Below are 57302 nucleotides of genomic sequence, written 5' to 3' on the forward strand. Positions count from 1 at the left end.
CACCGGACGGCCGGGCCGGAATCTCATGGCCGGTGGGCGGCGGGAATCCGATCGGGGTGGGCGTCGCCGGAGCCGTGTAATTGGGCTGGGCCGGGCCGGGCGGTGGGCCCTGCGGCACGGGGAGCTGCTGTTCCGGGGCGGGACGAGCGAAATCATGCCAGACGGGTACCGGCGGAGACGCGCCCTGTCCCTGCCCAGCATCAGGCCACTGCCCCTGCGAGCCGGAGACCTGACCCCTGTCCTGGCTCTGCTGCACCCCGAACTGCCCGCCGAGCTGCCCCTCGGGCGACCCGAACTCGCCCCCGAGCTGCCCCTGCGGTGACCCGAACTGCCCGCTGGCCTGCTCGTTCGGCACGCCGAACTGGCCGCCGGACGACTGCTGGACCGGCGGGGTGCCGTATTGCCCACTCGGGGACTGCTGGTCCTGGGGCCACTGACCCGACCCGGACGGGTCCTGGCTCCGCTGCCCAGGATTGGGAGCAGCCTGATCCCACTGGCCTGGGCTAGGGGCAGCCTGGCCCCACTGGCCCGGAGCGGGAGCGGCCTGAGCCCACTGGTCTGGGGCCGGAGACGGCTGATCCCACTGCCCGGGTGCCGGCGGAGGCACGTTCTGGTCCCAGTGCCCCTTGGTGGCCGGAGGGGCCTGGCCCGGTTGAGCCGGGCCTGAGGGTGCCGGCCACTGTCCCGGCGCTGGGGTTGCCGGGTTCCACTGCCCGTCGGCAGCGGGAGGCCATTGGTCGGCGGCCGGAACGTCGGGGTGATGGCGCGGTGCGGCGTGCGGGGCCTGGTCCGCCTGGTTCTGGCCGGCGGGCTCCGGCCACTGCGCAGGGGCGAAGGACGCCGGCGGGTCCCATTGCTGGGCCGCGGGCGGTGGAGTCTGGTCGGGCTGGGGTGGGCCGGCGGGTGCAGGCCATTGTCCTGGGGCGGAGGGTGTTGCCACCTGGCCCCATGGGTGGGCGGGTGGTGGCGGCGTCTGGTCCGGCTGGCCCGGGTTGGGGACCGGGGCCTGGCCCGGCTGGGGCTGGCCCGACGGTGCCGGCCACGCTCCGGCCGGTGGCGGCGTCTGGTTCCAGCGACCTTCCGCGGACGGCTGAGCGGCCGGGTCCCACTGACCATGCACGGCGGGAGCGCCCTGGTCGCGCTGCCCGGGTTGAGCAGGTGCGTTCTGGCCCCACGGCGGAGGGCTGACAGGCGCACCCGGGTTGGCCTGCCCCGAGGCGGAAGCTGCGCCCGGGCTGGAATGCCCGGGGCTGGAAGGCGAACTCTGGTCCCACTGTCCGGGGGGTGTCGACGTCTGTGCGCCCCACGGCACGGAAGCAGAAAGACCAGCATGGTTCTGCTGTTCGGGGGATGGCGGGGCCTGGTTATCCCATGGCCCGGAGGCCGACGGAGCGGCATGGCTCTGCTGCCCGGGGGCGGACGGCGGGGCTTGGCCTGGCTGGGGTGCGCCGGTGGGTGCCGGCCACTGCCCAGGCGCCGGAGGTGTGGAAGGACCCCACTGTCCGGAGGCGGGCGCCGGAGCCTGGCCAGGCTGGGCCGGAGCGGAAGGCGCGGGCCACTGTCCGGCGGCCGGGTCGGCTGGGGGCTGGTTCCACTGGCCGGGCGCGGCAGGGGCACCTGACGGCTGACCCCATTGGCCTGGCGCCTCCGGGCCACCAGCGGCCTGGCCCCACTGGCCGGAGCCTTGGGGCTGGGCGACAGAGCCTGGCGCTGCCGGGGCCGCGTTCCACGGACCGGAGTCGGAGGGGGCGCTCTGAGGCGGGTTCCATTGGCCGGAGTCGGACGGGGTGCTCTGAGGCGGGTTCCACTGACCGGAATCAGCGGGAGTGCCCTGGGGCGGGTTCCACTGCTCAGGTGGCTGCGGCGCGGGCGACGCCTGGCCCCATGGGCCGCCGGCAGCTGGCTGAGGTGTCGGAGGCTGGCTCGGGTCGGGCCACTGGTCGGCTTGGCCCTGCCAGGGGGTGCCCACGGCCTGACCGGGCACCGGGTAGACGGCATCCTGAGCCTGACCGGCCTGACCGACCTGGACCTGACCGACCTGCGCGTGACCCGGGACAACCTTCGGTTGGATGTCCGCCTGCCACGGGGCGTCACCGGCCTGCTGTTGCTGGGCTCCCTGGCCGCCACCGGGCCAGTGGTTGTCCGGAGCTGGTGGTGCGGGCCACTGGTCCGAGGACTGCGCGGCGGCAGGTTGTCCCTGGGACTGGTCCCACTGGTGGCCTGGCTCCGGGCTCTGCGCGTCAGAGGCCGCAGGCGGGTCCCACGGGCCGGCGGCGGCGCTTGATCCCGGTACCGGAGGCTGAGGGTGCGGCCACTGCTCGACCGGCGGCGACACCTGGTCAAGCTGGTCTGGCGTGGACGACTGGGGCTGGGCGCGGTACACCCGGGGCTGCACGTGTCCCGCCAGCGCCGACACCTCGTCGGCCGTGGCCTGGGTACCCGACACCCGGGCGACTCCCCGCGCTGCGACGGACTGGTGACCGGACGGCCCCGTCCACGCGCCGGACTCCGGAGCGGGCTCGGACTCCTGGGCGGTCTCCGACACTGCGGCAGGTCGCGAGCCTGCCGGCTCCGGTGCGGGTACCGGGGAGTGAGCCGGCTCCAGCACGGGTGCTGGCGGGGTAGAGGCCGATTCCAGCACGGGTGCCGGCGGAGAGTAGGCCGGTTCCAACGCGGGTGCCAGCGGAGAGTGGGCCGGCTCCAGTGCTGCTGCCGGAAGAGAGTCGGCTGGCTCGGAGGTGGGGACCGGCTCTGCGGAGGTGGAGGCTTGCCAGTCGGGCAGCCTCGGTGGGTCGGCGGGCTGCTGGTCTGCCGGTTCCGGCGTCGCGTCGCGTCCAGCATCGGCGGCCGGGGGCTCGAACTGGGCCGCGAACGCAGACCAGGGCGCGTCAGCCGGCGGGCTCGCGGCCTGCCCGGAAGGCGCCGCGTCCAGGTCGAGGTTGGGGGAGGAGTAGTCAGAGGCTGGCGTGACGAGCGGATCCGGGTCCTGGGCCCCGGCACGCGGAGGCCAGGCGTCAGCCGGAGGTGCGGGCTCGACAGAAACCGGCGGCCAGGCGTCGGCAGGAGGTGCGGGCTCGACCGAAACTGCCGGCCAGGGGTCGGCGGGAGCCACGGAGGCGGAAGCCGGCGGCCACGCGTCGGCGGGAGGCGCGGGTGCGGCGGAAGCCGGGGGCCATGCGTCGGCCTGCGGTGGCACATCCCCGTCGGCGGACGACTGCCCGGGCGGCGGCCACGCTGCCGCGTCCGGTGCGGGCCACGCGTTCTCCGGGACGGCCGGCGGGGCCGACACCGGCGAGGACTGGGGCCACGCACCGGACTGCCCGGCGGGCCGCGCCTCGGATCGACCGGCGGCCGGAGTCTCGGACCCGGTGACCTGCGGAGGCCAAGGGGCAACGGGAGGAGTCACGATCGGCGCACCCTGCGGCGGCGTCCCAGAGGAGTCCGGGCCTCGGGCGTCGTCCAGGGGTGCAGGCCACACGTCGGCGGTGCCGGACGGGGCCGGGGAGTCGGGTGCTGGCCATACTTCGGCCGGGCTCGACGCCGATCCGGCGTGTCCGGAGCGGCCAGCCGGCCAGCCGTCGGCGGTGGAGTTCGGGGCCTGGGAGTCGGGTGCCGGCCAGGGCTCCGCAGGGGAGGTCACGATCGGCGCTCCCTGCGGGGGCGTCCCGGCGCTGGACTGGTGCGGTGCGAGGGGGGTGCCGTTGAGCGGGGGCCAGGCGTCCGCGCCCGGCGGGGGGCCGATGGGCTCCTCGGTGGACAGTTCGCCCGAGCGGTACACCCGGGACTGGCCCGGGGGCTGGGCGGCGGCGCCGGGCTCCGGGGCGAGCGCGCCGGGCACCGTGGCGCGGCCGATGACCGGTACCACGGGGATGATCTCCGCCGGCGAGTGCGGCACGAGGTCCGCCGCGGACAGCGCGGTGAGCGGCCGGGGCTCGGGGACCTGGTCCGCGACGGGCGCTGGCTCGTGCTGTGCCCACGGAGCCGAGTTGCCGGCGGGGTCGGCTACCGACTCCGCCCATAGGGACTCCTCTGGCGGCGGGAAGCCGGCGCCGGAGGTGGGGGCGACGACCAGATCGGCGGGCGGCGCCCAGGGATCGGCCGCCGGCGGGGCCGCGGACCCGACCCCCTGATCAGACGGGTACCGCTGTTCGTCCAGCGTCGCCGCGAGCGCCGGGTGTGACCCCGGATCCGGGGTGTCTGAAGGTGCCGGATGGGACGTAGGCGTGGCCTGGGAGGTCGAGTAGAGCGGGGGGTCCGGGGTGAACGCCGGCGGGCCGGGGTGCGCGGGTGTCGAGGGGGAGGCCGGTTCCTCGGGTTCCAGGGCGAACTCCCCGCCCCAGATCGCCCCGTCGGGGGGCGGCGGCGGCAGCTCGTACACGTCCGGGAGGTCTTCCTCGGTCTGCTCCTCCTCCGGCAGCACCGTGCCGACCGGCGGCGGCTCCTCGAGGGGCGGCAGGCCAGCGTCGACTGGGATGTCCGTCGCCAGTTCGGCGGCCCGGATCGCGGCAGGGTCGTAGCCGTCCCGGGCATCGGGGACGTCGAACGGGTCGGGTCCGGGCTCGGGACTCCACGCTGCTGGGGCGTCCGGCGGATCGAGCGGATGCGAACCGGCCACGTCGAGGCCACCGGGCGGGCCTACCGGGTCCGAGTGGCCGCCCTGCTCGCCGTGCCGACCGGCCGGGAACTCGTCGATCGGCGCACCGCCGGACGGCACCTCACCGCCCGACCGCATGGCCAGGGAGGGCGAGCCGTCCCACTGCCCCAGCCCGGTCCTCAGTGGCGGCCAGGTGGGCGGTCCGACGTGGTGGGCCGGGCGACCACAGCTCGGGCAGGCCGCCGACTCGGAACCGAGGGGCGAACCGCAGGCCTCACACAACTCGTCGCTCACCGGAGCCCTCCCACTGCCGAGCGCTCACCAATACTGACACGGATCGACGCAGCTCTTCGAAGTTGTACCACTAGCGATGTCAGCTGGGCGTGAACCCTAACCCGCCGGGGTCGCCCCCGCGGCACCGGCCACCGGGCTTCCCGCGCCGGGCTCGGCACCCACGGCCGGCGTCGAGCCGGCCCCGGCCGGGTTCCCGCCGGACCCCGTCGGGTTCCCGCCCGACCCGGTCGGGTTCGCACCGGACCCGGTCGGGGTGGTGGAACCCGTGCCGGTGTCCACCGGCGGGTCGGTCGGGGTGACGGGCGGCGTCGTCGATGTGGGAGAAGGCGATGGCGACGGCGAGGGCGAGGGCGTCGGCGAAGGCGAAGGCGAAGGGGTCGGCGTCGGCGTCGGGGACGGGGACGGGGACGGCGTGGGCTTCGGCGGCGTGACCGCGTCGACCACCCGGGTGGCCCGGTAGAACTGGTAGGTGCTGACCGGGGAGATCTTCACCACGTCCCCGGGCTCGGGCGCCTGGATGACCTTGTTGTCGCCGATGTAGATGACGACGTGGTAGATGTCCTCCCACCTTGACGGCGAGGCGTTGTAGAACAGCAGGTCACCGGGGAGAAGCTGGGAGGCGTCGACCTCTTTGGTCGTGTGGTACTGGTCGTTGGCGATCCGGGTCACCGACACGCCGGCAGCCTTGTAGGACCACTGCACGAGCCCGGAGCAGTCGAAGGTGTTGTTCCTGCCGTCGGCGCCGAAGACGTAGGGCCGGCCGAGGCGGGTCTTCGCCCACGCGACGGCCTCCAGGGCCTTCGGGTTGGCCAGCTCGCCGCGGGAGTTGGGCTTGAGGCCCGACAGCTTGGTCTGGTTCAGCTCGTACGTGAACTTGTCGGCGTTGGCCTTGGTGAGCTGCGTCGAGTACTCCGCGCGCAGGGCGGTCAGGGCCGCCAGCCGCTGGTCGTACTGCCCCTTGAGGGTCGTGTACGCGGTCGTCGCGGTCCGCTGGGCCGCCACGGCCTTGTCGTAGGCGACCTGGGCGGCCTGCTGGTTGTGCTGCGCGGTCAGGAAGTCCTTGGCCGTGTACTGCCCCTTGGTGCTCTTCTGCCCGTGCATGCCCGGGGCGAGGGCTGACAGGTCGCGCAGGTCCTTGCCGAGCGGGCCGAGCGGCTCGAGAGCCTGTGCCTCGCGGTAGCTGGCGGCGGCGGCGTCGGACGCCTGGCCCTCCCAGCCGGTGAGGATGGCCGTGGCCGCGTCCAGGGACTCCTTGGTCTGGGTCGTGGACTCGGTGGCGGACTCGGCGGTGATCTGGGCGGCGAGGGCCTGCTGCTCGAGGAGTCGGACGGCGACGGCCTCGGCGTTCACCCTGGCCTCGATGGCCCGGATCGCGGGGTCGTCGACGTCGCCGTGCACGGTCGGCACGGCGGCTCCGGGGACGGGCAGCGGCGGCCGGACGCCCGGGTCCGGGATCGAACCGCTGGTCGCGGGGTTGCCGGGGTCGGCTACGGAGGGGGTGGCGAAGGCGAGGGCGCCGATCAGGGCGCACAGAAAAAACCATGCGGTCTTTCTCGTCTTCATTCCGCCCCCTGTGTCGCCGAACACTGACCCCTGCCACAGTACGAAAGCCGCACCAGGCTTGCTACCCCAAAATCGGTCGGTAATCAGGCTGTGACCCATAGGGCAGCGAAATCCCTGGTGAAGTCGCGACGTACTCTCGGGACATGGACGCCGGACTGAAGCGCGAGCTGGAAGCAAAGGTCTACTCGGGGGAGCGCCTGACCCGCGCCGACGGTGAGGCACTCTACGCCTCCGACGACCTCGCCTGGCTGGGCCGGTTGGCGCACCACAAGCGCACCGAGCTCAACGGCGAGGACGTCATGTTCAACGTCAACCGGCACCTGAACCTGACGAACGTCTGCTCGGCCTCGTGCGCGTACTGCTCGTTCCAGCGCAAGCCGGGCGAGAAGGACGCGTACACGATGCGGGTCGAGGAAGCGGTCCGGCTCGCCAAGGAGATGGAGAACGAGCAGCTCACCGAGCTGCACATCGTCAACGGCCTGCACCCGACCCTGCCGTGGAAGTACTACCCGCGGGTCCTGCGCGAGCTGAAGGCCGCCCTGCCGAACGTGAAGCTGAAGGCGTTCACGGCCACCGAGGTGCAGTGGTTCGAGAAGATCTCCGGCCTCGGGGCCAGCGAGATCCTCGACGAGCTGATCGACGCCGGCCTGGAGTCGCTGACCGGCGGCGGCGCGGAGATCTTCGACTGGGAGGTCCGCCAGCACATCGTGGACCACGCCTGCCACTGGGAGGACTGGTCCCGGATCCACCGCCTCGCGCACGAGAAGGGGCTCAAGACCCCGGCGACCATGCTGTACGGGCACATCGAGGAGCCCCGGCACAGGGTCGACCACGTGATGCGCCTGCGCGAGCTCCAGGACGAGACCGGCGGCTTCGTGGTGTTCATCCCGCTGCGCTACCAGCACGACTTCGTGGACTCCAAGGACGGCATCATCCGCAACCGGATCCAGGCCCGCACGACGATGGCCTCGCCGGCCGAGTCGCTGAAGACGTTCGCGGTGTCCCGGCTGATGTTCGACAACGTGCCGCACGTGAAGAACTTCTGGGTGATGCACGGGCTGTCGCTGGCGGCGCTGTCGCTCAACTTCGGGGCGGACGACCTGGACGGTTCGGTCGTGGAGTACAAGATCACGCATGACGCGGACTCGTACGGGACGCCGAACAAGATGCACCGTGAGGACCTGATGGAGATGATCCGCGACGCGGGCTTCCGTCCGGTCGAGCGCAACACCCGCTACGAGGTGGTCCGCACCTTCGACAAGGGTCCGTCGATGGCCGAGCGGCGCGCCGAGCCGCAGCAGGTCTGGGCCTAGGGGCTTCCGGCGGCGACCCAGGCTTCCTGCTGGGCCGCCGCCAAACCCCACAACCCTTCCTCTTCGGGTACGCCGAGCCGCGCCACCGTCGCCTCGAACGCCGGCCGGTCGAGGGTCGCCGTCGAGTTCCCGGTGGCGGTCCGCACCGTGTGCGTCAGAGCCCGCACGGTCTCGGTCCGGTCGGCGTACATCCGCTGCACGACGAACGTCCGGACGAACGGCGAGTCCTCCGCCGTGGACAGCCGCTGGTGCCAGGCGTCGAAGTCCGCGAGCTCCAGGGGCGCCGTGCGCAGGTGGTAGCCGGGCGGGCTGGTCCGGCCGTCGAGCCCGATCCACCACCGGTCGCCCCGGTCCTCGATCGTGTACCGCTCGGCACCCTGGTGGTGCACGCCTGGTCGGAGCGGCAACGGGTCGAGGAACCCGTCGCCGAGGCCGGCGTCGGCCACCCAGGTCTGCCCGTCCAGGTCGACGAGCAGGGCCAGATGGTTGCCCCAGCCGTCCTCCTCGCCGTACCGGTCGAGGTGTACGGCCGCGCAGGCGTGGCGCACCTGGAAGCCGAGGGCGGTCAGGAGCGCGCCGAACAGGCCGTTGAGCTGGTAGCAGTAGCCGCCGGCGCGCTGGCGCACGATCCGGTCCTCCAGCGCGGGGATGTCCAGGGGCGCCGGCGTGCCGAGCTGGATGCCGGCGTTCTCGTAGGGCACGGCGAGGAGTTGGGCGCGGTGCACGGCGCGCAGGGTGTCGAGGGTGGGCGCGACCGGTCCGGTGTGGCCGATCCGCCGCAGGTACGCGTCCACATCGATCATGGACGCCACCCTATCCAGCGTCACCGGATTCCGCCGGCCGCCCGCGGCGGAGCCAGGCCAGCACGCCGAGGACCGCTGCGGTGACCAGGCAGGCGGCGACGGCGGTCGTCTTGAGCATGGTCAGCGTGTTGGTCAGCGCAGCGACGCCGTCGAGCCGGTCCGGGTAGCGCAGCAGCATCGTGACGATGCCGACGTTCTCCGCGTAGTCGGTGATCACGTAGAGCACCGGCAGGGCCAGCACCCACCGGCCCACCCTGGCCCGCCGGGCCAGTGAGCCGAGCGCCACCAGCCCGAACAGGAGCAGCGCCGCCGGCAGTAGGACGTCGCCGGTCAGGTTGAGGATCGCGTGCCAGCGCCGTCCGTCCGGGCCGTAGGCGGTGAGCATGTCGTACGCCTGCTGCGGGGTGTAGCCGTCCGGGCGCGGGTCCGCCCCGTTGCGCCCGCCGGACATGTCGAGCACGCCGGCGCCGAACGTGTCGTAGAACAGGGTGGCGGCGCCGTTCATGATGACCAGGGTGCCGAGGGCGACGGCCGCCGTACGAGGGACGGTGAGCTTCACGGGGCGGCTCCGGAGCGGTGCGTGACGACGGCCTCGACGGTCCGCGAGGACGAATCACTATCAACGGGCAGCGGGGGCAGCCCTGTCAAGATGGGTCGATGAGAATCCTGTCGATCATGGCGTGGGTCGCCACCGCAGCCTGGGGCGTGTTCGCCGCCGTCCGGCTCGGTGGGCTCGAACACGGCTGGCCGTTGCGGCCGGCGATGGCGTACACGCCGTACGTGGCGCTCGGGGTGCTCGTACCCGTCGGACTGGCGCTGGTCGCCCGGAACTGGCGGGCGTCGGCGGCGGCGCTGGTGGTGGCAGCCGCCCTGGCCGCGGCGGTGCTGCCCCGGTGGGTGCCGGGGGACGCCGGCAGCGCGGACGGCCCGAAGCTGCGGGTGCTCAGCACCAACCTGATGGGCGGCGAGGGCGACCTGACCGTCCTGCGCAGGCTCATCGACGGGCACCAGGTCGACCTGCTCAGCGTGCAGGAGCTCACCCCGGAGGCCGACGCGGTCCTCACGACCTACTTCCCGCACCGGGTCGCCCGGCCACAGCCCGGCTACTCCGGCACCGGCGTCTACTCCGCCTACCCCCTGACCCGGCTCGCCGGGATCGAACCCGCCGGGGCCGAGTTCGAGATGACCGGGGTGACCGTCACCCTCCCGCAGGGGTCGTTCGAGCTGCTCGCAGCCCACCCGATGGCTCCGGTCAACGCGCTCGGGTCGGCCCAGGCGGTCAGCGATCTCGGCAAGCTGCCCCGGGCGACTCCGCACGGCGCGGTCCGGATCCTCGCCGGAGACTTCAACGCCACCCTCGACTTCGCGCCGCTGCGCGCCGTGATCGGCAGCGGCTACCGCGACGCTGCCGACGCGCGCGGCGAGGGCCTGACCTGGACCTGGCCCAACCTGCCCAACGACCACGCCGAGGTCGGCGGGGTCTCGCTGCCGCCGGTGACCATCGATCACGTTCTGGTCGACGAGCGGGTGGCCGTCACCGGATACGACGTCTTCGACCTGCCCGGCTCCGACCACCGGCCGGTGCTGGCCGAGCTGACCCTGCCCCGTACCCTCTGAGGTGTGTCTGAGCGGGCGACCTTCCCGAAAAGGGACGAAGATGGGCGGGTAGCGGCGTACGCGGACCTTTTCGCGGCGACGCTCGCCATGATGCTCATGTCCCTGGTCGCCGTGCTGCTGATCGACCTGGTCGCGGTGGCCTTCGGGGCCTCGTGGGGCCGGTCGAGCGGCTGGCTGGCCGTGGTGCTGCCGGCGTGGCTGTTCGTCGAGGAGTACCGGGCGTGGCGGGTGCCCGGCCGGATCGCGATCGCGGCGCTCGGCATCCTGCTCGGTCTCGTGGCCGGGTCGGGCGCGGCCTTCCTGGCAAGTTATCTGCCGCCGCTGCTGTCCGGCGGCGTCGGAGCGGCGGTGACCACGCTGGTCTACGCCACGTTCTGGTTCTTTGGTATCCGGTGGCTCGCCCGGCGTACCGGTGATGGGGGTTAGTCCGTTGAGTCCGTTCGTCAAGTACACCCTGGCCCGGCTGGGCATGTTCGCGGCCATCATGGTCGTGCTGGTCCTGCTGCCGCTGCCGATCACCCTGGTCGTCAAGGTGATGGTCGCGCTGCTGATCTCGCTGGTGCTGTCGTTCTTCCTGCTGAAGAAGATGCGGGACGAGATGAGCGACTACATCGCCGGTTCCGTCCAGCGCCGGCAGGCCGAGAAGGACAAGCTCCGGGCCGCCCTGGCCGGCGAGGACGAGGACACCCCGCCGGCAGGGAAGCCGGCCACCCCGGCCGACCCGTCGGCCGAGAAGCCGACCGACGGGCCGCAGACCGTCTAGCAGGTCACGCTGCCGGTGCCGGGTACTCCAGCGGGATCCGGCACCACCTGGCCGTTGGTGTCCCGGTACGCCCAGTCCAGCCGGTCGCCGTGCGCGGTCACGTACAGCGCGCCCGGGTAGCCGGTGGCCTGCCACACCCCGTGCCGGGGCATCGGGTCGTCGTGCGGGATGTGCCCGCCGCTGCCGGCGATCAGCTGCACCAGGTGCCCGCCCGGCCGCAGGTCGCCGGTGAGCGGCTCGTACTGCTCCATGTCGTGCTGGTGGCCGTTGAGCACCAGGTCCCCGCCGTTGTCGGCGAGCAGGGCGAACAGGTCGGCCATCTTCTCGTGCGGGATCGGGCCCATCAGTGGCCGGTGCCAGGTGGCGACCACGCACCTCTCCGGGCTGTCGCGGAGCACCTGCTGGGCCCACTGGTACTGCGGACTGCGCGGGCCGCAGCCGCCGGCCACCCCGCACTCGGAGTTCAGCACCAGGAAGCGCACGCCGCGCCAGCTGAAGGTCTCATACGTGGGCCGGCCGTGCCAGTAGTCCTCCCACGCGTCCATGTGGTGCGCCTCGTGGTTGCCGAGGGTCGGCTTCGTGAACCGGGCGAGCCGGCCCCAGTCCTTCCCGCCCCCCGGGTCGTCGAAGCTGGACCGGCCGTAGTTGAAGTCCCACTCGGCGGCCGTACCCGTCTCGTAGACGTCGCCGAGGAACAGGAGCAGGCCGGCCCGGGAGTCGAGGACGGACTGGGCCACGGCCGCGCTGGCCCGGGTGCCGTCCCCGCCGTCGCCCACCGCGGCGATCAACGGGTCGCCGTCGAACTGCCGGGGGGCGAAGAGCTCCTGCCAGTTGCCGGGGGCGCCGGCGCGCGGCGGGTTGTCCAGGGTCAGCGGCAGGAGCACGGCGTCGCCGAGTTCGCCGCTGTGCGGTTTGACGGAGACCCCGAGGTGGCCGGGGCCGTTCGGGAACCGGGCGGTCGGCCAGACGAACGTCCACGGCGGCTGGAAGTCGAGCAGCAGGTCGTCGCTCTCCCAGGTGAAGACCAGGTCGTAGGGGACCTTGCCCTCGACGGTGGCGGTGACCGGAACGTCCCCGGTCAGGGTGTTCGACGGGACGGAGACGCAGACCTGGACCCCGGCGGACCAGCCGCACGCGCTCGGGGCGGGCCCGGCCGCCGCGCCGGTGGCGGCCGTGGCGAGCAGGAGGACGCCGACGACGAGGCCGGCGCGAAGAATAGTCGCTTTCACGACTCTTGTAACGAGTCGTCCGGCCGATCATGACGGCCGCGCGCCGCCGTGGGCGGTCCCGGCTTGTTTCAGGAGGCGGCTGGTGCCGACCCCCGGATCCGGTCACCGACCGTCGCGGCGAACCACCGCAGCCCGTTCGTCGCGTACTTGAACCCGTGCATGACCAGCCACAACAGCGCGACGACCCCCCAGATCGCCCAGAACACCACGCTGCGCAGCATGCCGAGCACCACGGCGGTGGTGGAGTGCGTGGTCCGTCGGCCCTGCCCGGTGCTCGCGAGGTGCTTGACGAACCCCCACAGCCGGTCGACGGCCCCGGTCACCAGGACCACCACCCGGTCGGCGACCAGCAGCGGCAACGACAGCCAGGTCAGGGCCGCGAGCTGCCCGACCGGCTCGTCCGCCAGCGACGGCAGCTGGTGCGGAGCGCCCCGGGCCAGGGCGCGCCGGGCGGCCGGGATCGCGAGCACCGACCAGGTGCCGGCCCAGAAGACCCACACCGTCCAGCCGGGCCAGTCCGCGAAGCGGCGCACCGCCCAGGAGAAGGGCAACAGGCACACCAACGCCACGGGTACCAGCAGCAGGAAGGCCCCGACCAGCGCGAACACGCTCCCGGCCGTGGCCGGCTCCTCGACGGGGGCCACCTCGGGCCGGGGCCTGGGCACCGGCGGGGGCGGCGGCGGTGGGTCGAGCGTGGCGACCTGCGGGGCCGGCGACACCGGCACGGGCAGCGCCTCGGTCGGGTCGGCGGTCGTGGGCCCCGGTTCGAGGAAGTCCAGCGGCGGCAGGTCCTCGGTGGAGATCGGCCGGCTGCGGTCCGTCCACTCGCCGCCGTCCCAATAGCGCATGGCCGGCTCGCCATCCGGATCGACATACCAACCGGGCGCCCTGGTCATGCCCCTGAGAGTACCGCCGGGAGGGGCTGGGAGTGCAGTACGTCCAGCCGGGAAACCGCCCGGGTGAGCACCACGTACAGCCGGTGCAGCCCGCGCGGCTCGGCGGCGACGATGGCCGCCGGCTCGGGCACGATCACGTGGTCGTACTCCAGGCCCTTGGCCAGGCTCGCCGGCATCACCGTGATCCGCTGGTCCTCCTCGGGGCCGCCGACCTCCAGGCCTGCGGACCGCAGCGCCTCGACCAGCCCGGGCACGGACGCGTCGGCGGCGATGACGCCCACCGAACCCTCGTGTTCCAACGCCGCCACCACAGCCGCGACGGTGTCGCCCACGACGTCGCGCGTGGCGGTGACCGTCAACGAACCGTCACGACGGAGAGACACCCCGGCCGGCACGTTGACGTCGAGCGCCGGCAGCAGCCGGTTGGCGAGGGCGATGATGGCCGCCGGTACCCGGAAACCGGTGGTCAGCGGCACGACGGTAGTGCCGGGCTTGCCCAGGTGCTCGAGGCTGTCGGCCCAGTCGGCCGCCGCCCACGGCGCGGTGCCCTGGGCCAGGTCGCCGAGCACGGTCAGCGACGCGTGCTCGCTGCGCCGGGCGATCACCCGGCACTGCATCGGGGACAGGTCCTGGGCCTCGTCGAGGACGACGTGCCCGTAGCTGGCCTCGCGGTCCAGCAGGCCGGCCGCCTCGTCGAGCAGCACCAGGTCGGCCGCCGACCACTTCGCCGACTTCGGGCTCTTCGGCGGCTTCGCCCAGCCCACGGCCTCGAAGCCCGCCAGCGGGTCGGTGAGCAGCTCGCACACCAGGCTCTCGGGGGTGACGGCCGGCCAGCACCCGTCGAGCACCGCCTTGACCTGGGAGTGCTTGCCCATCTGCCGCTGCCACGCCTCGGACGGCGACTCGCCGGAGCGGGCCTCGGCCTGCCGGAGGAGGAGGTTGACGATCCGGGCCCGGAGCCGCTCCCGGCCAGTACCGTACGGGAGGTTCGCTCTCCTGACCTCCGTCACGGCCGCGCGCAGGTCGTCCGGGGAGAGCCGCCAGCGCCACGCCCCGTCGGAGATCATCAGTCCCTCGGCGGGCCTGGTCACCTTCGCCCACAGCATCCGGGCCAGCTGATCGGCCATCGCCGCCGAGTGCTTCACCGCCGCGGCCTCCGGGGAGTCCACTGCCCGCACCGGGTGCCGGGCGACCAGGTCGTCGATCGTGTACTGGTCCACCTCCACCTCCCCCAGCGCCGGCAGCACGGCGGCGATGTAGCCGAGGAACGCCCGGTTCGGTCCGATGATCAGGACCCCGGCGCGCTTCAGGCGCTCGCGGTGCGCGTAGAGCAGGTACGCGGCCCGGTGCAGGCCCACGGCCGTCTTCCCGGTGCCAGGCGCGCCCTGCACGCACACCGACTCGGTCAGCTCGGCCCGGACCAGCACGTCCTGCTCCGGCTGGATGGTGGCCACGATGTCGCGCATCGGCCCGACGCGCGGCCGCTCGATCTCCGCGGTGAGCAGCGCGCTCTTCGTGCCCAGCTCCTCGCCCCGGGAGATGTGCTCGTCCTCGAAGCTGGTCAGCTCGCCCTGTGCGAAACCGAACCGGCGGCGCTGGTCCACGCCCATCGGGTCGGCGACGCTGGCCTGGTAGAACGCCGTGCACAACGGGGCGCGCCAGTCCAGGACCAGCGGCTCGCCGCCGGCCTTGTCGACGACGTGCCGGCGGCCGATGTGCCAGCTCTCGGTCATTCCCCGGGCACCAGCGGCGCCGGCGCCCATGTCCAGCCGACCGAAGAAGAGTGGCGTGCTGGGGTCGACGGCCAGTGCCTGCATCCGGTCCCGCATCGCGCGGCCCAGGGTCTCCGCCGAGTAGGCGTCGCCGGCGACCATCGCGCCGGTGGTGTGCAGTTCGTCGGCGGTCCGCAGCATCCGCGCGAGCGCGGCCCGGGACCTGGTGAGGTGTTCCTGTTCGGCGAGCAGCTCTTCCTGCATGGGGGACGTCCTTTGCAGCGTCGGGGGCGATCTCCCACTGCCATAGGCCCGCAAGGGCCCGGCTTCGACGGGCGCACGAACGTGCCAGCGTACTCCGATCGGCCCAGGTCGGCCGCAGGTTTTCCCGGATGAGGCACGCGGCGTACCGACCTGTTGTTGTAGGGTGCGGGCGCACAGCCAAGACTCGACGGGGAGTTGGAGACATGCAGTCAACGGAGTCCTGGCCGGCGGGCGGCTTGGAGTCGGTGCCCCACTGCCCCATCTGCGGGGACAGCGCGCGCGAAACAGTGCATCTGGAACTCTCCGACCGGATCTTCTTCTGCGCGCCCGGCACCTGGAACCTGTACCGGTGCACAGGCTGCGCGACCGGCTACCTCGACCCCCGGCCGACCGAGGACACCATCAGCCTCGCCTACGACAGCTACTACACCCACGCCGCGGCGGCGAAGGTCGACGTCGACCAGTTGAGCCTCGCCCGCAAGGTCCGCAGAAGCCTGGCCAACGGCTACCGCAACCACCAGTTCGGCACCCAGGACCTGCCGGCGAACCCGCTCGGCGTGCTGTCGGCGAAGCTCCTGGCCAAGCAGCGCGCGACGATGGACACGGAGAGCCGGCACATCCCGAAGCCGACGCCGGGTGCCCGGCTGCTCGACATCGGCTGCGGGGACGGGAACTTCCTGGAGTTCGCGCGGCGGGCCGGCTGGACCGTGGTGGGCGTCGACTTCGACGAGAAGGCCGTCGAGGCGGCCCGGTCCCGGGGACTGGACATCCGGCACGGCGGCGTCGAGGTCCTCGACCCGGCCGAACGGTTCGACGGCATCACCCTGAGCCATGTCATCGAACACGTGCACGACCCGGTGGCCCTGCTGGCCGCGTGCCGGCGGATGCTCAACCCGGGCGGCTGGATCTGGCTGGAGACACCCAACCTCGACGCCCTCGGTCACCAGCGGTACGGCGCCGACTGGCGCGGGCTGGAGCCGCCCCGGCACCTCGTGCTGTTCACCCCGGCCTCCCTGAAGCAGGCGCTGGCCAAGGCCGGCTTCGTGGACGCGGAGATCCAGCGGGCAGCGCTGAGCACGGGCTTCACGTTCTCCGCCAGCGAGGCCATCGCCCGGGGCGAGGGCTCCATGACCGAGAACGACTACCTCGAAGAGGCCGGCGCGCTCATCAAGGCCGCGGAACGCGAGGCGACGAGGAACCCGGACGTCCGAGAGTTCATCACGATCAAGGCCTGGCGGGCGGCGTGACGGCACGCCCGTCGCGTGCGTGACGCCCGTCACGATCACCGCAGGCGTAGCTTGGAGGTCATGAGTCCGAGCAGGCCACGGGTCGGCCACATCCAGTTCCTGAACTGTCTGCCGATCTACTGGGGCCTCGGCCGCACCGGCGCGCTCCTCGACGTCGACCTGTACAAGGACAGCCCCGATCAGCTCAACGAGCGCCTCGTCGACGGCAGGCTGGACATCGGGCCGATCAGCCTGGTGGAGTACCTGCGCGCGGCCGACGACCTGCTCCTCCTTCCGGACCTAGCGGTCGGCAGCGACGGGCCGGTGCTGTCGGTGAACATCGTGTCGAAGAAGCCCCTGGCCGAGCTCGACGGCGCTCAGGTCGCGCTCGGCTCGACCAGCCGGACCGGGGTGCTGCTGGCCCAGCTCCTGCTCGCGGGGAAGTACGGCGTCACCCCCAGCTACACCCGCACCGCCCCAGACCTGGACGCGATGCTCGCCGGAGCCGACGCGGCGGTGGTGATCGGCGACGTGGCCCTCCGCGCGCTCTACGAGGCGCCATCGCAGGGCCTGCACGTCACCGACCTCGGCCAGGCCTGGCGGGACTGGACCGGCCTGCCGATGGTGTTCGCCGTCTGGGCGGTCCGCCGGGACTTCGCCGCGGCGCACCCGGGCCTGGTCAAGGACGTGCACGAGGCGTTCCTCCGGTCCCGCGACCTGTGCCTGTCCGAGCTGGACGAGGTGGCGGAGTCCGCGGCCCGCTGGGAGCCGTTCGACGCGGCGACCCTGGCCGGCTACTTCCGGGCGCTCGACTTCTCCCTGGGCGCGCGGCAGGTGGCGGGGCTGCGGGAGTTCGCGGCCCGCGCGGCGGCGCACGGCGACGTTCCGGCCCTCCCAGCGGACGGCCCACGCTTCGTCTTCTCCTGAAAACCAAGATCATTATTCGTTACGGTGGGGCGTGCCCCCGGTCCGGCGGCTCGCCTGCGAGGGCCGTCGCCTACGGGCTGGGCGGGCGCGAGATGAAGGCTCGCCAGTCGGCGACGGGGAAGCGCAGCACGGGGCCCTGGGCATCCTTGGAGTCGCGAACGCCGACGACGTCCGGGCCAAGCTGCGGCGCGACCTCCACGCAGTTGTTGCCGCTGCCGCTACGGCTGGACTTGCCCCAGGCGGCGGCGACTTCCACACAGTCGCCACCGCTTCCACTGCGGCCGGACTTGCGCCACCAACTCTGGCCCAGGTCCGCCATCAGGTCACTCCCGTTCGTAGTCCGCCATGATCCGCGCGATGAACGTCGCAGAGTCTTCGGGCGTCAGTGCCACGCGGTCGAGGGTATCAACGGCCTCGTGAAACGTTTCCACGTCTTTTGCGTCGTCTATGAACAGGCAGGAACGCCGGTAGTCGAGCTGCACGACAGGGCGGGCCTTCGCGAACTCCAGCAACAAGAACGAACCGTCGAGACCTGGGACTTCGTCCGCAGTGGACGGGAGTGCGCGAATCGTGACATTCGGTCGCTGGCTCTCCTTGAGGATCCGCTCCAGTTGGTCGACCATCACCTTCGATGATCCGAGGCGGCGACGGAGGGCGCCCTCATCGAGGTAGGCGACATAGTCTGGCGGGCTGGGCCTCGACAGGAGAGCCTGCCTGCCGAGGCGGGTTGCGACTCTCGACTCGGCTTCGAAGTCGGACACGCCCGTGGCGCGCATCAAGGCTCGGGTGTATTCCGGAGTCTGAAGCAGCCCTGGTAGCACCAGCATCGACACGTTGGTGACTCTGGTGGCGGTCGTTTCGAAGCTGATCAGTGTGGCCAGTGACTTTGGAAGGCCGGTTCGAGAACCGGCGCCCACCCAGGTCGGCTGCTCCGGCTGTCGAGCCAGCTCGATCAGGGACTCGCGGCGTTCGCCGGTGACGCCGAAGACGACCAGGAGGGCCGAGACCTCCTCGCTGGTCACCTTGCGCTTGCCGTTCTCGATCCTGCTCAGGGTGCTGGCGGACAGTCCGACGCGCTCGCCGGCGAGCCGGGTGCTCAACCCGGCCGCGTCTCGCAGGTCCCTGAGCTCCGCGCCCAGCCCGCGTGACCAGATCCCGGGCTCGCGTCGCGACATCCCTACCCCCTCGCGCTGTTCGTGCGGAACATCCTATTCAGTGCCGGCAAGTCCGGCTCAGAACTGGCATGTGCCGATCGTTGCACGTGTTTCTGAAACAGTCTACGGTCAACCTGGAAACGGTCATGGTGGAAGGAGTGCGACATGACGGATCTTGAAGTGCAGCCGCTCGACGGCGGGGCCGATCGCTGGCGGGAGTTCATGGCGGAGTTCGCGAAGGAGTGCGCGCCCGCCCGGTTCTCGTTGTGGCGGGTCAGGTCCGGCTGGATCGCCGCCGAGTTCGCAGGCTGGGGCCTCACGGACGGGGTCGACGCCTTCGCGATGCTCAATGACCAGGGAAAGAGCCTGGTCAAGATGAGTCGCGCCGGGCTCGACCGGCTCGCGGTGCGCGCCGGCCTGGACATCCTGTGGGCTGACGAGGAGCTGGACCGGGCGTAGTCGTACCCAAAAAAGGGCATCGAGCGGCATAACGGTCGGCGATGCGCCAGGTCTGTTACAGGGCTTGGTCGGGTGGGTGGGTAGGTGTAACACTTGGGGGGTGTATGGCAACGACTTCTCCGAGCCCCCCGAGCAGCCGGGCGCGCGCAGCCTGCTCGACCAGGTGGCCGACGCGGAACGTGACCTCGAGCTCGCGGCCCAGCAGGACCGGCCGACGGGCACCGAGGACGACTACTTCATGGCCGTCATCGCGGCCGACCAGAAGATCGAGCCACGGGACTGGATGCCGGAGAAGTACCGGAAGAATCTGATCCGGCAGATCGCCCAGCACGCGCACTCCGAGATCATCGGCATGCAGCCCGAGGGCAACTGGATCTCCCGGGCCCCCACGCTCAAGCGCAAGGCCATCCTGCTCGCCAAGGTGCAGGACGAGGCCGGCCACGGGCTCTACCTCTACGCGGCGGCCGAGACGCTGGGCGTGGACCGCGCCGAGCTGTCGGACATGCTGATCGACGGCCGGCAGAAGTACAGCTCGATCTTCAACTACCCCACCCTGACCTGGGCGGATGTCGGCGCGATCGGCTGGCTGGTCGACGGCGCGGCGATCGTGAACCAGGTCCCGCTGTGCCGGGCCTCCTACGGGCCGTACGCCCGGGCGATGATCCGGGTGTGCAAGGAGGAGTCCTTCCACCAGCGCCAGGGCTACGAGATCCTGCACGTCCTGTCCCACGGCACCCCCGAGCAGAAGGCGATGGCCCAGGACGCCGTCGACCGCTGGTGGTACCCGTCGCTGGCCATGTTCGGCCCGCCCGAGGGCGAGTCGCCGAACACCGCGCAGTCGATGGCGTGGAAGGTCAAGCGGTTCACCAACGACGAGCTGCGCCAGCGGTTCGTGGACATGTGCGTCGGGCAGGCCGAGATCCTGGACCTGACCCTGCCGGACCCGGGCCTGGTGTGGAACGAGGCCGAGGGCCGGCACGACTACACCCAGCCCGACTACGACGAGCTGTTCCGGGTGATCAAGGGCAACGGCCCGTGCAACCGGGAACGGATCACGCACCGCAAGGCCGCCCACGAGGGTGGCCAGTGGGTCCGCGACGCGGCCGAGGCATACGCGAAGAAGAAGGCGAAGGTAAGCGCATGAGCACGACGGACTGGCCCCTGTGGGAGGTCTTCGTCCGGCCCCGGCGCGGGCTGGCGCACACCCACGTCGGCAGCCTGCACGCGCCCGACGCCGAGCTGGCGCTGCGCAACGCGCGGGACCTGTACACCCGCCGGCAGGAGGGCGTGTCCCTCTGGGTGGTGCCCGCCATGTCGATCACGGCGAGCAGCCCGGACGAGAAGGACGCGTTCTTCGACCCGGCCGCCGACAAGGTCTACCGGCACCCGACGTTCTACGACGTGCCCGAAGGCGTGGCCCACCTGTGAACGCGGAACTGGCCACCGCCGACCTCAACCTCGGCGACGACGCCCTGATCGCCGCCCAGCGGCTCGCCGAGTGGACCTCCCGCGCCCCCGAGCTGGAGGAGGACGTGGCCCTGGCCAACATCGCCCTCGACCTGCTCGGCCAGGCCCGGATGTTCCTGTCCCGGGCCGGGGACGAGGACGAGCTGGCCTTCCTGCGCACCGACCGGCAGTTCACGAACGTCCAGCTCGTGGAGCTGCCCAACGGCGACTTCGCGCACGCGATCGTCCGGCTGCTGTTCTTCTCCGCGTACCAGCGTGAGCTGTACACGGCGATGGCCGGCGACGAGATCGCCGACAAGGCCATCAAGGAGGTCGACTACCACGTCGACCACGCCCGGCTGTGGACCCTGCGGCTCGGCGACGGCACGGACGAGTCGCACGCGCGGGCGCAGGCTGCCGTGGACGAGCTGTGGCCGTACACCCATGAGCTTTTTGAGGGTAATGACCTGCGTGCCGGCTGGCTGGCTGCGGTCGAGCCGGTCCTCGCCGAGGCCACCCTGACCCGGCCGGAGGACGGCTGGGCGCCGACCGGCGGCCGGCAGGGTCTGCACACCACGCACCTGAGCTACCTGCTCGCGGAGATGCAGGTGCTGCACCGCGCGCACCCGGGGGCGACCTGGTGACCACCGCCCACGCCGTCGGGCTGGAGATCAGAGCGGCCGTCGCGGCGGTCCCCGATCCGGAGATCCCGACCGTGACGATCGAGGACCTGGGCATCCTGCGCGACGTCGAGCTGGTCGGCGACCGGGTGGTCGTCACGATCACCCCGACGTACTCGGGCTGCCCCGCGATGGACGCGATCCGCACGGACATCCGGCGCGCGCTGCCCGGCCACGACGTCGAGGTCCGCACCGTGCTGGCCCCGGCGTGGACCACGGACTGGATCACGGAGGCCGGGCAGGAGAAGCTGCGCCGGGCCCGGATCGCGCCCCCGTCCGGCGGCGCGCCGCACGGCCGCACCCTCACCCTGGCCATTTCCGTCCGGTGCCCGAACTGCGGCTCGCCCGACACCAGGGAGCTGAGCCGGTTCGGCTCGACGGCCTGCAAGTCCCTGTGGAGCTGCCGGGCCTGCGGCGACCCCTTCGACCACTTTAAGGCGATCTAGTGACCGTCACCCTGAGCAAGCCAGCCCGGCGCCGTCCGGTCTTCCACCCGTTGCTGGTCCAGGCCGTGGACCAGCTCACCGACGACGCGGTGGCCGTCTCCTTCCGGGTACCGGACGAGCTGCGCTCCACCTACGCCTTCCGCCCCGGCCAGCACCTGACCGTCCGGCTGCTGTCCGACGGCGAGGACATCCGGCGCAGCTACTCGATCTGCTCCACCCCTGGCGAGTTGGAGCGCACCGGGCTGCTCCGGGTGGGCGTGAAGCAGGTGCCGGGCGGCGCGTTCTCCACGTACGCGAACGGGGCGCTGGACGTCGGGCACACCATCGAGGTCATGCCCCCGATCGGGCACTTCACCACCGAGTTCCAGGCGGGTCGGGCGCGGCGCTATGTCGCCGTCGTCGCCGGTTCCGGGATCACCCCGGTGCTGTCGCTGCTGGCCACGGGCCTGGCCGCCGAGCCGGAGAGCACCTGGACCGTGCTGTACGGCAACCGGTACGCGCGGTCGGTGATGTTCCTGGAGGAGCTGGCGGACCTGAAGGACCGGTACCCGAGCCGGGTGCAGCTCGTGCACGTGCTGTCCCGCGAGCCCCAGGACGCCGAGCTGCTGTCGGGCCGGATCGACGCCGAGCGGTTGCCCCGGCTGTTGGCGGCGTTCGCGCCCGAGGCCGACGAGTACTTCCTGTGCGGGCCGTACGGCATGGTCGTCGCGGCGCAGGGGTTGCTGGACGGCTCACTCGTACACTCCGAGCTGTTCTACGCCGACGACGCCCCCTCCGCCGCGCCCACGGAGGCCGACGCCCACGAGGCCGACGTGACCATCGTGCTGGACGGCCGGGCCACGAGCTTCGGCATGCGCCGCGACGAGAAGGTCCTGGACGCGGCACTGAAGGTGCGCTCGGAGCTGCCGTACGCCTGCAAGGGCGGCGTCTGCTCCACCTGCAAGGCCAAGGTCGTCGAGGGCGAGGTCGCCATGGCCCGCAACTACGCCCTGGAGCCCGACGAGGTGGCCGCCGGATTCGTGCTGACCTGCCAGTCCTCGCCGGTCACCGACCGGGTCGTCGTCGACTACGACGCGTAGGTGTGTGACGTGCGGACCGGGTGCCCAAGGTGCCCGGTCCGGCCACGGGACCGAGAGGTAACCTCGGGGACATGAGCGTGGAGATCAGCGAGATTCTGCAGCGTGCGGCTGACGGGGGCCGGATCAGCCCGGAGGAGGCGCTGCTGCTCTACACGGAGGCGCCGTTCCACGCGCTGGGCGAGGCGGCCGACACGGTGCGCCGGCGGCGGTTCCCGGAGGGGATCGTCACCTACCTCATCGACCGCAACATCAACTACACGAACGTCTGCGTGACGGCGTGCAAGTTCTGCGCGTTCTACCGCGCCCCCAAGCACGCCGAGGGCTGGACGCACGACACCGCCGAGATCCTCCGCCGCTGCGAGGAGGCGGTCCAGCTCGGCGCCACCCAGGTGATGCTGCAGGGCGGCCACCACCCGGACTTCGGCGTGGAGTACTACGAGGAACTGTTCGGCGCGGTCTCGTCGAACTTCCCGCAGCTCGTGATCCACTCGATCGGCCCGTCCGAGGTGCTGCACATGGCCAAGGTGTCCGGGGTCTCCCTGGACGAGGCCATCCGGCGCATCAACGCCGCGGGCCTGGCGTCCATCGCCGGCGCCGGCGCCGAGATGCTCCCCGACCGGCCGCGCAAGGCCATCGCCCCGCTCAAGGAGTCCGGCGCGCGCTGGCTCGAGGTGATGGGCATCGCGCACCGCCAGGGCATCGAGTCCACGGCCACCATGATGATGGGCACCGGCGAGACGAACGCCGAGCGGATCGAGCACATGACCATGATCCGCGACCTGCAGGACGAGACGGGCGGCTTCCGCTCCTTCATCCCGTGGACGTACCAGCCGGAGAACAACCATCTCAAGGGCCGCACCCAGGCCACCACGCTGGAATATCTTCGGTTGATCGCCGTCGCCCGGCTGTTCTTCGACAACATCAACCACCTGCAGTCCTCGTGGCTGACCACCGGCAAGGACGCCGGTCAGGTGTCCCTGCACATGGGCGTCGACGACCTCGGCTCCATCATGCTCGAGGAGAACGTCATCTCCTCCGCCGGCGCGAAGCACCGGTCCAACCTGCACGACCTGGTGTGGATGATCCGCTCCGCCGACCGGATCCCGGCCCAGCGCGACACGCTGTACCGGCACCTCAACGTGCACTGGACCCCGGCCGACGACCCGACGGACGAGCGGGTCACGTCGCACTTCTCCTCGATCACCAACGTCGGTCGGCAGCTGCCGGTCCTGTCGTAACGCTTCGGCAACGCTTCCCGGGGCCCTGTCGGTTGTTTGACCGACAGGGCAGCCGTTTGGTCAGGTTCGACGGCGCGTGAGGGCAGGTAGGGTCCCTCGCAGTTCCATCCTTCACTCACCATCGGTGGATTCATGAAGCGTTTCCTTGCCGGCGCGGCTCTCACGACGCTCGCCGCCAGTACCCTGACCCTCGGCTTCGCCGCCAGTGCCCACGCCAAGGTCGTTCCCGCCGACCTGGCCGTGGACATCAAGGCCCGGCAGATGGCTGTCGACTCCCACGGCAAGACCTTCTTCGTCGAGGTACAGAACAAGGGTGGCTCGACCGCCACCCACACCAAGGTCGTCTTCGACATGTCCAAGCTCGGCCCGAACGTGGTGGCCGACCTCCCCGCCTGGCCGTGCACCGGTGACCGCACCGAGTACGTCTGCGACCTGGGCGACCTCGACCCCGGCTACCTCGACAGCACGCTGGGCGTCAACCTCCGCCCGGTGAGCCCGACCGCGCCCCTCGGCCGCGCCGGCAAGCTGACCGTGTCGATCAGCTCCGACTACCGCGAGGACGTGGCCCACAAGGGTGACAACTCGACCACGTACAGTGTGGACCTCACCGCGTCCACCATCGACTACGGCGTCGTCGTCGGCAACGTCGACGGCCTGGCCCCGGGCGTGCCGAGCGACCTGTGGATCGCCGTGGACAACAACGGCACCCAGACCGGCGCGGGCCTCTCGCTGGCGCTGACCCTCCCCGAGCACGTCGTGTTCAGCGAGGAGGTGCGCGGCTGCTCGTACACCAACAACCGGTCGGCCGTGTGCGCCTGGTCCAGCTACCTCGACACCGACGGCACCGAGAAGCCGATCGTCCTGGCGCCCGGCGCCAGCTTCGACACCCTGGCCCTCGGCCTGCGGGTCCAGGCCACCGCCGACGCGACCCCCGACACGAACCTGGGCGCGGCCACGGTCCAGGTCGGCCCGTACGGCGACTTCCAGCCCGGGGCCGGCACCGCCCGCGGCGCCGTGGTGAAGAAGGCCAAGGTCCCGGCCGGCCAGGTCGACGGCGACAAGGTGGACAACTCCGCCCGGTTCACCCTGACCACCGGCTCGCTGTACGCGGACCTGGCCCTCACCGGCGCGACCGTCACCGGCAAGGTCGGCGAGGTCGTCAACTACCACGTCACGGTCACCAACAAGGGCGCGTGGACCAGCCCGAAGACCTCGAAGATCGTGGTCACCGCTCCGGAGGGGACGAAGTTCGCCACCCCGCCGAAGCCGTGCCACACGATCGTCAGCAAGGTCAGCTACGAGTGCACCCTGCCGACGCTCGCCGGCGGAGAGAGCTTCGACCTGGCGCTGTCGCTGCGGTTCGCGCAGGAGGTGTCCGGCGCGACCAGCACCAACACGGTCACCGGCACGCTGCCGGACCCGGTCGACGGCAACAACAGCGCGATCGTGACCGCGACGGCCACGAAGTAACACCGGCACCGACGCGAAGGGCCCCGGGATGTTCCCGGGGCCCTTTCGCGATGTCACGCGCCGCGCGGCAGAACGATCCGACGGGTACCGCGCCAGCGCGGGCACCCTCCGTGGCCAGCTTCAGCGCCTGGTCCGGATGCCGGGGCGACCTGGGGTGGTCGGTTCAGATCTTGGCCAGGGTGCCTGAGGCGACCTGGGTGGTGAGGGCCTTGAGCTGGTCGACCTCCGGCGCGGTCCAGTCCTTGTCCTCGCGGCCGGCCACGAACACGAAGCTCAGCAGCACGTTGTCGTCGAGGACGTGCACAGTCACAGTGACGGTTTTACCCGCGGCCACGGTGACCATGCCGGCCTGCGAGCCCACAGTGGACACCAGGCTGGTCGCCGGATCGGCGAGCTTCGCCCCGTACGCCGTGACGGCCTCCGCGCCGCTCGGGTAGTAGACCGCCGTGCCGGCCAGGCTGCCGCTGCGGTGCTGCGGGGGCTTCGGCGGGGTCCCGGCCGGCGGCTTGAACTCCAGGGGAACCGTGCAGGTCAGACCGGTCGGGGCGCCGGCGCCCACCGTCGGGTACAGCCCCCGGACCGGGCCGGCCTCCAGCCTCGAGCACAGCTCGGCGACCGGCTTGTGCCGGACGGCCGTCGGCGTCGGGGAGGGGGACGGGGCGGCCGGCAGGCTGGTGGTCTGCGCGACGGGCTGGGCCGGCCGCGGCGCGCTGGACCCCTTCTTCTCCTCGGGGATCATGACATTGAGGACGAGCAGGCCGGCGATGATCAGGGCGATCACGCCGGCGGCTCCGGCGAGCACCCGGCGGACCGTGAGCGGCTTGACCGCTCCGATGATCGGCAGGATCATCGTCGGGCTCTCGTCGGGCTTGGGGAGCGGGGGCTGGGCGGGACCCACCCCGGGGGAATCGGCCGTACTGGGATCGGAGCCGCCGGAGCCCGTCGCGCCGGGAGCCATGCCGCCGAACCCGGCCGCGCCATCGGAGCCCGCCGGGCTGACGGCCGAGCCCGTGGGCGCGGCCCCGCCGAACGTGCCGGCTCCGCCGAAGGACGCCCCGCCGCTGCTGAAGGACGCCCCACCGGGCACGTGCCCGGCCGAGGCGGCCCCCGGCACGTCACCACCGAAGGTCCCACCGGGGACGTCCGGGGTGCCGTAGCCGGCCGGGGCCTGCTGGACCGGGCCGGGGATCCCGGCGTCGGCGGAGGACAACGACTCCCCGCCACCGATCACCGGATAGCTGCGCGCCGGGCCGTCGGGCGCCTGCCGGACGGATGCGCTGGCCGAGATCTGCCGCATGTCGGGCGGCAGCTCGGAACTCTGGCCGTGGATACCCTGGCCGGGCCGTACGGAACGGCGGACGGGCCGGGCCTGGTCCCCTGCGGACAGGTCCGCGAGGGTGGCCGGCCGGGCGTTGTGCAGCGGCGACGGCTCTTCCGGCGTTTCCGCGCCGGAAGTGGGGTCATGCGCTGGCTGGGTCACGGTCCGTCACACTCCTTCAACCATTCCCCCGCATACGTTGCCATTGTTGACCATCGGCCGGTCGGCGCTGCAGGCGGCACACGTAGAGTGCATGGCGTGACGCGAGCTTCGCTGGACAAGCAGCCGCACGAGGTAGCCGAGATGTTCGACGGCGTGGCCCGGCGGTATGACCTGACCAATACCGTACTGTCCTTCGGCCAGGATCGGGCCTGGCGACGGGCAACCCGACAAGCTCTTAACCTGAAACCGGGTGAGCGTTGCCTGGATCTGGGCGCGGGCACCGGCGTGTCGACCGAGGAACTCGCCCGTAGTGGGGCGTATGTGGTCGGGGCAGACATCTCCGTCGGAATGCTGCGCGAGGGGCGGAACCGGGGCGTGCCGTTGCTCGCCGGGGACGCGTTGGCGCTCCCGTTCGCCGACGAGAGCTTCGACGCGGTCACCATCTCCTACGCGATCCGCAACGTGCACGACCCCGACGCCGCGCTGCGCGAGATGGCCCGGGTGACGAAGCCGGGTGGGCGGCTCGTGGTGTGCGAGTTCAGCCGGCCGACGAATCCGGTGTTCCGGACCGTGTACCTGGAGTACCTGATGAAGGCTCTTCCGGCGGTCGCCAGTCGGGTGTCCAGCAATCCGGACGCCTACGTCTACCTGGCGGAGTCGATCCGGGCGTGGCCGAGCCAGGCCGAGTGGGCGGAACGCATCGGTGTCAATGGGTGGAAAAACGTCGGCTGGCGGAACATGACCGGCGGCATCTCGGCGTTGCACCGGGCCACTAGGGCCTGAAACCCCGCGAGAGTCCGGGTAAATAAGGTACAAATCTCACAAGCCGGCGTCAGCGGAGTTAGGCTCGCCTAACCCGCCGGGGGGATGGCGGCGGCTCTAGACTGCACGCGATAGGGCTCGTGAAAGTATTCACAATCTTGGCGGCCAGGAACAGGTCCAGCCAGGACACGTGGAGCAAGCACAGGAGAGGCCGGAGTCGTGACAGTGCCGCATGCCAGCGATTCCGCTGAGGCGGATGTCATCGTTGTTGGAGCCGGCCCCGGTGGTTCGGCCGCGGCCCACCACCTGGCCGCCCACGGCGCGAACGTGCTCCTCCTGGAGAAGACCGAGTTCCCCCGCGAGAAGGTCTGCGGCGACGGCCTGACCCCGCGCGCGGTCAAGCAGCTGATCCGGATGGGCGTGGACATCACCGCCCCCGGCTGGCTGCAGAACAAGGGTCTGCGGGTGATCGGCGGCGGCATGCGCCTCGAGCTCGACTGGCCCGACCTGGAGAGCTTCCCCAACTACGGCCTGACCCGCACCCGGATGGACTTCGACGACATCCTGGCGAAGCGGGCGGTCGCGGCCGGCGCGAAGCTGGTCACGAACACCAACGTGCAGGCCCCGATCCTTGACGCGGCCGGCCGGGTGATCGGCGTCAAGGCGACCGGCCCCGGCAAGGAGCCGGTGGAGTACCGGGCGCCGATCGTGATCGCCGCCGACGGCGTGTCCGGCCGCTTCCCCCTGTCGATGGGGCTCACCAAGCGCGAGGACCGCCCGATCGGGGTGGCCGTCCGGCGGTACTACAAGTCGGAGACCAAGCACGACGACGACTACCTCGAGTCCTGGCTGGAGCTGCGCAGCAAGGAGGGCGGCGACAAGCTGCTCCCCGGCTACGGCTGGATCTTCGGGATGGGCGACGGCCGGGTCAACGTCGGTCTGGGCGTGCTGAACAGCAGTTCGGCGTTCGGCAAGACGGACTACCGGCAGATGCTCACCGACTGGCTGGACAACACTCCCGAGGAGTGGGGTCTGCGCGAGGAGAACGCCGACGGCAAGATCCTCGGCGCGGCGCTGCCGATGGGCTTCAACCGGGTGCCGCACTACACCCGGGGCGTGATGCTCGTGGGCGACTCGGGCGGCATGGTCAATCCCTTCAACGGCGAGGGGATCGCGTACGCGATGGAGTCCGGCGCGCTGGCCGCCGAGATCGCCATCCAGGCGCTGGCCAGGGGGACCACCCCGGAGCGCGAGCGGGCCCTGCGGCTGTACCCGCAGGAACTCAAGCTCCGCTACGGCGGTTACTACCGCCTCGGCGGCATGTTCGTGAAGTTGATCGGCAACCCGCAGGTCATGAAGCTCGCGACGCGGCACGGCATGCCGCACCCGACGCTGATGAAGTTCGTCCTGAAGCTGCTGGCCAACCTGACCGACCCGCGTGGTGGCGACGCCATGGACAAGATCATCAACGGCCTGACCAGGATCGCCCCCGCTGTCTAGCGGGTGAAACGTACACATTAGGGTTATTAGGTTTCTGGACGGAGAGGAAGGCGGATAGCGTATGTCGCTCTCCCCATACATACCCATCGTGGGGTTGATCGCCCTCGCGTTCGGTTTCGCGCTCTTCTCCGTCGCGTCTGCGCCGATGACCGGCCCACGCCGGTACAACCGCGCGAAGCTCGACGCCTACGAGTGCGGCATCGAACCCACCCCGCAGGGTGCCGGCGGTGGCAAGTTCCCGGTCAAGTTCTACCTGACCGCGATGCTGTTCATCGTCTTCGACATCGAGATCATCTTCCTGTACCCGTGGGCCGTGTCCTTCAACGCGCTCGGCCTCTTCGGGTTCGTCGAGATGGTTCTGTTCATCGGCACGGTCTTCGTCGCGTACGCCTACGTGTGGCGTCGCGGCGGGCTGGATTGGGACTGACATGGGCATCGAAGAGAAGCTGCCGGCCGGGGTTCTGCTGACCTCGGTCGAGAAGCTGGTCAACTGGACCCGCAAGTCGAGCTTCTGGCCGGCGACGTTCGGGCTCGCCTGTTGCGCCATCGAGATGATGGCGTCGGGCGGCGCCCGGTACGACCTCGGCCGGTTCGGCATGGAGGTCTTCCGGGCCAGCCCCCGCCAGGCGGACCTGATGATCGTCGCGGGCCGGGTGAGCCAGAAGATGGCCCCGGTCCTTCGCCAGATCTACGACCAGATGCCGGAGCCCCGCTGGGTGCTCTCCATGGGCGTCTGCGCGTCGAGCGGCGGCATGTTCAACAACTACGCCATCGTGCAGGGCGTCGACCACATCGTGCCGGTCGACATGTACCTGCCGGGCTGCCCCCCGCGCCCCGAGATGCTGATGGACGCGATCCTCAAGCTGCACGAGAAGGTCATGCACGAGCCGCTCGGCGAGAAGCGCCGCGAGATCCTCGCCGCGCAGCCGGCCCCGATCGTCAAGGTCGGCTCGATGCCGTCGAGCTACCGGTTCAACAAGGCCAAGAAGAAGCAGTGGACCGAGGCCGTGGCCGAGGGCCGCGAGGAGCAGCTCCGCATCGAGAACTGGATGAAGGAGAGGGCCGGGCTGTGACCACCGCAGAGCTTGGTTCCAACGGCGTCGCCAAGGGATCCTTCGGGGTCACCGGCACCGGTGACGTCTCCGGCTACGGCGGCCTCGTCCGCCGCCGGCCGGTCACGGTCGCCAGCGAGAAGCCCTACGGCGGGTACTTCGACGAGGTCACCGACGCGCTCGAGGAAGCCTTCCCGGAGTTCCACGACGCGATCGAGATGGTCGTCGTGGACCGGGGCGAGCTGACCCTGCACGTGAAGGCTGATCGGATCCTCGACGTCGCTCGCATCCTTCGCGACGACGCCGCGCTGCGCTACGAGATGTGCTCCTCGGTCTCCGGGGTGGACTACCTCGACGCCGCCGACGACCCGCGCCGACTGCACGTCGTCTACCACCTGACGTCGATGACGTACCGGCGCCGGATCCGGCTCGAAGCCGCCGTGACGGCCGAGAACCCGAAGCTGCCGAGCGTCACGTCGATCTACCCGACCGCCGACTGGCAGGAGCGGGAGACGTTCGACATGTTCGGCATCGACTTCGAGGGGCACCCGGGCCTGACCCGGATCCTGATGCCGGACGACTGGGAGGGCCACCCCCAGCGCAAGGACTACCCGCTCGGCGGCGTGCCGGTCGAGTACAAGGGCGCGGAGATTCCCCCGCCGGACCAGCGGAGGGCGTACAAGTGACCTACGCAGACGCTAGAGAGACCACTGAGGGACGCGTCTTCACCGTCACCGGTGGCGACTGGGACGCCGTCCTCGGCGGCGACGACCCGATCCACGACGAGAAGATCGTCGTCAACATGGGCCCGCAGCACCCGTCGACGCACGGCGTGCTCCGCCTCGTCCTCGAACTCGAGGGCGAGACGGTCACCGACGCGCGCACGGTCGTGGGCTACCTGCACACCGGGATCGAGAAGAACCTCGAGTACCGGACGTGGACCCAGGGCACCACGTTCGTCACCCGGATGGACTACCTGGCCCCGATCTTCAACGAGACGGGCTACTGCCTGGCCGTGGAGAAGCTGCTGGGCATCGAGGAGCAGATCCCCGACCGGGTGAACGTGATCCGGATCCTGATGATGGAGCTCAACCGGATCTCCTCGCACCTGGTGTGGCTGGCGACGACGGGCATGGAGCTCGGCGCGCTGTCCATGATGATCTACGGGTTCCGCGAGCGCGAGTACATCCTGGACATCTTCGAGATGTGCTCCGGCCTGCGGATGAACATGGCGTACGTGCGGCCGGGCGGGGTCGCCCAGGACGTGCCGGACGAGGCGATCGTCAAGATCAAAGAGTTCCTCGGCTGGATGCCCGACCGGATCAACATGTACGAGGACCTGCTCTCGGGCAGCCCGATCTGGCAGTCCCGCACCCAGGGCGTGGCCTACCTCGACGCGGCCGGCTGTGTCGCGCTGGGCATCACCGGCCCGGTGCTCCGCAGCGCCGGCCTCGCGTGGGACCTGCGCAAGACGATGCCCTACAGCGGCTACGAGACCTACGACTTCGAGGTCCCGACCCACCCGGACGGCGACGTCTGGGCCCGGTACCAGGTCCGGCTGGCCGAGATGCGCGAGTCGCTGAAGATCATTCAGCAGGCGCTCGACCGCCTGGAGCCCGGCCCGATCATGGTCGCGGACCGCAAGATCGCCTGGCCGGCGCAGCTCGCGATGGGCAGCGACGGCCTGGGCAACTCCCTGGAGCACGTCGCGAAGATCATGGGCCAGTCGATGGAGTCCCTGATCCACCACTTCAAGCTCGTCACCGAGGGCTTCCGGGTCCCCGCCGGGCAGGTGTTCACCGAGATCGAGGCCCCGCGCGGCACGCTCGGGGTGCACGCGGTGTCCAGCGGTGGGACCCGGCCGTACCGGGTGCACTTCCGGGAGCCGAGCTTCATCAACCTGCAGGCGATCCCGGCCATGGCCGAGGGCGGACTGCTGGCAGACGTAATCGCAGGCGGGGCCAGCTTGGACCCCGTGATGGGTGGGTGTGACCGCTAATGGCTTTCTCCGAAGAGACCTTCGTCCGGGCGAAGGAGATCATCGCCCGGTACCCGGAGGGGCACTCCCGGTCGGCTCTCCTGCCACTGCTGCACCTGGTGCAGGCCGAGGACGGCTACATCACGCCTGAGGGGATCGGCTTCTGCGCCGACCAGCTCGGCATCACCAAGGCGCAGGTCAACGCCGTGGCGACGTTCTACACGATGTACAAGCGCAAGCCCACGGGCGACTGGCTGGTCAGCGTGTGCACGAACACCATGTGCGACCGGATGGGTGGCCAGAAGGCCTACGAGGCGCTGAGCGAGTACCTGGGTGTCGGGCACGAGGAGACCACCTCCGACGGCAAGATCACCCTGGAGCACGCCGAGTGCCTGGCCGCCTGCGACTACGCGCCGGTGATGACGGTCAACTACGACTTCTTCGACGGTACCCAGGCCGCCGACGCCCTGGAGATCGTCAAGCAGCTCCAGAACGGCGAGACCCCGGTCCCCTCGCGGGCGCCGCGGCTCTGCTCGTTCCGCGAGATCCAGCTCCAGCTGGCCGGCTTCCCCGACGAGCGGCCCGGCGCGGTCGCCGAGGGCGTGGCGGGCGACCCCACCCTGGCCGGCGCGAGGCTCGCGGCGGACAACGGCGTCGCGGTGCCCGGGTTCGACCCGAACACCCCGATCGCGCGTAAGGAGGCAAGCGCATGAGCGGCCCGATCCACAAGCTCACCCCGGTGCTGACCAAGCGCTGGCTGTCGCCGGACGCCTGGAAGCTCGCCACCTACGAGCGGCTCGACGGGTACGCCGCGCTGCGCAAGGCCCTCAAGGCCGAGCCCGACGACCTGATCCAGCTCGTCAAGGACTCCGGCCTGCGCGGCCGGGGCGGCGCGGGCTTCCCGACCGGCATGAAGTGGGGCTTCATCCCGCAGGGTGACGGCAAGCCGCACTACCTCGTGGTCAACGCCGACGAGGGCGAGCCGGGCACCTGCAAGGACCTGCCGCTCATGTCGCACGACCCTCACTCGCTCATCGAGGGCGTGATCATCTCCTCGTACGCGATCCGGGCCAACTTCGCCGCGATCTACATCCGGGGCGAGGCCGTGCACGCCGCGCGCCGGCTGCGGGCCGCCGTGCAGGAGGCGTACACCCGGGGCTACCTGGGGCGGAACATCCTCGGCTCGGGGTACAACCTGGACCTGGTGATCCACTCGGGTGCCGGCGCGTACATCTGCGGCGAGGAGACGGCGCTGCTCGACTCGCTCGAGGGCTTCCGTGGCCAGCCCCGGCTGCGCCCGCCGTTCCCGGCGACCCACGGCCTCTACTCGAAGCCCACGGTCATCAACAACGTCGGCACCATCGCCAGCGTGCCCTACATCGTGCTGGGCGGCGCGGACTGGTGGAAGTCGATGGGCACGGAGAAGTCCTCCGGCCCGATGATCTACTCGCTGTCGGGCCGGATCAAGAACCCGGGCCAGTACGAGTGCGGGATGGGCATCACCCTCCGCGAGCTGATCGAGCTGGCCGGTGGCATGCAGGACGGCCACGAGCTGCGGTTCTGGACCCCGGGCGGGTCCTCGACGCCGCTGCTCACCGCCGAGCACCTGGACATGCCGCTGGACTTCGAGGGCGTGGGCGCGCAGGGCTCGATGCTCGGCACCACGGCCACCCAGTTGTTCAGCCAGCAGGACTGCCCGGTGTACGCGACGTACCGGTGGATCAAGTTCTACGCCCACGAGTCGTGCGGCAAGTGCACCCCGTGCCGCGAGGGCAACTACTGGATGATCCAGATCCTGCACCGCATTCTGGCCGGTCAGGGCGTCAAGAAGGACCTCGACACCCTGCTCGACGCGTGTGACAACCTGCTGGGCCGGTCGTTCTGCGGCCTGGGCGACGGCGCGACCAGCTCGGTCACGTCCTCGATCAAGTGGTTCGAGCAGGACTACCTCGACTACATCGAGGGTCGCAAGGCCCCGATGCTGAAGCCCGAGCTGGTGGGGGCGCACTGATGACGGACAAGGTCACCCTGACGATCGACGGGATCGAGGTCAGCGTCCCCAAGGGCACGCTGGTCATCCGGGCCGCCGAGCAGTTGGGCATCGACATCCCCCGGTTCTGCGACCACCCGCTGCTCGAGCCGGCCGGTGCCTGTCGGCAGTGTCTGGTCGACGTGGAGGGCCAGCGCAAGCCGGTCGCCTCGTGCACCCAGACCTGCGCCGACGGCATGGTCGTCAAGACCCAGCACACCTCGCAGGTCGCCGAGAAGGCCCAGGCCGGGATCATGGAGTTCCTGCTCCTGAACCACCCGCTGGACTGCCCGGTCTGCGACAAGGGCGGCGAGTGCCCCCTGCAGAACCAGGCGATGACGGCCGGCGCGCCCGAAGCCCGGTTCCACGAGGTCAAGCGGGAGTTCCGCAAGCCGCTGCCGATCTCGTCCCAGGTGCTGCTGGACCGCGAGCGCTGCATCCTCTGCCAGCGCTGCACCCGGTTCTCCGAGGAGATCGCCGGCGACCCGTTCATCGACCTGATGGAGCGCGGGGCGTCCGAGCAGATCGGCGTCGCCGAGGGCGAGCCGTTCAACTCCTACTTCTCCGGCAACACGGTGCAGATCTGCCCGGTGGGCGCGCTGACCGGTGCGCAGTACCGGTTCCGGGCCCGACCGTTCGACCTGGTCTCCACGCCGAGCGCCTGCGAGCACTGCGCCGCCGGCTGCGACCTGCGCACCGACTCGCGGCGGGGCAAGGTCATGCGCCGCCTCGCCGGGGACGACACGCAGGTCAACGAGGAGTGGAGCTGCGACAAGGGGCGCTGGGGCTTCCAGTACGTCAACGCCTTCGACCGGCTGACCGACCCGCTGATCCGCGACAAGGAGACCGGCCAGTTCCGCAAGGCCTCGTGGTCCGAGGCGCTGCGGTACGCGGCGGAGGGCCTTCGCGGCAAGAAGGCCGGCGTGCTCACCGGTGGCCGGCTGACCGTCGAGGACGCCTACGCGTACGCGAAGTTCGCCCGGGTCGCCCTCGGCACCAACGACATCGACTTCCGGGCCCGCCCGCACTCGACCGAGGAGGCCGAGTTCCTGGCCGCGGCGGTCGCGGCGGAGGGTTCCGCGAGCTACCTGGACATCGAGGCCGCCCCGGCGGTCGTCCTCGCAGGCCTGGAGCCGGAGGAGGAGTGCCCGATCCTGTTCCTGCGCCTGCGCAAGTCGTCGGTGAAGAACGGCGTGAAGGTGTTCTCCGTCCAGCCGTTCGCGACCGGGTCGGTCACGAAGACCAACGGCACGCTGATCCCGGCGGCCCCGGGCACCGAGGCCGAGGTCCTCGACGCCCTGATCGGCGACGTGCCGATCGACGGGGCCACCCCGGCGGTCGAGGCCGCGCGGCTCGCGCTCAACGAGCCGGGCGCGATCCTGCTGGTCGGCGAGCGCCTCGCCACGGTGCCGGGCGCGCTCAGCGCCGCGGTCGCCCTGGCTGAGGCCACCGGGGCGAAGCTCGCGTGGGTGCCGCGCCGGGCCGGTGACCGGGGCGCGATCGACGCCGGTTGCCTGCCGAACCTGCTCCCGGGTGGCCGCGTCGTGGACGACCTGTCCGCCCGCGCCCAGCTGGCCGAGCGGTGGGGCGTCGACTCCCTGCCGTCCACCCCGGGCCGCGACACGGCGGGCATCCTCGCCGCCGCCGCGTCCGGGGACGTCGAGGCGCTGGTCGTCGCGGGTGTCGACCCGCACGACCTGGCCGACGTCCGGGCCGCGGAGGCCGCGCTGGACGGCGTCGGGTTCCTGATCTCCCTCGAACTGCGGATGAGCGCGGTGGCCCGCCGGGCCGACGTGGTCTTCCCTGTCGCGGCGACCGTCGAGAAGGCCGGCTCCTTCCTGAACTGGGAGGGCCGGGTCCGCACGTTCGACCAGGTCCTGAGCCCCGGCACGATGCCCGACGCGCGGGTGTTGTCCGCGATCGCCGCCGAGCTGGGCGTGACCCTGGGCGGGGAGGTGGCCGCGCTGCGCAAGGAGCTGGGTCAGCTGCCGGCCGTCACGACCCGCCCGTCGGCCCCCCGGGTCCGCCCGGAGGAGCCGTTGTCCCCGGGACGCGGCCAGGCGGTGCTCGCCAGCTGGCGGATGCTGATCGACCTGGGCTCGATGACCGACGGCGACGACCACCTCGGCGGTACGGCGCGCACGCCCGTCGTCCGGCTCTCGCAGGCCACCGCGGACGCCATCGGGGCGACCGAGTCGGTGACCGTGGGTACGGGCACCGGAGCGATCACGCTGCCGCTGCAGGTCACGCACATGCCGGACCACGTGGTCTGGGTGCCGACGAACTCGCCCGGCTCGACGGTGCACCGCACGCTGGGCACCGTCGCCGGTGACGTGGTCAACATCAGTGCTGGAGGGGTGCAGTGAGCCTCGCTGACAGTCCGACGCTCGATCAGTTCGGCCACGACGTGTGGTGGATCATCCTGATCAAGGTCGTCGGCATCTTCGCCTTCCTGGTCGTGATGACGCTCTTCACGATCTGGTACGAGCGCAAGGTCGTCGGCCGGATGCAGCACCGGCCCGGCCCCAACCGGGTCGGTCCGGTCGGCTTGTTGCAGTCCCTCGCGGACGGCCTCAAGCTGGCGTTCAAGGAAGACATCATGCCGAAGCTGGCCGACAAGGCGGTGTTCTTCATCGCCCCGGTCATCTCGACGGTGTGCGCCTTCACCGCCTTCGCGATCATCCCGCTCGGCCCGAACGTGAGCATGTTCGGTCACAGGACGGCACTGCAGCTCACCGACCTCCCGGTCGCGGTGCTGCTCGTGCTCGCGTGCTCCGGTCTGGGCATCTACGGGATCGTGCTGGGCGGTTGGGCCTCCGGCTCGACGTACCCGCTGCTGGGTGGTCTGCGGTCCGCCGCGCAGATGATCTCCTACGAGGTCGCGATGGGGCTGTCCATCGTGGCCGTCTTCATGACCGCCGGCTCGATGTCGACGAGCGAGATCGTGGCCGCGCAGGCCGACGGCCGCCAGCAGCACCTCTTCGGCCAGGACGTCACCCTGCCCGGCTGGTACGCGATCCTGCTGCTGCCGAGCTTCCTGATCTACTTCATCTCGGCGGTCGGCGAGACCAACCGGGCGCCGTTCGACCTGCCCGAGGCGGAGTCGGAGCTGGTCGGTGGGTTCCACACGGAGTACAGCTCGCTGAAGTTCGCGCTGTTCTTCCTCGCCGAGTACATCAACATGGTGACCGTGTCGGGCCTGTGCACGACGTTGTTCCTCGGCGGTTGGCGGGCCCCGGCCCCGATCACGTCGTTCTGGGCGGGCGCGAACAGCGGCTGGTACCCGATGATCTGGTTCACGGTCAAGGTGCTGATCCTGCTGTTCGTCTTCGTCTGGCTGCGGGGCACGCTGCCGCGCCTGCGGTACGACCAGTTCATGCGCTTCGGCTGGAAGGTCCTGGTCCCGGTCAACCTGGTCTGGATCCTCCTGGTCGCCGGCGTGCGGGTGGCCCCGAAGGCCGACCGTTCGGTGCAGATCGCGATCTGGACCGGATTCGCCGTGCTGTTCGCGGTGATCATCCTGTTCTGGCCGAAGAAGCAGCCGACGGCGCCGGCCCGGGCGGCCGACGAGAAGCGCCCAGCCGGCAGCTTCCCGATGCCGCCGATGGATCTCGTGGTCCCGCCGAGCCCCCGGCTCAAGCGCGTGGCCGTCGAACATGCCGCCGCCAGCGGCGAGCAGGGAGAGTAACGGTGTTCGAGTCTGTCAAGGGCTTCGGCGTCACCTTCGCGCACATGTTCAAGAAGGTCGTGACCGAGGAGTACCCGGAGTACCGCAAGCCGACCGCGCCGCGCTACCACGGCCGCCACATCCTCAACCGTCACCCGGACGGGCTGGAGAAGTGCGTCGGCTGCGAGCTGTGCGCGTGGGCGTGCCCGGCCGACGCGATCTACGTCGAGGGCGCGGACAACTCCGACGGCGAGCGCTACTCGCCCGGTGAGCGCTACGCCGGCGTGTACCAGATCAACTACGCCCGCTGCATCTTCTGCGGGCTGTGCATCGAGGCCTGCCCGACGCGTTCGTTGACGATGAGCAACGAGTACGAGCTGGCCAGCGACTCCCGCAAGGACCTGATCTTCACGAAGGAGCAGCTCCTCGCGCCGCTGCTGCCGGGCATGGAGCAGCCGCCGCACCCGATGCGGCTCGGCGAGTCGGAGAAGGACTACTACGTGGGCGCGCTGACCAACCCCGGCACCAGTGCCGGGGCGGAGCGGGTCAAGCCCGGGGGTGTGGCATGAACACGGCGGTAGAGACGCTGCCGGCGGCTTCGGCGGGCGCCTGGATCGTCTGGGGCATCCTCGCCCTGGTGGCGGTCGCGGGTGGCATCGGCATGGTGCTGGCGAAGAACGCCGTGCACTCGGCCCTGTTCCTGGTCTGCACGATGCTCACCCTGGGTGTCTTCTACATCATCCAGGCCGGCCCGTTCATCGGCATGGTGCAGATCATCGTCTACACCGGCGCGATCATGATGCTGTTCCTGTTCGTGCTGATGCTGATCGGCCGGGACTCCTCGGACTCGCTGATCGAGACCCTGCGCGGCCAGCGCACCGCGGCCCTGCTGTTGGGCCTCGGGTTCGCCGGGCTGCTCGTGACCGGTCTGGTCCGCGGGCTCGGCAGCACGAAGGCCACCGGACTGGCGCAGGCCAACGCCGACGGCAACACCCAGGGCATCGCGAAGGTGCTGTTCACCTCGTACGTCTTCGCGTTCGAGGTCTCCAGCGCCCTGCTGATCACCGCGGCGGTCGGCGCGATGCTGCTGGCCCACGTCGAGAAGACCAAGGCCGAGAAGGTCACCCAGCGCGACCTGATGCACGCCCGGTTCGCGCCCGGCAACTACCCGGCCCCCAAGCCGGGCCCGGGCGTGTTCGCCGCGACGAACTCCGTCGCCGCCCCCGGGCTGCTGCCCGACGGCACGGTGGCCGGCCGGAGCCTGACAGCGCTCGTGCCGACCCGGGAGCTCACCGCGGCCGAGGCCCAGCCGAAGGGGACGGAGAAGTAATGGAGAACATCGACCCGAGCGCGTACATCGGGCTCTCCGCACTGCTCTTCACGATCGGCGCGGTGGGCGTCCTCATCCGCCGGAACGCGATCGTGGTGTTCATGTGCGTCGAGCTGATGCTGAACGCCGCGAACCTCGCCCTGGTCACGTTCAGCCGGATGAACGGCAACCTGGACGGGCAGATCATCGCGTTCTTCGTGATGGTCGTGGCCGCCGCCGAGGTCGTCATCGGCCTGGCGATCATCATGTCTATCTTCCGGACCCGCCGCTCGGCCTCGGTCGACGACGCCAACCTGCTGAAGTACTAAGAGGTACCGGTGGAAAAGACTGTGCACTTCGCCGACGCGACCGGGATGTTGACCAACATCTGGCTGCTCGTCGCGATCCCGCTCGTCAGCTCGGCTGTGCTCTTCCTGCTCGGCAAGCGTGCCGACAAGTGGGGTCACTGGCTGGGCGTCGCGAGCGTCGCGGCTTCCTTCGTTCTCGGGGTGATCTTCTTCTTCCAGCTCAAGGGGCTGGACGAGGGAGCCCGCTCGGCCCAGGTGAAACTCTTCGAGTTCATCCCGGTCGGCGGGCTGAAGATCGACTTCGGGCTGCTCTTCGACCCGCTGGCGGCCGTCTTCGTGCTGCTGATCACGGGTGTGGGTTCGCTGATCCACCTGTACGCGACGGGCTACATGGCCCACGACCCGGGACGTCGGCGGTTCTTCGCCTTCTTCAACCTGTTCGTGGCCGCGATGCTGCTGCTGGTGCTCGGCAACAACTACGTGATGCTGTACTTCGGCTGGGAGGGCGTCGGTCTCGCCTCGTACCTGCTGATCTCGTTCTTCTTCGACAAGCCCAGCGCGGCGACGGCCGGCAAGAAGGCCTTCCTGATGAACCGGGTGGGTGACGCCGGGTTCGCGATCGCGCTGTTCCTGATGTTCCAGCAGCTCGGCACCGTCAACTACGAGGGCGTCTTCAACGGCGTCACCGGGCTGTCGAAGACCGTGGTCCTGATGATGGGCCTGCTGCTGCTGATCGGGGCGTGCGGCAAGTCCGGCCAGTTCCCGCTGCAGGCGTGGTTGCCCGACGCGATGGAGGGCCCGACCCCGGTGTCGGCGCTCATCCACGCGGCGACGATGGTCACCGCCGGCGTCTACCTGATCGCCCGCTCCAACGCCGTGTTCAGCGCGAACGCGACGCTGCAGACGGTCGTGGTGAGCGTCGGGGCCCTGACCCTGCTGATCGGGTGCGTGATCGGCTGCGCGAAGGACGACATCAAGCGGGTGCTCGCGTACTCGACCGTCTCCCAGATCGGCTACATGTTCCTGGGCGTCGGGCTGGGCGGAGCCGCGTACGCGCTGGCCATCATCCACCTGCTCGCCCACGGCTTCTTCAAGGCCGGCATGTTCCTCGGGGCCGGCTCGGTCATGCACGGCATGCAGGACCAGGTGGACATCCGCCGGTTCGGCGGGCTGTGGAAGTACATGAAGATCACCTGGGCCACCTTCGGGCTCGGCTACCTGGCGATCATCGGCATCCCGCCGCTGTCGGGCTTCTTCTCCAAGGACCCGATCATCGAGTCGGCGTTCAACCGCCCCGGCTGGACGGGCTGGCTGTTCGGCGGCGCGGCCCTGCTGGGCGCGGGTCTGACGGCGTTCTACATGACCCGGCTGTTCGTGCTCACGTTCCACGGTCCGAAGCGCTGGACCGACGGGCAGCACCCGCACGAGTCGCCGGCCGTGATGACGATCCCGCTGATCCTGCTGGCGGTCGGCTCGGTCGCCGCGGGTTGGCTCATGTCGACCTCGGTCGTCGACTGGCTGAAGCCGGTCCTCGGCGGGGAAGAGGTCCACGAGGTCGAGAAGATGCCCGCCTGGGTGGTCACGACCCTGGTCCTCGCGGTGGTGGTTCTCGGCGGCGGCCTCGCCTACGCGCTGTTCCGCAAGGGCACCGCCCTCGAGGAGGAGCCGGCCGGTCCGGTCGTCACCGCCGCACGCAACAACCTCTACGCCGACACGTTCAACGAGTTGGTGTTCGAGCTTCCCGGTAAGTACCTGACCCGGGCGCTGGTGTACTTCGACAACAAGGGCGTCGACGGCCTCGTCAACGGACTCGCGGCCATGGTCGGGGGCGGCTCCGGCCGACTCCGCCGGACGCAGACCGGTTTCGTGCGCACGTACGCCCTGTCCATGCTGGGAGGTGCGCTGCTCGTGGTAGCCGCGCTGATGGCGGTGACGCTCGGATGAGCAACTTTCCGTACCTGAGTCTGCTCGTCGGGCTGCCCCTGGTGGGCTCCGCGGTGCTGGCGTTCCTGCCCCGGAGTCAGGGGGCGCTGGCCAAGAAGCTCGCGCTCGTCTGGACCCTGGTGACGCTCGGCCTGACGGTGGCCCTCTGGGTCGCCTTCAAGGCCAACGGGGCCCGGTTCCAGCTCAAGGAGTCCTACGCCTGGATCCCGCAGTGGGACGTCCACTTCTCGTTCTTCGTGGACGGCATCGCCCTGGTCATGATCGCGCTGATCGGCGTGCTCGTCCCGCTGGTCGTCGTGGCCAGCTGGAAGACCGTGGAGAAGCTGGACGGCAAGCGGAGCGTTCCGGCGTACTTCGCCCTCCTCCTCGCCCTGCAGGGCCTGATGACCGGCGCGTTCGCGTCGAGTGACGTCCTGCTGTTCTACGTGTTCTTCGAGGCCATGCTGGTCCCGATGTACTTCCTGATCGGCTCGTACGGGGAGACCCCGCGTCGGCAGTACGCCGCCGTGAAGTTCTTCCTCTACTCGCTGGTCGGCGGCCTGTTCATGCTCGCGGCCGTGATCGGCCTGTGGGTGTACGGCGGGCACACGTTCAACTGGGAGACCCTCCAGCAGGCCGACTTCAACACGATGGCCGAGCGCTGGATGTTCCTCGGGTTCTTCATCGCGTTCGCGATCAAGGCGCCGTTCTTCCCGTTCCACACCTGGCTGCCCGACGCCGGTGGCGCGGCCCCGGCCCCGGCCGCCGCGCTGCTCGTCGCGGTCATGGACAAGGTGGGCACGTTCGGCATCCTGCGGTACTGCCTGTCGCTGTTCCCGAACGCCTCGAAGTACTTCGCGCCCCTGGCCATCGCGCTGTCGCTTGTCGGCATCATCTACGCGGCGCTGCTCGCCGTGGGCCAGGACAACCTGAAGCGCCTCGTGGCGTACACGTCGGTGGCGCACTTCGGTTTCATCGGCATCGGGATCTTCGCGTTCACCACCCAGTCGGGTACGGGCGCGGTGCTCTACATGCTCAACCACGGTCTCGCGACCGGCCTGCTGTTCCTGGTCGTCGGCTTCCTGGTCGCCCGGCGCGGCAGCGCGTCGATCAAGGACTTCGGCGGCGCGGGCAAGTTGGTGCCGATCCTCGCCGGGGTGTTCTTCCTCGCCGGTCTGGCCTCGCTGGCCCTGCCGGGCACCAGCCCGTTCGTGTCCGAGTTCCTGGTGCTGATCGGCGTGTTCTCGGTCTACAAGACCGTCGCCGTGATCGCCACGCTCGGCATTGTGCTGGCCGCCGGGTACGTCCTGTGGATGTACCAGCGGACCATGCAGGGCACCCTGAACCCGGCCCTGAAGGAGGTGCCGGCGATGAACAAGGACATCAAGGTCCGCGAGCTCGTCGTCGTCGCCCCGCTGATCGCGTTGATCCTGCTGCTCGGCTTCTACCCGAAGCCGGTCATCGACGTGATCAACCCGGCCGTCAAGGCCACGCTCATCCAGGATCTCGGGAAGAGCGACCCGGCTCCGATCTCGACGGAGGCAAAGAAGTGACGTTCCAGTTGCCGCACCTCGACTACCTGGCGCTGGCGCCGATGCTGGTCCTGTTCGGGGCGGCGTGCGCGAGCATCCTGGTCGAGGCAGCAGTGCCGCGCGACTGGCGCTTCCGGGTGCAGGTTCCGCTGACGCTGATCTCGCTGATCGTGGCCGGGGGCTTCCTGGTCAAGCTGGCGACGAAGTACGCCGACGACGACGGGGTCATCCAGCAGGGCACGCTCACGGCGGGCAAGGCCGTGGCGATCGACGGCCCGGCGCTGTTCCTGCAGGGCGCGCTCGTCGTGCTCGGCATCATCGCCGTGCTGCTGATCTCCGAGCGCAGGCTGGAGACCGGGGGCGCGTTCGTGGCCCAGGCCGCCGTGACGGCCGGCTCGCAGGCCGACCGCCGGCAGGCCAAGACCGGCGGCGCCACCGAGGTGTACGCCATGGTGCTGTTCGCCCTGGCCGGCATGCTGCTGTTCTGTGCCGCCAACGACCTGCTGACCATGTTCGTGGCGCTCGAGGTGTTCTCGCTGCCGCTGTACCTGCTCTGCGCTCTGGCCCGCCGTCGCCGGCTGCTCAGCCAGGAGGCGTCGCTCAAGTACTTCCTGCTGGGCGCCTTCGCCTCGGCGTTCTTCCTGTACGGCGTCGCCATGATCTACGGTTTCGCCGGCCGGATCGACTTCGCGAGCATCCACCAGGCGGTGGTCACCTCGGAGCGGAGCAAGACGCTGCTGGTGATCGGCCTGGCGATGCTGGCCATCGGGCTGCTGTTCAAGATCGCGGCTGTCCCGTTCCACGTGTGGACCCCGGACGTCTACCAGGGCGCCCCGACCCCGGTCACCGCCTTCATGGCCGCGTGCACCAAGGTCGCGGCGTTCGGTGGCCTGATCCGGGTGCTGTACGTGGCGTTCGAGCGGTCGAGCTGGGACTTCCGGCCCGTCCTCGGCGCGGTCGCGGCCCTCACCATGATCATCGGTGCGGTGCTCGCGGTCACCCAGACGGACATCAAGCGCCTGCTGGCCTACTCCTCGATCGCCAACGCCGGTTACCTGCTGACCGGCGCGCTGGCGATGAACTCGGACGGCCTGCGGTACACGATGTTCTACCTGGTCGCCTACGGCTTCACCGTGCTCGCCGCGTTCGGGATCATCACCCTGGTCCGCGACGCCGACGGCGAGGCCACCCACCTGTCCCGGTGGGCCGGGCTGGGCCGGCGCTCGCCGCTGGTCGCCGCGGTGTTCACGTTCCTGATGCTCGCGTTCGCCGGTATCCCCCTGACCAGCGGTTTCACCGCCAAGTTCGGGGTCTTCGCGGCGGCCGTCGGCGGGAACATGACCTGGCTGGTGATCGTCGGCGTGGTCAGCAGCATGATCCTCGCGTTCCCGTACCTGCGGGTCGTCGTGCTCATGTGGCTGTCCGAAGCGGGCGAGGACACCCCGACCGTATCCATTCCGGGCATGTTCACCTCGATCGCCGTCGCGTTCGGTGTGATCCTGACCCTCGTACTCGGCGTGGTCCCGCAGGCGGCTCTCCAGCTCGCCATCAACGCGGGTACGTTCCTGAGATAGATCAGTCGTATGGCATCGTGGGGGGCGTGGTGACAACGCAGAGCCTGACCAGCGCTATCGGGCTGGAGTTCGCTGACTCGGAGCTAGAGGCGGCCATGAGGGTCGGTCTGGACACCGTGGAAGGCGAGCTCCGCGCGGCGGTGGCCAGCGCCGACCCGTTCGTCACCGAGGCCGCCCGGCACCTGCTGGAGGCGGGCGGCAAGCGGGTCCGGCCGATGTTGACGCTGCTCGCGGCGCACTTCGGCGACCCGACCGCCCCCCTGGTGGTGCCGAGCGCCCTGGTGCTCGAGCTGACCCACCTGGCGACGCTGTACCACGACGACGTGATGGACGAGGCCGCTGTGCGCCGGGGGGCGCCCAGCGCCAACTCCCGGTGGACGAACACGGTCGCGATCCTCACCGGCGACTACCTGTTCGCGAAGGCCGCCTCGATCGCGGCCGAGCTGGGCACCGAGGCGGTCCGGATCCAGGCGGAGACCTTCGCCCGGCTCGTCCAGGGCCAGATCCGCGAGACGGTCGGCCCCCGGGCCGGCGTGGACCCGGTCGCGCACCACCTCGACGTGCACCGGGACAAGACCGGTTCGCTGATCGCCACCTGCTGCCGGTTCGGGGCGCTGTTCGGCGGCGCCGACGACAAGGTGACCGACACGGTCACCCAGTTCGGCGAGGTGTTCGGGATCGCGTTCCAGCTGTCCGACGACCTGCTGGACATCGCGTCCGAGTCGGTCTACTCGGGCAAGGTGCCGGGCACGGACCTCCGCGAGGGCATCGCGACCCTCCCGGTGCTGTACGCGCTGGAGGGTCCCGACAACCGGCTCCGCCAGCTGCTGGCCCAGGGGCCGCTGACCGACGACGCCGAGCACGCCGAGGCGCTGGGTCTGCTGCGGCGCTCGCCGGCGATGGACCGGGCCAGGGCGACGCTGGAGGACTACGCCTCGGAGGCGCGCAGGCTGCTCGGCGAGCTGCCGGACGTGCCGGCCCGGCAGGCGCTGGCCTCGATGTGCGACTTCGTCACGGCCCGGATGGCCTGAGCACACAGTCCGATCCGGGTTCAGGGGCCGGCCGGCGCGTGCCGGTCAGGCCCCTCCGTAGTCCTCTGATGGTTTTTGTCGGTTTTTGAGCATCCGGGCTCCGGAGAGCATGCCGACGGCGGCCAGGGCCATCGAGCCCGACGCGCACAACCACGTCACGGTGTACGACGTGTGCGCCGTGACCGTCCCCAGCGTCAGCGGCCCGAAGAACGCCCCCAGGTACACCCCGGTCTGGGTGATCGCCGTCGCCGAAGCCGGCGCGGTCGGGTGCAGCTGGACGACGGCGTAGTTCATCAGCCCTGGCCAGGCCCAGCCCAGCCCGAAGGCGAGCAGCACCCCGGCGACCATGGTCGGCACCCCGGCCACGGACAGCAGGGCCATCCCGACCGCCCCGACGCCGAGCATCCCGGCGAGCACCGCCACGTGCCCGCCCCCGGACCGGCGGTCGGCCAGCCAACCGACCAGGATCCGGGCCGCGATGCACACGGCGCTGCCCGCGGTCAGGGTCAGGCCGGCGACCGCCGGGTCGATGCCCCGGGCGACGCTGGAGGACACCAGGAAGGTGCCGAGCGCGTTGGCCGCCGCCGAGGCGAAGGTCGCGCTGGCCCCGATGACGACGAGGGCCGTGGTGGCCCCGCGCTCGCGGCGTTCGGTGCGCCGGACCGGCCGGGCCAGGTCGCGCTGCACGAGGGGCAGCGCGCTGAGCGCCACGGCGGCGGCGAGCACCCAGGCCCACCGCCAGCCGACCGTGAGCGCCAGCAGCGGCACGGTCGTGCCGGCGAGCAGCGTCGAGATAGGAACTGCGGCCTGCTTTATCCCGAACACCAGGCCCTGGCGGCCGGCCGGGATCCGCTGGGCGAGCGCCGTGTTGGCCGCGAGCTGGCCGACGGAGTTGGCGACACTGCCGAAGAGCAGGAACAACACCAGTTGGAGGTACGAGTGGGCCAGCCCCGCCACGGCCAGCATCGACCCGGCGGCCACCAGGATCGCGGCCCGACTGCTGGCGGCGGCCCCGAAGCGTTCGACGATCGCCCCGGCGGGGATGCCGGCCAGCGCGCTGCCGCCGAAGTAGGTGGCCACCACGAGTCCGAGGCCGGCCGGGTCGAAGTGCAGCTCCGCCGACAGTTGCACCGCCAGCCCTCCGATGAGGAACACCGGGATCACCGACGCGATCGTCGTACTGACCCCGCCCAGGGTGGCCCGGCGGGTCTGTGCGCTGCTCGGCGCGGCCTCGGCCAGCACTGTCATGGTTCCGACACTAGGGAGGTGTGTCGGAAAAAGCAGTGGCCCGCATCGCAGTACGTGTCCGCGCGTTAATAGATAGTGGTGATGGGTGCCCGTCGGGGTGTTCCCTGATGGGGTTTTGTTCCCTATCGTGAAGGGTGGCGCACCTCACCCTGAGGCCGTCGTGGAGGTTGTTGTGAGAGAACTCGGTGATCACGAGCTGGGCCGGGAGCCAACTCGCGCCTTGGGCAGTGAGCCGCCGCCAGATCTCATCCGCAGCGTGTCCCGGGCATTCCGGATCGTTGAGGCGGTGGGTGACACTCCGAAGGGGTTGACGCCCAAGCAGATCGCCCGCAGATGTGAGCTCAACCTGGCGACTGTTTACCACCTGGTCCGCACCCTCTCCTATGAGGGCTACCTGCACCGCCGGGACAACGGCACGTTCGTCGCCGGCCTCAACTTCTCCGACCGGTACCGGGAGATGTCCGCGGCGTTCAGCGCGCCGGTCAACGTCGCCGACGGTCTGCGTCGGGCCGCCGGGCGTACCGGGCACAGTCACTTCCTCGGCCGGTTCATCAACGGCCGGGTGGCGATCACCGGGGTCGCGGAGGGCGCGCGGTCGCCGCACCTGGAGGACCTGATCGTCGGATTCGACGACGGCGCGCACGCCACGGCCCTCGGCAAGGCGCTGCTGGGCACGCTCAGCGCACCGGCCCGCAGCCGGTATCTGCGCGAGTCCGGGATGCGGAAGTACACGGCGAAGACGATCACGGAGCACGACCGGCTGGAATATGAGCTGACCCTGCACGGGCAGCGCGGCCTGTTCGTCGAGGTCGGGCAGTACCGGCCGAATGTGGCCTGTGCCGCGACCATGGTCTCCTACGGGCCGGACCCGGACCAGATCGTGGTGCTGGCCTGCACGCTGCCGATGGAGGAGTTCGTGACCACTGCGGCCACGGTCAACCAGCGGATCCGCGCGGCGGCCCAGGGCCTGGCGAACGCTTTGACGCAGTCGAATGAGAGTGGGACCGGCTGAGTTCGACGATGCGTGCGTTGTCGAAGTGCCTGCATACAACACCGGTATGCAGGCACTTCTCCGCCTTCGCCTCCCCGATCTCAGCCGGCCAAGCCGTTAGATCAAGAGCTCGGATCAAGATCATCATCTGTTACGGTGGAGCGTGACCTGGCGCGCGGCGGTTCACGCCGCGGCGGCGGCCAGGGCGGTCGCCTGCCGGGTGCGGCGCGCCGTGCGGAGGCCGTCGACCGTGAAGATCACCAGGGCCAGCCAGACCAGGCTGAAGCCGGCCAGCCGCAGCGGCGGCAGCGACTCGTCCAGGATCAGCACCCCGCAGCCCAACTGCAGAACCGGCGCCAGGTACTGCAGCATCCCGATCGTCGACAGCGGCAGCCGGTTGGCGGCCCCGGCGAAGAACAGCAGCGGGATCGCCGTGGCCGCCCCGCCGCCGAGCAGCAACATCGTGTGCCCGAGGCCGTGCCCGGTGAACGTGGCCTTCCCGTCGGCCGTCAGCCAGACCAGGTATCCCAGGGCCGGCAGCGCCAGGACGGCGGACTCCACGAACAGGCCCTCCGCGGCGGGCACCCCGAGCCGCTTCTTGATGAAGCCGTACAGGGCGAAGGACGTGGCCAGGGTGAGCGCGATGTAGGGCAGGTGCCCGTAGTCGTACGTCAGCACCCCGACGGCGGCGGCCCCGACCCCGAGCGCGCCCCACTGCCACGGCCGGAGCCGCTCGCGGAGCAGGAGCACCCCGAGCAGCACGTTGAACAGCGGGTTGATGAAGTAGCCGAGGGAGGTCTCGACCACCCGGTGCGCGTTGACGCCGTAGATGTAGAAGCCCCAGTTCACCGCGAGGACGACAGCCGCGGCGGTGATGCCGAGGACGGTCCGCAGCTTCAGCGAGCGCAGCCACGCCCAGTGCCGCTGGACGGCGAGCAGCCCGGCGACGAAGACGACGGACCACAGGACGCGGTGGGCGAGGATCTCGACGGGTCCGGCGGTGGCGAGCAGGTGCCAGTACAGGGGGAAGAAGCCCCAGCAGACGTAGGCCAGGAGCCCGAACAGGTAGCCACGCCGGAGTTCGCTCACCCGGCAACGTTAGCCCCGGCCAGTGAGGGTGACCTATGGTCCTGGTCACCCGCCGGGAGGGCGGCCGGGCCGGGCACGCCGAGGGGCGGCCGGAGTGTGTCCCGACCGCCCCTGCGGACCGCTACCGACCGGTCAGCCCGGCCGGACGCTAGTCGTTGTCACCACCCGGGGTGATCAGGCCGAGCACCCAGCTCACGATGGCGACGATGATGCCGCCCCAGAACGCCGCCCAGAAGCCGTTGATGTGGAACGGCAGGTCGATCTTGTCAGCGATCCAGCTCGTGAGCCAGAACAGCAGCGCGTTCACGACCAGGGCGACCAGGCCCAGGGTCAGGGCGTAGAAGGCGCAGCCGATCGTCTGGATGATCGGCTTGATGACGGCGTTGACCAGTCCGAAGATCAGCGCCACGAGAAGGAGTGTGCCGACCTTTTTCCAGCCGGACTCGCCGACCTGGATCCCGGACACCAGGAGCGAGGCGACCCACACCGCGACAGCGGTGACGATGGTGCGGATGATGAAACCCATGGGCACATACTCTCAGAGGACTCCCGTCCTGTCAGGGGATACGTTCTGAGCTGGTAGCCGGGGTCTGGGCACGACCACCGGCCCGGTCGCGGAGCGTAGAAGCAGCCGTCGCGCCGGGCACTCGACCCCGCTGTACAGGGCGGAGGACAGGGCCAGCGCGACGGCGAACGCCGCACCGGCGGCGGCCAGCCCGGCGGCCGAGCCGAGCCTCGGGTGCGAGCCGAACAGCGCCTCACCGGTCCGCATCACCAGAATGTGGATCATGTAGAACGCGAACGACAGCTCGCCGAGCCGGACCATCACCGGGTGCCGCCAGGCCGACCGGACCCCGGACAGGTCCGCGGTCGCCGCGGCGGCGATCACAAGCGCGAAGCCGGGTACGGTGCACGCCGCGTACCGGAACGGTCCGGGCACCCACGACGCCAGCGCGTACCCTGCGGCGAGCACCACCAGGGCCGGCACCATGCCGGGGCCCGGCCAGCGCCCGGCGCGCACGAGGCAGGCGAGCGCGACCCCGAGGATGAACTCCGGGAGCCTGAGCAGCGGAAAGTACCGCATCAGGTGGTCGTGGACGAGCAACGGCAGCGCCACCGTGGCCACCAGCCCGGCCCCGGCCGCGCACCACGCGCCGCGCGGACCGGCCCGGCGTACGAGCCGGAACAGCACCGGGAAGAGGGCGTAGAACAGCGCCTCGCAGGCCAGCGACCAGCTCACCGGGTTCACGCTCTGGCTGTACAGGATCGCGGTGTTCCACGGGTGGACGAGCAGCGCGTTCGCGGCCAGCGCGCCCGGCGACGGCAGCGACCGGGGCAGCAGCAGCCAGCCGAGCAGCAGGGCGAGCAGCGCCGTGACGGCGTGCAGGGGGTAGACCCGGGCGAACCGGCGGTACCAGAACCTGAGCGGCCGGTCGTGCTCCCGGGCCGACCAGGCCAGCACGAAGCCCGACAACACGAAGAAGAACGACACCCCGGTGGCCCCCGCGCCGAACACCCAGCGCAGGACGAGGCCGGCGCCGCTGTCGCGGTGCAGGTACTCGACCGTGTGCACGTGCAGCCCGAAGACGAGGAGCGCGGCGATCCACCGCAGGCCGGTGAGGGAGGGGAGCTGACTCGCCGGGGGTGGTGGCACCCGCCGATGTTATAGACGCATTCGTATGCGTGTCACGGGGACGTTTTCCGGGCCTCCCGGGTTGCGCCCGATCTTCCGCCCGCGCAGCCGAGTCACCCGACGATCAGGCGAGCGTCCAGGTGTCCCCGGTGCGCAGCAGCGCGGCCAGGTCCCCCTCGCCGTTCGCCCGGGCGGCGGTGACCTGGGAGCGGACCAGCTCGTCGTACACCGGGCGGTTGACGCTGCGGAACACCCCGATCGGGGTGTGGCTCAGATCGGCCTCCGGCAGCCGGGACAGCGCGAAGGCGTACGCCGGCTCCGCCACCGTCTCGTCGTGCACGATGATCTCCTCCGGCGCCACGGATCCGGTGGCCACCACCCGGAGCCCGAACCCGCGCGGGTCCTTCACGACGCACTTGTCCCCGAACGTCAGCGGTTGGCCGTGTTCGAGCCGGATCAGCGCCGCGTCGCGGGTCTCGGAGTCCTTGAGCAGGTCGAACGCGCCATCGTTGAAGATGTTGCAGTTCTGGTAGATCTCGACGAACGCCGAACCCTCGTGCGAGGCGGCGGCCCGGAGCACGGACGTGAGGTGCTTGCGGTCGGAGTCGATGGTCCGGGCCACGAACGAGGCCTCCGCGCCCAGCGCCAGCGAGATCGGGTTGAACGGCCAGTCGGTGGACCCCATCGGGGTTGACTTGGTGACCTTGCCGAGCTCGGACGTCGGCGAGTACTGCCCCTTGGTCAGGCCGTAGATCCGGTTGTTGAACAGCAGGATCTTCAGGTTGACGTTGCGCCGCAGCGCGTGGATCAGGTGGTTGCCGCCGATGGACAGCGCGTCCCCGTCGCCCGTGACCACCCAGACGGACAGGTCGGGGCGGGACACCGACAGGCCGGTCGCGATGGCTGGGGCCCGGCCGTGGATGGAGTGCAGGCCGTAGGTGGACAGGTAGTACGGGAAGCGCGACGAGCAGCCGATCCCGGAGACGAACACCGTGTTCTCGCGCTTGATGCCCAGCTCGGGCAGGAAGCCCTGCATGGCGGCCAGGATCGCGTAGTCCCCGCAGCCGGGGCACCAGCGGACCTCCTGGTCGGACTTGAAGTCCTTGGCGGTCAGCTTCAGCTCAGTGGTGGTCATCGAGAACACGCTCCAACTCGGCTTCGAGTTCGTGAGAGGTGAACGGCAGGCCCCGGACCCTGTTGTACCCGACGGCGTCGACCAGGTACCTCGCGCGGATCACGTGTGCGAGCTGGCCCAGGTTCATCTCGGGGATCACGACCCGGTCGTAGCCGGCGAGGACCTCGCCCAGGTTGGCCGGCAGCGGGGACAGGTTCCTCAGGTGCGCCTGGGCGATGTCGCGGCCCCGGGCGCGCAGGGCCCGGCAGGCCGCGCCGATCGGGCCGTAGGTGGACCCCCATCCCAGGACCAGCACCCGCGCGGCCCCGCTCGGGTCCTCGACCTCGACGTCGGGGACCACGATCCCGTCGATCTTGGCCTGCCGGGTTCGCACCATGAATTCGTGGTTGTCCGGGTCGTAGGAGATGTCGCCGGTCTGGTCGGCCTTCTCGATCCCGCCGATCCGGTGCTCCAGCCCGGGCGTGCCCGGAATCGCCCACGGCCTCGCCAAGGTCTCGGGGTCGCGCAGGTAGGGCAGGAACTTGCCGTCCGGGGCGTTCGGCTCCGCGGCGAACGAAACGTGCAGGTCAGGCAGGTCGTCCACGTTCGGCAGCAGCCACGGCTCGGAGCCGTTCGCCAGGTAGCCGTCGGACAACAGCAGCACCGGCGTCCGGTAGGTCAGCGCGATCCGGGCCGCCTCCAACGCCGCGTCGAAGCAGTCCGAGGGCGAACGCGGCGCGATCACCGCGACCGGGGCCTCGCCGTGCCGGCCGAACAGCGCCATGTTCAGGTCGGCCTGCTCGGTCTTCGTCGGCATCCCGGTCGACGGGCCGGCGCGCTGCACGTCCACCACGATCAGCGGCAGCTCCAGTGCGATGGCCAGGCTGATCGTCTCGCCCTTGAGCGCCACGCCGGGGCCGCTGGTGGACGTGACCCCGATGGCCCCGCCATAGGACGCGCCGAGGGCCAGGCCGATCGCGGCGATCTCGTCCTCGGCCTGCACCGTGGTCACGCCGAACTTCTTGTGCTTGCTCAGCTCGTGCAGGATGTCGGAGGCCGGGGTGATCGGGTACGCGCCGAGGAACACCGGCAGGCCCGAGCGCACCCCGGCCGCGACCAGCCCGTACGCGAGCGCGACGTTGCCGGTGATGTTGCGGTAGTCGCCCTTGGGCATGGGGGCCGGCTTCACCTCGTACTGCACGGCGAAGTCCTCGGTCGTCTCCCCGAACGACCAGCCGGCCTGGAACGCCGTGATGTTCGCCGCGGCCAGCTCGGGCCGGGCGGCGAACTTGCGCTGCAGGAAGGCCAGGGTGCTCTCCGTCGGCCGGTGGTACAGCCACGACAGCAGCCCGAGGGCGAACATGTTCTTGGCCCGCTCGGCGTCCTTCTTCCCCACGGACTGCTCCGCGAGGGCCTTGACGGTCAGCGAGGTCAGCGGCACCGGGTGCACGGAGAACTTGTCCAGCGACCCGTCCTCGAGCGGGTTGGCGGCGTAGCCGACCTTGGCCAGCGCCCGGGTGGTGAACTCGTCGGTGTTGACGATGATCTCCGCGCCGGGGATCAGGTCGCCCACGTTGGCCTTCAGTGCCGCCGGGTTCATCGCGACCAGCACGTGCGGCGCGTCGCCCGGGGTGAGGATGTCGTAGTCGGCGAAGTGCACCTGGAAGCTGGAGACGCCGGGCAGGGTGCCGGCGGGGGCCCGGATCTCGGCCGGGAAGTTCGGCAGCGTCGACAGGTCGTTGCCGAACTGCGCCGTCTCCGACGTGAACCGGTCCCCAGTCAGCTGCATGCCGTCCCCGGAGTCGCCAGCGAACCGGATCACGACCCGGTCCAACTGACGGAGCTGCTTCGTCACGCTGTTGCCTCCTTCGGAAGCTCCCTGGCACTGCGATGCTAGTCCGTAACGGGGCGAAAGACTTCCTCGCTTCTTACCGAATAGTGACGCCGTCGCCCACAGGGGCAGTCCGGCGGAACAATGAGTGAATGAGAAAGCTGACCCCCGTGCTGACCGGTCTGGTCTCCGCCGCCGGGGCGCTGGCCGTCGCCGAGCTCGTGGCGGCCTGGCTGAACCCGACCTCCTCGCCGGTGTTGGCCGTGGGCGCGGCCATCATCGACGCCACACCGCGGTGGCTGAAAGAGTTCGCGGTCCAGACATTCGGTACGGCGGACAAGGCCGTACTGTTGACTGTCATCTATTTGTCACTAGCGGCGTACGCCGGCGCGCTCGGGGTGCTCGCCGTCCGCAGACCGTCGCTCGGGCTCGTCGGCGTGGCCCTGTTCGGGGTCGTCGGGGTGGCGGCCGTCCTCGGCCGGCCGACCGCCGGACCGGCCGACGTGCTGCCCACGGTGGCCGGCACCCTGGCCGGGATCTGGCTGCTGCTCAGCCTGGCGAAACGGGCCCGGGACCTGGCCGACAGCGACCGGGAGTTCGCGGAATACGCCCGTGAGCAGGGAAAACGCGAGGGTAGGGTGCCTGGGCAGCGCGCCCTCGCCGCCGAGCACCGCCGCTCCTTCCTCCTCCTGGGCGCGGTGGCCGCCGGCGCCCTGGTCGTCGGGGGTGGCGCCCGGCTGTGGGCCGTGGCCCGCTCGGTCGGCACCCGGTCGCGGGAGGCCGTGAGACTTCCCCCGTCGACCCTGCCGGTGCCCGACGGCGTGGACCTCAAGCTGCCGGAGTTGAGCAGCTTCTACACCGACAACCGTGACTTCTACCGGATCGACACCGCTCTGTCGGTGCCGCAGGTCGACGCGGCGACCTGGAAGCTCAAGATCCACGGGATGGTCGACCGGCCCCGGACGGTCACCTTCGACGAGCTGCGGGCCATGCCGGCCATGGAACGCGACATCACCCTGAACTGCGTGTCGAACGAGGTCGGCGGCCCGTATATCGGCACGGCTCGCTGGCTCGGCGTGTCGCTGGGCGCCCTGCTCCGCGAGGTCGGGATCCGGGGCGGCGCCGACCAGGTGGTCAGCCGCTCGACCGACGGCTGGACCTGCGGCACCCCGGTCGCCACCCTGCTCGACGGCCGGGACGCGATGCTGGTGTACGGCATGAACGGCCAGCCGCTGCCCATCGAGCACGGCTTCCCGGTCCGCGTGATCGTCCCCGGCCTCTACGGCTACGTGTCCGCGTGCAAGTGGCTGGCCGAGATGGAGGTGACCACGTTCGCCGAGTTCGACGCGTACTGGGTCCGCCGCGGCTGGTCGGCCCAGGCCCCGGTCAAGACGGCCTCCCGGATCGACACCCCGACCCGGCGGGCGAAGGCAGGGCCGGTCTCCGTCGCAGGGGTCGCCTGGGCCCAGCACCGGGGCATCTCCAAGGTCGAGGTGCAGGTCGACGACGCGCCCTGGCAGGAGGCCCGCCTGGCGGCCGAGCCGAGCGCGGACACCTGGCGGCAGTGGGTGCACGTCTGGGACGCCACCCCCGGCTCGCACCGGCTCCGGGTCCGGGCCACCGACGGCACCGGTGCGACCCAGACCGGCGAGGAGCGCGGGGTGGTGCCCGACGGCGCGACCGGCTGGCACGAGGTGACCGTGTCGGTCGAATGAGAGGGCCTCAGCTGAACCGCTTGCCGTCCCAGGTCAGGGTCTGACTGGCCTTCGACGTGTACAGCGTGAGCTGCGGGTTGCGCAGCTGCCAGGCCTCCAGCGGCGTGGCGGTGGAGCGCGGCCAGGCGTAGGGGGTGGACAGCACGGTGAACGCCGTGCCCACCTCGGTCATCCGGAGCACGAACAGCGCGGTGTCCAGCCCCGCCGGCAGGGCCTTGCCGGTCGGGAAGCAGGTCACGGGGGTGAGCATCTCGCTCACGCCGTCCTTGTCCAGGTCGGCGAACTCGGCGATCCCGAGGTTGCTGCCGATCCGGTACTCCGCGCCCGACGTGCGGGCCACCCCGCCCTCGAAGGTCAGCTTCCCGCCCGGGCACTCCGGACTGCCGCTGTCGGGCAGCGTGAGCGTGGTGTTGTTCGCGTCCACCGTCCCCGTGTACTTCGTGACCTGGCTGAACTGGCCGTCCCGGAACACGTAGGCCCGCTGCTGGGTGGGGGCCAGCGCCGTACTGGCCGGCGGGTTCATCCCGACCGTGACCGTGTCCCCGGTGACCTGCACGGCGTCCACCCGGATCGGGCTGCCCGGGTCGACGACGCCGACGGCGGACAGCGAACCGTCCGGCGAGTTCCGGACGAAGACCAGCGGGGTGGTGTCCGGGCAGGCCACCGGCACGATGGCCACCGGGGCGCCCATGCCGGCCACCTGGCCGTAGCCGACCGGGGACGCGCCGCCGAGCGTGGTGCCGCCGGGGCAGCCGGGCACGGCGGGCACCGGGACCCGCTCGACGGACCAGTTCACCTTGGAGAAGTCGGCGGCCGGCCGGCCGAGGTTCTGCGCCGGGACCTTGTGCTCCGGCCACTGCGTGACGACCAGCCCGCTGGCGACCAGCACGGCGGCCGCCACGCCGGTGACCCGCAGCCGCTGCCGGCGGGTCCGCCGGGCGGCCCGGGCGCGCAGCTGCGCCGAGCCGGGACCGACGACCTCTTCGCGGACCACGGTGCGCAGGCCGGCGAATGCCTTGGCCAGCGGATCGGGCTCGAGCTCCGTCATGGCGCGACCTCTTCTTTGAGCAGGGTGGCCATGGCGTTACGGCCCCGGTGCAGCCAGGACTTGACCGTGCCGGACGGCACCGACAGCTCGCGGGCGATGTCGTCGACCGGCAGGTCCGCGAGATAGTGCAGCACGAGGGCGTTGCGCTGCCCGGACGGCAGGGCGCGCAGGGCCGCGACGAGGGCGACCCGGTCCGGGCTCAGCTCGGGGGTGTTCTCCACCCGGCTGCGCTCCAGGAAGCGGCGGGCCACCCCGCGACGGCGCCAGCGGCTGGTGGCGAGGTTGTACCCGACCCGGCGCAGCCAGGCGACCGGGTCGTCGTAGGTCACGACGGCGGACCAGCGCTGCCAGGCGCGGGCGAACGACTCCTGTGCCATGTCCTGGGCATCGCCCAGGTCGCCGCACAGGGCGTAGAGCATCGCGACGAGTTCGCTGTAGTGCGCCGCGTAGAGCGCGTGGAAGTCGGCGCTGTCAGCGGGGGTGGAGCGAGACATCCGCTCCTCCGTGGGGTGAACTGAAGCGGCAACCGACATCGTAGTCACGCAAGGACAGACGCGCATCCCTGCCTTCTGGTTGCGGGTACGCTGCGCATCGTGGCGGAATATCTGAGCACCTACCGGTTGCTGGGCCTGCTGCTGGTCCTCGCCGGCGGCTTCTTCACGGTCGCGTTCACCGCGAACCGGCTGCTGAGCCGCAGGGTCCCGTCGGCGTCCAAGGGCGCCAGCTACGAGTGCGGCATCGACCCGGTGGGCGGCGACTGGGCCCAGACCCAGGTCCGCTACTACGTGTACGCCTACCTGTACGTCCTCTTCGCCGTCGAGAGCGTGTTCCTTTTTCCGTGGGCCGTGACCTTCGACCTCAAGGGCTTCGGGATGACCACGGTGGTCGAGATGGCCGTGTTCGTGGCGGTCCTGGCCCTCGGTCTGCTGTACGCCTGGCGCAAGCGCGTCCTGCGGTGGACATAGGCTGTCCTCATGGGTGTGGGTGGAGTTCTCGGTGAGCCGATCCGGTTCGTGCTGAACTGGGGCCGGAAGTATTCCCTCTGGGTCTTCAACTTCGGCCTGGCCTGCTGCGCGATCGAGTTCATCGCCGCGTCGATGGGCCGGCACGATTTCATCCGGCTCGGCGTCATCCCGTTCGCGCACGGCCCCCGGCAGGCGGACCTGATGGTCGTGTCCGGCACGGTCACCGACAAGATGGCCCCGGCGATCAAGCGGCTCTACGACCAGATGCCCGAGCCGAAGTACGTGATCTCGTTCGGCGCCTGCTCCAACTCCGGCGGCCCCTACTGGGACTCCTACAGCGTCACCAAGGG

Annotated in this window: 55 protein-coding genes and 1 pseudogene (2 of these 56 cut by a window edge); 38 read left to right on the forward strand and 18 right to left on the reverse strand. The window is 70.7% G+C overall.

Annotation, left to right across the window (positions count from 1 at the left end; translation table 11 throughout):
- Positions 1-118, reverse strand: partial view of a hypothetical protein gene (locus tag IW245_RS30490; protein WP_197006572.1) — the 5' end (the start) only. Its footprint begins 959 nt before the window's first position; the window shows 118 of its 1077 coding nt (coding positions 1-118); the start codon lies at positions 116-118; its stop codon lies beyond the left edge, outside the window.
- Between the two features lie 36 nt (positions 119-154).
- On the opposite strand from IW245_RS30490, the gene IW245_RS30495 reads away from it, so the two are divergent.
- The 3 genes from IW245_RS30495 (at position 155) to IW245_RS41840 (ending at position 2480) form a co-directional block, all read left to right on the forward strand.
- Entirely contained in the window at positions 155-322 is a 168-nt protein-coding gene (locus tag IW245_RS30495) for a hypothetical protein (protein ID WP_197006573.1), read from the forward strand.
- Between the two features lie 1623 nt (positions 323-1945).
- Positions 1946-2284, forward strand: coding sequence for a hypothetical protein (locus tag IW245_RS30500; protein ID WP_197006574.1), 339 nt, complete (start codon positions 1946-1948; stop codon positions 2282-2284).
- A 70-nt stretch (positions 2285-2354) separates the two neighbouring features.
- Positions 2355-2480, forward strand: coding sequence for a hypothetical protein (locus tag IW245_RS41840; protein WP_267919975.1), 126 nt, complete (start codon positions 2355-2357; stop codon positions 2478-2480).
- A gap of 2504 nt (positions 2481-4984) precedes the next feature.
- On the opposite strand, the gene IW245_RS30505 is transcribed toward IW245_RS41840, so the two are convergent.
- The gene (locus tag IW245_RS30505) at positions 4985-6451 is read right to left on the reverse strand and encodes a C40 family peptidase (RefSeq protein ID WP_197006575.1); all 1467 of its coding nucleotides are present in this window, start codon (positions 6449-6451) and stop codon (positions 4985-4987) included.
- 143 nt (positions 6452-6594) lie between these two features.
- Here IW245_RS30505 and mqnE point away from each other — a divergent pair, with 143 nt between their 5' ends.
- On the forward strand, positions 6595-7764 hold the full coding sequence (gene mqnE, locus IW245_RS30510) for an aminofutalosine synthase MqnE (protein ID WP_197006576.1): 1170 nt from the start codon (positions 6595-6597) through the stop codon (positions 7762-7764).
- Here the strand turns inward: mqnE and IW245_RS30515 are convergent.
- Both IW245_RS30515 and IW245_RS30520 read right to left on the reverse strand, forming a co-directional pair.
- Positions 7761-8567, reverse strand: coding sequence for an arylamine N-acetyltransferase family protein (locus tag IW245_RS30515; protein ID WP_197006577.1), 807 nt, complete (start codon positions 8565-8567; stop codon positions 7761-7763). The genes mqnE and IW245_RS30515 overlap by 4 nt on opposite strands.
- Before the next feature lie 10 nt (positions 8568-8577).
- The gene (locus IW245_RS30520; RefSeq protein ID WP_197006578.1) at positions 8578-9126 is read right to left on the reverse strand and encodes a hypothetical protein; all 549 of its coding nucleotides are present in this window, start codon (positions 9124-9126) and stop codon (positions 8578-8580) included.
- A 98-nt stretch (positions 9127-9224) separates the two neighbouring features.
- On the opposite strand from IW245_RS30520, the gene IW245_RS30525 reads away from it, so the two are divergent.
- Genes IW245_RS30525 through IW245_RS30535 form a run of 3 tightly spaced genes read left to right on the forward strand, consistent with a single transcriptional unit; the run spans position 9225 to position 10947 of the window.
- Positions 9225-10184: an endonuclease/exonuclease/phosphatase family protein gene (locus IW245_RS30525; protein ID WP_197006579.1), complete on the forward strand. Its 960-nt coding sequence runs from the start codon at positions 9225-9227 to the stop codon at positions 10182-10184.
- A 3-nt stretch (positions 10185-10187) separates the two neighbouring features.
- Complete coding sequence (locus tag IW245_RS30530) at positions 10188-10610, forward strand: hypothetical protein (RefSeq protein ID WP_197006580.1); 423 nt, start codon at positions 10188-10190, stop codon at positions 10608-10610.
- Between the two features lie 4 nt (positions 10611-10614).
- Positions 10615-10947, forward strand: a complete 333-nt coding sequence (locus IW245_RS30535) for a DUF4229 domain-containing protein (RefSeq protein WP_197006581.1) — start codon at positions 10615-10617, stop codon at positions 10945-10947.
- Here IW245_RS30535 and IW245_RS42430 read toward each other — a convergent pair.
- From IW245_RS42430 to IW245_RS30550, 3 genes are all read right to left on the reverse strand, one after another.
- Positions 10944-12176 (reverse strand): metallophosphoesterase family protein, encoded by a 1233-nt coding sequence (locus IW245_RS42430; protein ID WP_197006582.1) that lies wholly within the window; start codon positions 12174-12176, stop codon positions 10944-10946. The two genes, IW245_RS30535 and IW245_RS42430, sit on opposite strands and share 4 nt — an antisense overlap.
- Before the next feature lie 68 nt (positions 12177-12244).
- Entirely contained in the window at positions 12245-13072 is an 828-nt protein-coding gene (locus IW245_RS30545) for a DUF2510 domain-containing protein (protein WP_197006583.1), read from the reverse strand.
- On the reverse strand, positions 13069-15048 hold the full coding sequence (locus IW245_RS30550) for a HelD family protein (RefSeq protein ID WP_197006584.1): 1980 nt from the start codon (positions 15046-15048) through the stop codon (positions 13069-13071). Before IW245_RS30550 ends, IW245_RS30545 begins: the two co-directional genes overlap by 4 nt.
- Before the next feature lie 203 nt (positions 15049-15251).
- On the opposite strand from IW245_RS30550, the gene IW245_RS30555 reads away from it, so the two are divergent.
- Entirely contained in the window at positions 15252-16295 is a 1044-nt protein-coding gene (locus IW245_RS30555) for a class I SAM-dependent methyltransferase (RefSeq protein WP_197006585.1), read from the forward strand.
- A gap of 60 nt (positions 16296-16355) precedes the next feature.
- The gene (locus tag IW245_RS30560) at positions 16356-17201 is read left to right on the forward strand and encodes a menaquinone biosynthetic enzyme MqnA/MqnD family protein (RefSeq protein WP_197006586.1); all 846 of its coding nucleotides are present in this window, start codon (positions 16356-16358) and stop codon (positions 17199-17201) included.
- Positions 17202-17271: 70 nt separating this feature from the next.
- Here IW245_RS30560 and IW245_RS30565 read toward each other — a convergent pair whose 3' ends face one another.
- Both IW245_RS30565 and IW245_RS30570 read right to left on the reverse strand, forming a co-directional pair.
- Positions 17272-17457, reverse strand: coding sequence for a DUF397 domain-containing protein (locus IW245_RS30565; RefSeq protein ID WP_233472869.1), 186 nt, complete (start codon positions 17455-17457; stop codon positions 17272-17274).
- 67 nt (positions 17458-17524) lie between these two features.
- The gene (locus IW245_RS30570) at positions 17525-18376 is read right to left on the reverse strand and encodes a helix-turn-helix domain-containing protein (protein WP_197006588.1); all 852 of its coding nucleotides are present in this window, start codon (positions 18374-18376) and stop codon (positions 17525-17527) included.
- Between the two features lie 144 nt (positions 18377-18520).
- On the opposite strand from IW245_RS30570, the gene IW245_RS30575 reads away from it, so the two are divergent.
- From IW245_RS30575 to IW245_RS30610, 8 genes are all read left to right on the forward strand, one after another.
- On the forward strand, positions 18521-18814 hold the full coding sequence (locus tag IW245_RS30575) for a hypothetical protein (RefSeq protein ID WP_197006589.1): 294 nt from the start codon (positions 18521-18523) through the stop codon (positions 18812-18814).
- Between the two features lie 100 nt (positions 18815-18914).
- Entirely contained in the window at positions 18915-19958 is a 1044-nt protein-coding gene (paaA, locus tag IW245_RS30580) for a 1,2-phenylacetyl-CoA epoxidase subunit PaaA (protein WP_197006590.1), read from the forward strand.
- Positions 19955-20242 carry a 1,2-phenylacetyl-CoA epoxidase subunit PaaB gene (gene paaB / locus IW245_RS30585; protein ID WP_197006591.1) on the forward strand — a complete coding sequence of 96 codons (288 nt, stop codon included), beginning with the start codon at positions 19955-19957 and terminating at the stop codon, positions 20240-20242. Before paaA ends, paaB begins: the two co-directional genes overlap by 4 nt.
- Positions 20239-20904 (forward strand): 1,2-phenylacetyl-CoA epoxidase subunit PaaC, encoded by a 666-nt coding sequence (paaC, locus tag IW245_RS30590; RefSeq protein ID WP_233472794.1) that lies wholly within the window; start codon positions 20239-20241, stop codon positions 20902-20904. The genes paaB and paaC overlap by 4 nt, the downstream gene beginning before the upstream one ends.
- Positions 20901-21386, forward strand: a complete 486-nt coding sequence (gene paaD / locus IW245_RS30595) for a 1,2-phenylacetyl-CoA epoxidase subunit PaaD (protein WP_233472789.1) — start codon at positions 20901-20903, stop codon at positions 21384-21386. The genes paaC and paaD overlap by 4 nt, the downstream gene beginning before the upstream one ends.
- Positions 21386-22465: a 1,2-phenylacetyl-CoA epoxidase subunit PaaE gene (paaE, locus tag IW245_RS30600; RefSeq protein WP_197006592.1), complete on the forward strand. Its 1080-nt coding sequence runs from the start codon at positions 21386-21388 to the stop codon at positions 22463-22465. The genes paaD and paaE overlap by 1 nt, the downstream gene beginning before the upstream one ends.
- 71 nt (positions 22466-22536) lie before the next feature.
- Positions 22537-23703 carry a cyclic dehypoxanthinyl futalosine synthase gene (gene mqnC / locus IW245_RS30605; RefSeq protein ID WP_197006593.1) on the forward strand — a complete coding sequence of 389 codons (1167 nt, stop codon included), beginning with the start codon at positions 22537-22539 and terminating at the stop codon, positions 23701-23703.
- A gap of 132 nt (positions 23704-23835) precedes the next feature.
- Positions 23836-25173, forward strand: a complete 1338-nt coding sequence (locus tag IW245_RS30610; protein WP_197006594.1) for a DUF11 domain-containing protein — start codon at positions 23836-23838, stop codon at positions 25171-25173.
- 163 nt (positions 25174-25336) lie between these two features.
- Here IW245_RS30610 and IW245_RS30615 read toward each other — a convergent pair whose 3' ends face one another.
- The gene (locus IW245_RS30615) at positions 25337-26653 is read right to left on the reverse strand and encodes a hypothetical protein (RefSeq protein ID WP_197006595.1); all 1317 of its coding nucleotides are present in this window, start codon (positions 26651-26653) and stop codon (positions 25337-25339) included.
- A 96-nt stretch (positions 26654-26749) separates the two neighbouring features.
- Here IW245_RS30615 and IW245_RS30620 point away from each other — a divergent pair, with 96 nt between their 5' ends.
- From IW245_RS30620 to IW245_RS30700, 17 genes and pseudogenes are all read left to right on the forward strand, one after another.
- Positions 26750-27436: a demethylmenaquinone methyltransferase gene (locus IW245_RS30620; RefSeq protein WP_267919974.1), complete on the forward strand. Its 687-nt coding sequence runs from the start codon at positions 26750-26752 to the stop codon at positions 27434-27436.
- 198 nt (positions 27437-27634) lie between these two features.
- Entirely contained in the window at positions 27635-28915 is a 1281-nt protein-coding gene (locus tag IW245_RS30625) for a geranylgeranyl reductase family protein (protein WP_233472781.1), read from the forward strand.
- A gap of 61 nt (positions 28916-28976) precedes the next feature.
- A complete protein-coding gene (locus tag IW245_RS30630; RefSeq protein ID WP_197006597.1) occupies positions 28977-29342 on the forward strand; it encodes an NADH-quinone oxidoreductase subunit A in 366 nt (121 codons plus the stop codon).
- Position 29343: 1 nt separating this feature from the next.
- Positions 29344-29988: a NuoB/complex I 20 kDa subunit family protein gene (locus IW245_RS30635; protein ID WP_197006598.1), complete on the forward strand. Its 645-nt coding sequence runs from the start codon at positions 29344-29346 to the stop codon at positions 29986-29988.
- Complete coding sequence (locus tag IW245_RS30640; RefSeq protein ID WP_197006599.1) at positions 29910-30653, forward strand: NADH-quinone oxidoreductase subunit C; 744 nt, start codon at positions 29910-29912, stop codon at positions 30651-30653. The genes IW245_RS30635 and IW245_RS30640 overlap by 79 nt, the downstream gene beginning before the upstream one ends.
- Positions 30650-31966 carry an NADH-quinone oxidoreductase subunit D gene (locus tag IW245_RS30645; RefSeq protein WP_197006600.1) on the forward strand — a complete coding sequence of 439 codons (1317 nt, stop codon included), beginning with the start codon at positions 30650-30652 and terminating at the stop codon, positions 31964-31966. Before IW245_RS30640 ends, IW245_RS30645 begins: the two co-directional genes overlap by 4 nt.
- Positions 31966-32643 (forward strand): annotated as a pseudogene (gene nuoE, locus IW245_RS30650) (NADH-quinone oxidoreductase subunit NuoE); the annotation flags it as partial. The gene IW245_RS30645 and the pseudogene nuoE, both read left to right, overlap by 1 nt.
- An 11-nt stretch (positions 32644-32654) precedes the next feature.
- The gene (gene nuoF, locus IW245_RS30655) at positions 32655-33956 is read left to right on the forward strand and encodes an NADH-quinone oxidoreductase subunit NuoF (protein ID WP_197006602.1); all 1302 of its coding nucleotides are present in this window, start codon (positions 32655-32657) and stop codon (positions 33954-33956) included.
- Complete coding sequence (locus IW245_RS30660; protein WP_197006603.1) at positions 33956-36340, forward strand: NADH-quinone oxidoreductase subunit G; 2385 nt, start codon at positions 33956-33958, stop codon at positions 36338-36340. The genes nuoF and IW245_RS30660 overlap by 1 nt, the downstream gene beginning before the upstream one ends.
- Complete coding sequence (nuoH, locus tag IW245_RS30665) at positions 36337-37662, forward strand: NADH-quinone oxidoreductase subunit NuoH (RefSeq protein WP_197006604.1); 1326 nt, start codon at positions 36337-36339, stop codon at positions 37660-37662. The genes IW245_RS30660 and nuoH overlap by 4 nt, the downstream gene beginning before the upstream one ends.
- A 2-nt stretch (positions 37663-37664) precedes the next feature.
- The gene (gene nuoI / locus IW245_RS30670) at positions 37665-38210 is read left to right on the forward strand and encodes an NADH-quinone oxidoreductase subunit NuoI (RefSeq protein WP_197006605.1); all 546 of its coding nucleotides are present in this window, start codon (positions 37665-37667) and stop codon (positions 38208-38210) included.
- Positions 38207-38971, forward strand: a complete 765-nt coding sequence (locus IW245_RS30675; protein WP_197006606.1) for an NADH-quinone oxidoreductase subunit J — start codon at positions 38207-38209, stop codon at positions 38969-38971. Before nuoI ends, IW245_RS30675 begins: the two co-directional genes overlap by 4 nt.
- A complete protein-coding gene (nuoK, locus tag IW245_RS30680) occupies positions 38971-39279 on the forward strand; it encodes an NADH-quinone oxidoreductase subunit NuoK (protein WP_197006607.1) in 309 nt (102 codons plus the stop codon). Before IW245_RS30675 ends, nuoK begins: the two co-directional genes overlap by 1 nt.
- Positions 39280-39324: 45 nt before the next feature.
- Positions 39325-41202, forward strand: a complete 1878-nt coding sequence (gene nuoL, locus IW245_RS30685) for an NADH-quinone oxidoreductase subunit L (protein WP_197008768.1) — start codon at positions 39325-39327, stop codon at positions 41200-41202.
- Positions 41199-42734, forward strand: a complete 1536-nt coding sequence (locus IW245_RS30690) for an NADH-quinone oxidoreductase subunit M (RefSeq protein WP_197006608.1) — start codon at positions 41199-41201, stop codon at positions 42732-42734. The genes nuoL and IW245_RS30690 overlap by 4 nt, the downstream gene beginning before the upstream one ends.
- A 41-nt stretch (positions 42735-42775) precedes the next feature.
- Positions 42776-44287, forward strand: a complete 1512-nt coding sequence (nuoN, locus tag IW245_RS30695) for an NADH-quinone oxidoreductase subunit NuoN (protein WP_231400459.1) — start codon at positions 42776-42778, stop codon at positions 44285-44287.
- Positions 44288-44313: 26 nt separating this feature from the next.
- The gene (locus tag IW245_RS30700; RefSeq protein ID WP_233472777.1) at positions 44314-45318 is read left to right on the forward strand and encodes a polyprenyl synthetase family protein; all 1005 of its coding nucleotides are present in this window, start codon (positions 44314-44316) and stop codon (positions 45316-45318) included.
- Between the two features lie 45 nt (positions 45319-45363).
- Here IW245_RS30700 and IW245_RS30705 read toward each other — a convergent pair whose 3' ends face one another.
- Positions 45364-46566: an MFS transporter gene (locus IW245_RS30705; protein ID WP_197006610.1), complete on the reverse strand. Its 1203-nt coding sequence runs from the start codon at positions 46564-46566 to the stop codon at positions 45364-45366.
- A 220-nt stretch (positions 46567-46786) separates the two neighbouring features.
- Between IW245_RS30705 and IW245_RS30710 the strand changes: the two genes are divergently transcribed.
- Positions 46787-47578 (forward strand): IclR family transcriptional regulator, encoded by a 792-nt coding sequence (locus IW245_RS30710; protein ID WP_197008770.1) that lies wholly within the window; start codon positions 46787-46789, stop codon positions 47576-47578.
- 162 nt (positions 47579-47740) lie between these two features.
- Here the strand turns inward: IW245_RS30710 and rarD are convergent, their stop codons facing one another.
- The 5 genes from rarD to IW245_RS30735 form a co-directional block, all read right to left on the reverse strand.
- Complete coding sequence (gene rarD / locus IW245_RS30715) at positions 47741-48646, reverse strand: EamA family transporter RarD (protein WP_197006611.1); 906 nt, start codon at positions 48644-48646, stop codon at positions 47741-47743.
- 148 nt (positions 48647-48794) lie between these two features.
- Positions 48795-49172: a phage holin family protein gene (locus tag IW245_RS30720; RefSeq protein WP_197006612.1), complete on the reverse strand. Its 378-nt coding sequence runs from the start codon at positions 49170-49172 to the stop codon at positions 48795-48797.
- Positions 49173-49184: 12 nt separating this feature from the next.
- Positions 49185-50300: an acyltransferase family protein gene (locus IW245_RS30725; protein ID WP_197006613.1), complete on the reverse strand. Its 1116-nt coding sequence runs from the start codon at positions 50298-50300 to the stop codon at positions 49185-49187.
- Positions 50301-50403: 103 nt separating this feature from the next.
- Positions 50404-51414, reverse strand: coding sequence for a 2-oxoacid:ferredoxin oxidoreductase subunit beta (locus IW245_RS30730; RefSeq protein ID WP_197006614.1), 1011 nt, complete (start codon positions 51412-51414; stop codon positions 50404-50406).
- Positions 51401-53248 (reverse strand): 2-oxoacid:acceptor oxidoreductase subunit alpha, encoded by a 1848-nt coding sequence (locus IW245_RS30735; RefSeq protein WP_197006615.1) that lies wholly within the window; start codon positions 53246-53248, stop codon positions 51401-51403. The genes IW245_RS30730 and IW245_RS30735 overlap by 14 nt, the downstream gene beginning before the upstream one ends.
- 128 nt (positions 53249-53376) lie before the next feature.
- On the opposite strand from IW245_RS30735, the gene IW245_RS30740 reads away from it, so the two are divergent.
- Positions 53377-54939 carry a molybdopterin-dependent oxidoreductase gene (locus IW245_RS30740; RefSeq protein ID WP_197006616.1) on the forward strand — a complete coding sequence of 521 codons (1563 nt, stop codon included), beginning with the start codon at positions 53377-53379 and terminating at the stop codon, positions 54937-54939.
- Positions 54940-54946: 7 nt separating this feature from the next.
- Here IW245_RS30740 and IW245_RS30745 read toward each other — a convergent pair whose 3' ends face one another.
- Both IW245_RS30745 and IW245_RS30750 read right to left on the reverse strand, forming a co-directional pair.
- Positions 54947-55987, reverse strand: coding sequence for a hypothetical protein (locus IW245_RS30745; protein WP_197006617.1), 1041 nt, complete (start codon positions 55985-55987; stop codon positions 54947-54949).
- Entirely contained in the window at positions 55984-56481 is a 498-nt protein-coding gene (locus IW245_RS30750) for a SigE family RNA polymerase sigma factor (RefSeq protein ID WP_197006618.1), read from the reverse strand. Before IW245_RS30750 ends, IW245_RS30745 begins: the two co-directional genes overlap by 4 nt.
- 99 nt (positions 56482-56580) lie before the next feature.
- Between IW245_RS30750 and ndhC the strand changes: the two genes are divergently transcribed.
- Together ndhC and IW245_RS30760 are read left to right on the forward strand one after the other, a co-directional pair.
- Positions 56581-56952: an NADH-quinone oxidoreductase subunit A gene (ndhC, locus tag IW245_RS30755; RefSeq protein ID WP_197006619.1), complete on the forward strand. Its 372-nt coding sequence runs from the start codon at positions 56581-56583 to the stop codon at positions 56950-56952.
- A 9-nt stretch (positions 56953-56961) separates the two neighbouring features.
- Positions 56962-57302 carry the 5' portion of an NADH-quinone oxidoreductase subunit B gene (locus IW245_RS30760; protein ID WP_197006620.1) on the forward strand. Its footprint extends 178 nt past the window's final position, so the window shows 341 of its 519 coding nt (coding positions 1-341); its start codon is at positions 56962-56964; the stop codon falls past the right edge of the window.

This window comes from Longispora fulva, assembly GCF_015751905.1.
GTDB lineage: Bacteria > Actinomycetota > Actinomycetes > Mycobacteriales > Micromonosporaceae > Longispora > Longispora fulva.

Excerpts from the sequence above, each read along its gene's own strand:
- IW245_RS30570 (WP_197006588.1), bottom strand. The coding sequence starts at position 18,376 with ATGTCGCGACGCGAGCCCGGGATCTGGTCACGCGGGCTGGGCGCGGAG.
- IW245_RS30555 (WP_197006585.1), top strand. The coding sequence starts at position 15,252 with ATGCAGTCAACGGAGTCCTGGCCGGCGGGCGGCTTGGAGTCGGTGCCC.
- nuoN (WP_231400459.1), top strand. The coding sequence starts at position 42,776 with ATGCTGGTCCTGTTCGGGGCGGCGTGCGCGAGCATCCTGGTCGAGGCA.
- IW245_RS30705 (WP_197006610.1), bottom strand. The coding sequence starts at position 46,566 with ATGACAGTGCTGGCCGAGGCCGCGCCGAGCAGCGCACAGACCCGCCGG.
- IW245_RS30635 (WP_197006598.1), top strand. The coding sequence starts at position 29,344 with ATGGGCATCGAAGAGAAGCTGCCGGCCGGGGTTCTGCTGACCTCGGTC.
- IW245_RS30515 (WP_197006577.1), bottom strand. The coding sequence starts at position 8,567 with ATGATCGATGTGGACGCGTACCTGCGGCGGATCGGCCACACCGGACCG.
- IW245_RS30690 (WP_197006608.1), top strand. The coding sequence starts at position 41,199 with ATGAGCAACTTTCCGTACCTGAGTCTGCTCGTCGGGCTGCCCCTGGTG.
- nuoK (WP_197006607.1), top strand. The coding sequence starts at position 38,971 with ATGGAGAACATCGACCCGAGCGCGTACATCGGGCTCTCCGCACTGCTC.
- IW245_RS30495 (WP_197006573.1), top strand. The coding sequence starts at position 155 with ATGCCAGACGGGTACCGGCGGAGACGCGCCCTGTCCCTGCCCAGCATC.
- IW245_RS30560 (WP_197006586.1), top strand. The coding sequence starts at position 16,356 with ATGAGTCCGAGCAGGCCACGGGTCGGCCACATCCAGTTCCTGAACTGT.
- IW245_RS30575 (WP_197006589.1), top strand. The coding sequence starts at position 18,521 with ATGACGGATCTTGAAGTGCAGCCGCTCGACGGCGGGGCCGATCGCTGG.
- IW245_RS30545 (WP_197006583.1), bottom strand. The coding sequence starts at position 13,072 with ATGACCAGGGCGCCCGGTTGGTATGTCGATCCGGATGGCGAGCCGGCC.
- IW245_RS30675 (WP_197006606.1), top strand. The coding sequence starts at position 38,207 with ATGAACACGGCGGTAGAGACGCTGCCGGCGGCTTCGGCGGGCGCCTGG.
- mqnE (WP_197006576.1), top strand. The coding sequence starts at position 6,595 with ATGGACGCCGGACTGAAGCGCGAGCTGGAAGCAAAGGTCTACTCGGGG.
- paaB (WP_197006591.1), top strand. The coding sequence starts at position 19,955 with ATGAGCACGACGGACTGGCCCCTGTGGGAGGTCTTCGTCCGGCCCCGG.
- IW245_RS30745 (WP_197006617.1), bottom strand. The coding sequence starts at position 55,987 with ATGACGGAGCTCGAGCCCGATCCGCTGGCCAAGGCATTCGCCGGCCTG.
- IW245_RS30660 (WP_197006603.1), top strand. The coding sequence starts at position 33,956 with ATGACGGACAAGGTCACCCTGACGATCGACGGGATCGAGGTCAGCGTC.
- IW245_RS30550 (WP_197006584.1), bottom strand. The coding sequence starts at position 15,048 with ATGCAGGAAGAGCTGCTCGCCGAACAGGAACACCTCACCAGGTCCCGG.
- IW245_RS30720 (WP_197006612.1), bottom strand. The coding sequence starts at position 49,172 with ATGGGTTTCATCATCCGCACCATCGTCACCGCTGTCGCGGTGTGGGTC.
- nuoL (WP_197008768.1), top strand. The coding sequence starts at position 39,325 with ATGTTGACCAACATCTGGCTGCTCGTCGCGATCCCGCTCGTCAGCTCG.
- mqnC (WP_197006593.1), top strand. The coding sequence starts at position 22,537 with ATGAGCGTGGAGATCAGCGAGATTCTGCAGCGTGCGGCTGACGGGGGC.
- IW245_RS30740 (WP_197006616.1), top strand. The coding sequence starts at position 53,377 with ATGAGAAAGCTGACCCCCGTGCTGACCGGTCTGGTCTCCGCCGCCGGG.
- IW245_RS30630 (WP_197006597.1), top strand. The coding sequence starts at position 28,977 with ATGTCGCTCTCCCCATACATACCCATCGTGGGGTTGATCGCCCTCGCG.
- IW245_RS30750 (WP_197006618.1), bottom strand. The coding sequence starts at position 56,481 with ATGTCTCGCTCCACCCCCGCTGACAGCGCCGACTTCCACGCGCTCTAC.
- nuoF (WP_197006602.1), top strand. The coding sequence starts at position 32,655 with ATGAGCGGCCCGATCCACAAGCTCACCCCGGTGCTGACCAAGCGCTGG.
- IW245_RS30525 (WP_197006579.1), top strand. The coding sequence starts at position 9,225 with ATGAGAATCCTGTCGATCATGGCGTGGGTCGCCACCGCAGCCTGGGGC.
- IW245_RS30610 (WP_197006594.1), top strand. The coding sequence starts at position 23,836 with ATGAAGCGTTTCCTTGCCGGCGCGGCTCTCACGACGCTCGCCGCCAGT.
- IW245_RS30730 (WP_197006614.1), bottom strand. The coding sequence starts at position 51,414 with ATGACCACCACTGAGCTGAAGCTGACCGCCAAGGACTTCAAGTCCGAC.
- IW245_RS30505 (WP_197006575.1), bottom strand. The coding sequence starts at position 6,451 with ATGAAGACGAGAAAGACCGCATGGTTTTTTCTGTGCGCCCTGATCGGC.